This window comes from Azospirillum canadense (assembly GCF_025961225.1).
GTDB classification, from domain to species: Bacteria; Pseudomonadota; Alphaproteobacteria; order Azospirillales; family Azospirillaceae; genus Azospirillum; species Azospirillum canadense.
In genome coordinates this window covers 617159-673964 of the sequence record NZ_JAOQNG010000010.1, presented here as the reverse complement: position 1 = coordinate 673964, position 56806 = coordinate 617159, and the positions used below count along the sequence as shown (strand labels likewise).

At 69.0% G+C, this 56806-nt stretch carries 54 protein-coding genes and 1 tRNA gene (2 of these 55 cut by a window edge); 24 read left to right on the top strand and 31 right to left on the bottom strand.

Going from position 1 to position 56806, the window contains the following annotated elements:
- Both gyrA and M2351_RS38815 read right to left on the bottom strand, forming a co-directional pair.
- Positions 1-1501, bottom strand: partial view of a DNA gyrase subunit A gene (gene gyrA / locus M2351_RS38820; RefSeq protein WP_264661308.1) — the 5' portion only. Its footprint begins 1331 nt before the window's first position; only the first 1501 of its 2832 coding nucleotides appear in the window; it begins with the start codon at positions 1499-1501; the stop codon falls past the left edge of the window.
- Between the two features lie 226 nt (positions 1502-1727).
- Entirely contained in the window at positions 1728-3083 is a 1356-nt protein-coding gene (locus tag M2351_RS38815) for an MATE family efflux transporter (RefSeq protein WP_264661307.1), read from the bottom strand.
- A 191-nt stretch (positions 3084-3274) separates the two neighbouring features.
- Here M2351_RS38815 and M2351_RS38810 point away from each other — a divergent pair, with 191 nt between their 5' ends.
- The 5 genes from M2351_RS38810 (at position 3275) to M2351_RS38790 (ending at position 6052) form a co-directional block, all read left to right on the top strand.
- Positions 3275-3427 carry an entericidin A/B family lipoprotein gene (locus tag M2351_RS38810; RefSeq protein WP_264661306.1) on the top strand — a complete coding sequence of 51 codons (153 nt, stop codon included), beginning with the start codon at positions 3275-3277 and terminating at the stop codon, positions 3425-3427.
- A 48-nt stretch (positions 3428-3475) separates the two neighbouring features.
- Complete coding sequence (locus M2351_RS38805; protein WP_264661305.1) at positions 3476-3661, top strand: hypothetical protein; 186 nt, start codon at positions 3476-3478, stop codon at positions 3659-3661.
- 125 nt (positions 3662-3786) lie between these two features.
- Positions 3787-4599: an FkbM family methyltransferase gene (locus tag M2351_RS38800; RefSeq protein ID WP_319801970.1), complete on the top strand. Its 813-nt coding sequence runs from the start codon at positions 3787-3789 to the stop codon at positions 4597-4599.
- A 219-nt stretch (positions 4600-4818) separates the two neighbouring features.
- Positions 4819-5445 carry a calcium-binding protein gene (locus M2351_RS38795; RefSeq protein WP_264661304.1) on the top strand — a complete coding sequence of 209 codons (627 nt, stop codon included), beginning with the start codon at positions 4819-4821 and terminating at the stop codon, positions 5443-5445.
- 130 nt (positions 5446-5575) lie between these two features.
- Positions 5576-6052 (top strand): hypothetical protein, encoded by a 477-nt coding sequence (locus M2351_RS38790; RefSeq protein WP_264661303.1) that lies wholly within the window; start codon positions 5576-5578, stop codon positions 6050-6052.
- A 102-nt stretch (positions 6053-6154) separates the two neighbouring features.
- Here the strand turns inward: M2351_RS38790 and M2351_RS38785 are convergent, their stop codons facing one another.
- Positions 6155-6658, bottom strand: coding sequence for a single-stranded DNA-binding protein (locus M2351_RS38785; protein ID WP_264661302.1), 504 nt, complete (start codon positions 6656-6658; stop codon positions 6155-6157).
- Between the two features lie 436 nt (positions 6659-7094).
- On the opposite strand from M2351_RS38785, the gene uvrA reads away from it, so the two are divergent.
- The 4 genes from uvrA (at position 7095) to trmFO (ending at position 12394) form a co-directional block, all read left to right on the top strand.
- Complete coding sequence (gene uvrA, locus M2351_RS38780) at positions 7095-9947, top strand: excinuclease ABC subunit UvrA (protein ID WP_264661301.1); 2853 nt, start codon at positions 7095-7097, stop codon at positions 9945-9947.
- Positions 9948-10066: 119 nt separating this feature from the next.
- Positions 10067-10267: a hypothetical protein gene (locus M2351_RS38775; RefSeq protein WP_264661300.1), complete on the top strand. Its 201-nt coding sequence runs from the start codon at positions 10067-10069 to the stop codon at positions 10265-10267.
- Positions 10268-10489: 222 nt separating this feature from the next.
- Complete coding sequence (locus M2351_RS38770) at positions 10490-10963, top strand: SRPBCC family protein (RefSeq protein WP_264661299.1); 474 nt, start codon at positions 10490-10492, stop codon at positions 10961-10963.
- 66 nt (positions 10964-11029) lie between these two features.
- Positions 11030-12394 carry a methylenetetrahydrofolate--tRNA-(uracil(54)-C(5))-methyltransferase (FADH(2)-oxidizing) TrmFO gene (gene trmFO, locus M2351_RS38765; protein ID WP_264661298.1) on the top strand — a complete coding sequence of 455 codons (1365 nt, stop codon included), beginning with the start codon at positions 11030-11032 and terminating at the stop codon, positions 12392-12394.
- 91 nt (positions 12395-12485) lie between these two features.
- On the opposite strand, the gene M2351_RS38760 is transcribed toward trmFO, so the two are convergent.
- A complete protein-coding gene (locus tag M2351_RS38760; RefSeq protein ID WP_264661297.1) occupies positions 12486-13340 on the bottom strand; it encodes a phytoene/squalene synthase family protein in 855 nt (284 codons plus the stop codon).
- 123 nt (positions 13341-13463) lie between these two features.
- Here M2351_RS38760 and hpnC point away from each other — a divergent pair, with 123 nt between their 5' ends.
- From hpnC to M2351_RS38740, 4 genes are all read left to right on the top strand, one after another.
- Positions 13464-14336, top strand: a complete 873-nt coding sequence (gene hpnC, locus M2351_RS38755) for a squalene synthase HpnC (protein WP_264661296.1) — start codon at positions 13464-13466, stop codon at positions 14334-14336.
- 40 nt (positions 14337-14376) lie between these two features.
- Positions 14377-15300 (top strand): presqualene diphosphate synthase HpnD, encoded by a 924-nt coding sequence (gene hpnD / locus M2351_RS38750; RefSeq protein ID WP_264661295.1) that lies wholly within the window; start codon positions 14377-14379, stop codon positions 15298-15300.
- Positions 15297-16628: a hydroxysqualene dehydroxylase HpnE gene (gene hpnE / locus M2351_RS38745; protein ID WP_264661294.1), complete on the top strand. Its 1332-nt coding sequence runs from the start codon at positions 15297-15299 to the stop codon at positions 16626-16628. The genes hpnD and hpnE overlap by 4 nt, the downstream gene beginning before the upstream one ends.
- A 71-nt stretch (positions 16629-16699) precedes the next feature.
- Positions 16700-17305, top strand: coding sequence for a superoxide dismutase (locus M2351_RS38740; protein WP_264661293.1), 606 nt, complete (start codon positions 16700-16702; stop codon positions 17303-17305).
- Positions 17306-17374: 69 nt separating this feature from the next.
- Here the strand turns inward: M2351_RS38740 and M2351_RS38735 are convergent, their stop codons facing one another.
- The 5 genes from M2351_RS38735 to yajC form a co-directional block, all read right to left on the bottom strand.
- The gene (locus M2351_RS38735; RefSeq protein WP_264661292.1) at positions 17375-18208 is read right to left on the bottom strand and encodes a hypothetical protein; all 834 of its coding nucleotides are present in this window, start codon (positions 18206-18208) and stop codon (positions 17375-17377) included.
- 104 nt (positions 18209-18312) lie between these two features.
- A complete protein-coding gene (locus tag M2351_RS38730) occupies positions 18313-18690 on the bottom strand; it encodes an Mth938-like domain-containing protein (protein ID WP_264661291.1) in 378 nt (125 codons plus the stop codon).
- A 29-nt stretch (positions 18691-18719) separates the two neighbouring features.
- Positions 18720-19673, bottom strand: coding sequence for a protein translocase subunit SecF (gene secF / locus M2351_RS38725; RefSeq protein WP_264661290.1), 954 nt, complete (start codon positions 19671-19673; stop codon positions 18720-18722).
- An 18-nt stretch (positions 19674-19691) separates the two neighbouring features.
- Positions 19692-21290, bottom strand: a complete 1599-nt coding sequence (gene secD, locus M2351_RS38720) for a protein translocase subunit SecD (RefSeq protein WP_264661289.1) — start codon at positions 21288-21290, stop codon at positions 19692-19694.
- A 36-nt stretch (positions 21291-21326) separates the two neighbouring features.
- Positions 21327-21746 (bottom strand): preprotein translocase subunit YajC, encoded by a 420-nt coding sequence (yajC, locus tag M2351_RS38715; protein ID WP_264661288.1) that lies wholly within the window; start codon positions 21744-21746, stop codon positions 21327-21329.
- A 210-nt stretch (positions 21747-21956) separates the two neighbouring features.
- On the opposite strand from yajC, the gene M2351_RS38710 reads away from it, so the two are divergent.
- Entirely contained in the window at positions 21957-22829 is an 873-nt protein-coding gene (locus M2351_RS38710; RefSeq protein ID WP_264661287.1) for an ATP-binding protein, read from the top strand.
- Here M2351_RS38710 and M2351_RS38705 read toward each other — a convergent pair.
- From M2351_RS38705 to serS, 4 genes are read right to left on the bottom strand one after another with little or no spacing between them, the layout of a single operon-like run.
- Complete coding sequence (locus M2351_RS38705) at positions 22786-24096, bottom strand: peptidoglycan DD-metalloendopeptidase family protein (RefSeq protein WP_264661286.1); 1311 nt, start codon at positions 24094-24096, stop codon at positions 22786-22788. The genes M2351_RS38710 and M2351_RS38705 overlap by 44 nt on opposite strands.
- Positions 24093-24794, bottom strand: coding sequence for a protein-L-isoaspartate(D-aspartate) O-methyltransferase (locus M2351_RS38700; RefSeq protein ID WP_264661285.1), 702 nt, complete (start codon positions 24792-24794; stop codon positions 24093-24095). The genes M2351_RS38705 and M2351_RS38700 overlap by 4 nt, the downstream gene beginning before the upstream one ends.
- Positions 24791-25573 (bottom strand): 5'/3'-nucleotidase SurE, encoded by a 783-nt coding sequence (gene surE, locus M2351_RS38695; protein WP_264661284.1) that lies wholly within the window; start codon positions 25571-25573, stop codon positions 24791-24793. The genes M2351_RS38700 and surE overlap by 4 nt, the downstream gene beginning before the upstream one ends.
- Positions 25573-26844 carry a serine--tRNA ligase gene (serS, locus tag M2351_RS38690; RefSeq protein WP_264661283.1) on the bottom strand — a complete coding sequence of 424 codons (1272 nt, stop codon included), beginning with the start codon at positions 26842-26844 and terminating at the stop codon, positions 25573-25575. The genes surE and serS overlap by 1 nt, the downstream gene beginning before the upstream one ends.
- Before the next feature lie 190 nt (positions 26845-27034).
- Here serS and M2351_RS38685 point away from each other — a divergent pair, with 190 nt between their 5' ends.
- Entirely contained in the window at positions 27035-28195 is a 1161-nt protein-coding gene (locus tag M2351_RS38685) for a GGDEF domain-containing protein (RefSeq protein ID WP_264661282.1), read from the top strand.
- A gap of 25 nt (positions 28196-28220) precedes the next feature.
- On the opposite strand, the gene tatC is transcribed toward M2351_RS38685, so the two are convergent.
- The 11 genes from tatC to M2351_RS38630 all read right to left on the bottom strand — a co-directional run bounded on the left by tatC (position 28221) and on the right by M2351_RS38630 (position 38500).
- Positions 28221-29048 carry a twin-arginine translocase subunit TatC gene (gene tatC / locus M2351_RS38680; RefSeq protein ID WP_454464604.1) on the bottom strand — a complete coding sequence of 276 codons (828 nt, stop codon included), beginning with the start codon at positions 29046-29048 and terminating at the stop codon, positions 28221-28223.
- Positions 29045-29587 (bottom strand): Sec-independent protein translocase protein TatB, encoded by a 543-nt coding sequence (gene tatB, locus M2351_RS38675; protein ID WP_264661281.1) that lies wholly within the window; start codon positions 29585-29587, stop codon positions 29045-29047. The genes tatC and tatB overlap by 4 nt, the downstream gene beginning before the upstream one ends.
- Before the next feature lie 49 nt (positions 29588-29636).
- On the bottom strand, positions 29637-29921 hold the full coding sequence (locus M2351_RS38670) for a twin-arginine translocase TatA/TatE family subunit (RefSeq protein WP_264661280.1): 285 nt from the start codon (positions 29919-29921) through the stop codon (positions 29637-29639).
- A gap of 148 nt (positions 29922-30069) precedes the next feature.
- A complete protein-coding gene (locus M2351_RS38665) occupies positions 30070-31170 on the bottom strand; it encodes an ABC transporter ATP-binding protein (protein WP_264661279.1) in 1101 nt (366 codons plus the stop codon).
- Positions 31171-31282: 112 nt separating this feature from the next.
- The gene (scpB, locus tag M2351_RS38660; RefSeq protein WP_264661278.1) at positions 31283-31918 is read right to left on the bottom strand and encodes an SMC-Scp complex subunit ScpB; all 636 of its coding nucleotides are present in this window, start codon (positions 31916-31918) and stop codon (positions 31283-31285) included.
- A gap of 27 nt (positions 31919-31945) precedes the next feature.
- Positions 31946-32737 carry a segregation and condensation protein A gene (locus M2351_RS38655; protein ID WP_264661277.1) on the bottom strand — a complete coding sequence of 264 codons (792 nt, stop codon included), beginning with the start codon at positions 32735-32737 and terminating at the stop codon, positions 31946-31948.
- 1 nt (position 32738) lies between these two features.
- Positions 32739-33425 carry a site-2 protease family protein gene (locus M2351_RS38650; RefSeq protein WP_264661276.1) on the bottom strand — a complete coding sequence of 229 codons (687 nt, stop codon included), beginning with the start codon at positions 33423-33425 and terminating at the stop codon, positions 32739-32741.
- Positions 33426-33437: 12 nt separating this feature from the next.
- Positions 33438-34418, bottom strand: a complete 981-nt coding sequence (nagZ, locus tag M2351_RS38645; RefSeq protein WP_264661275.1) for a beta-N-acetylhexosaminidase — start codon at positions 34416-34418, stop codon at positions 33438-33440.
- 94 nt (positions 34419-34512) lie between these two features.
- Positions 34513-35526 carry an SPOR domain-containing protein gene (locus M2351_RS38640; protein ID WP_264661274.1) on the bottom strand — a complete coding sequence of 338 codons (1014 nt, stop codon included), beginning with the start codon at positions 35524-35526 and terminating at the stop codon, positions 34513-34515.
- Positions 35523-37283, bottom strand: coding sequence for an arginine--tRNA ligase (argS, locus tag M2351_RS38635; protein WP_264661273.1), 1761 nt, complete (start codon positions 37281-37283; stop codon positions 35523-35525). Before argS ends, M2351_RS38640 begins: the two co-directional genes overlap by 4 nt.
- Before the next feature lie 17 nt (positions 37284-37300).
- Positions 37301-38500, bottom strand: coding sequence for a deoxyguanosinetriphosphate triphosphohydrolase (locus M2351_RS38630; protein ID WP_264661272.1), 1200 nt, complete (start codon positions 38498-38500; stop codon positions 37301-37303).
- A gap of 227 nt (positions 38501-38727) precedes the next feature.
- Here M2351_RS38630 and erpA point away from each other — a divergent pair, with 227 nt between their 5' ends.
- The 5 genes from erpA to M2351_RS38605 all read left to right on the top strand — a co-directional run bounded on the left by erpA (position 38728) and on the right by M2351_RS38605 (position 42692).
- Positions 38728-39093 carry an iron-sulfur cluster insertion protein ErpA gene (gene erpA / locus M2351_RS38625; RefSeq protein ID WP_209763307.1) on the top strand — a complete coding sequence of 122 codons (366 nt, stop codon included), beginning with the start codon at positions 38728-38730 and terminating at the stop codon, positions 39091-39093.
- A gap of 24 nt (positions 39094-39117) precedes the next feature.
- Positions 39118-39891, top strand: a complete 774-nt coding sequence (locus tag M2351_RS38620) for an exodeoxyribonuclease III (protein WP_264661271.1) — start codon at positions 39118-39120, stop codon at positions 39889-39891.
- Between the two features lie 92 nt (positions 39892-39983).
- The gene (locus M2351_RS38615) at positions 39984-40556 is read left to right on the top strand and encodes a hypothetical protein (protein WP_264661270.1); all 573 of its coding nucleotides are present in this window, start codon (positions 39984-39986) and stop codon (positions 40554-40556) included.
- Positions 40557-40617: 61 nt separating this feature from the next.
- Positions 40618-40707 (top strand) — tRNA-Ser (locus tag M2351_RS38610).
- A gap of 131 nt (positions 40708-40838) precedes the next feature.
- Positions 40839-42692, top strand: a complete 1854-nt coding sequence (locus M2351_RS38605) for a site-specific integrase (protein ID WP_264661269.1) — start codon at positions 40839-40841, stop codon at positions 42690-42692.
- A gap of 92 nt (positions 42693-42784) precedes the next feature.
- Here M2351_RS38605 and M2351_RS38600 read toward each other — a convergent pair whose 3' ends face one another.
- Positions 42785-43318 (bottom strand): hypothetical protein, encoded by a 534-nt coding sequence (locus M2351_RS38600; RefSeq protein WP_264661268.1) that lies wholly within the window; start codon positions 43316-43318, stop codon positions 42785-42787.
- Positions 43319-43469: 151 nt separating this feature from the next.
- Between M2351_RS38600 and M2351_RS38595 the strand changes: the two genes are divergently transcribed.
- Positions 43470-43814, top strand: a complete 345-nt coding sequence (locus tag M2351_RS38595; protein ID WP_264661267.1) for a hypothetical protein — start codon at positions 43470-43472, stop codon at positions 43812-43814.
- Complete coding sequence (locus M2351_RS38590) at positions 43814-44062, top strand: NINE protein (protein WP_264661266.1); 249 nt, start codon at positions 43814-43816, stop codon at positions 44060-44062. Before M2351_RS38595 ends, M2351_RS38590 begins: the two co-directional genes overlap by 1 nt.
- Before the next feature lie 395 nt (positions 44063-44457).
- Here M2351_RS38590 and M2351_RS38585 read toward each other — a convergent pair whose 3' ends face one another.
- The 5 genes from M2351_RS38585 to hxsD are packed head-to-tail and all read right to left on the bottom strand — an operon-like array spanning position 44458 to position 48865.
- Positions 44458-45195, bottom strand: coding sequence for a thermonuclease family protein (locus M2351_RS38585; RefSeq protein WP_264661265.1), 738 nt, complete (start codon positions 45193-45195; stop codon positions 44458-44460).
- The gene (gene hxsA, locus M2351_RS38580) at positions 45195-45803 is read right to left on the bottom strand and encodes a His-Xaa-Ser repeat protein HxsA (RefSeq protein WP_264661264.1); all 609 of its coding nucleotides are present in this window, start codon (positions 45801-45803) and stop codon (positions 45195-45197) included. Before hxsA ends, M2351_RS38585 begins: the two co-directional genes overlap by 1 nt.
- Positions 45800-46984 (bottom strand): His-Xaa-Ser system radical SAM maturase HxsC, encoded by a 1185-nt coding sequence (gene hxsC, locus M2351_RS38575; protein WP_264661263.1) that lies wholly within the window; start codon positions 46982-46984, stop codon positions 45800-45802. The genes hxsA and hxsC overlap by 4 nt, the downstream gene beginning before the upstream one ends.
- The gene (gene hxsB / locus M2351_RS38570; protein ID WP_264661262.1) at positions 46984-48492 is read right to left on the bottom strand and encodes a His-Xaa-Ser system radical SAM maturase HxsB; all 1509 of its coding nucleotides are present in this window, start codon (positions 48490-48492) and stop codon (positions 46984-46986) included. The genes hxsC and hxsB overlap by 1 nt, the downstream gene beginning before the upstream one ends.
- A 1-nt stretch (position 48493) precedes the next feature.
- Positions 48494-48865: a His-Xaa-Ser system protein HxsD gene (hxsD, locus tag M2351_RS38565; protein WP_264661261.1), complete on the bottom strand. Its 372-nt coding sequence runs from the start codon at positions 48863-48865 to the stop codon at positions 48494-48496.
- Between the two features lie 411 nt (positions 48866-49276).
- Between hxsD and M2351_RS38560 the strand changes: the two genes are divergently transcribed.
- Positions 49277-49483 (top strand): type II toxin-antitoxin system VapB family antitoxin, encoded by a 207-nt coding sequence (locus M2351_RS38560; RefSeq protein ID WP_264661260.1) that lies wholly within the window; start codon positions 49277-49279, stop codon positions 49481-49483.
- 5 nt (positions 49484-49488) lie between these two features.
- Positions 49489-49869: a type II toxin-antitoxin system VapC family toxin gene (gene vapC, locus M2351_RS38555; protein ID WP_264661259.1), complete on the top strand. Its 381-nt coding sequence runs from the start codon at positions 49489-49491 to the stop codon at positions 49867-49869.
- Positions 49870-50031: 162 nt separating this feature from the next.
- Here the strand turns inward: vapC and M2351_RS38550 are convergent, their stop codons facing one another.
- Positions 50032-56806 carry the 3' portion of a hypothetical protein gene (locus M2351_RS38550; RefSeq protein ID WP_264661258.1) on the bottom strand. It continues 1331 nt past the right edge of the window, so 6775 of the gene's 8106 nt are visible here — the last part of the coding sequence; the start codon falls outside the window, past its right edge; the stop codon is at positions 50032-50034.

Below are 56806 nucleotides of genomic sequence, written 5' to 3'. Positions count from 1 at the left end.
GTTCGTCGCGCAGGATGCCCAGCAGCTTCACGCGGTTGGCGAGCGTTTCCAGGTAGTCGGCGATCTGGTCGGTGACGTCCTTCAGCTCGGCGCCGATCTTGTCACGCTCCAGCCCGGTCAGGCGGTGCAGGCGCAGATCCAGGATGGCGCGGGCCTGCTCTTCCGACAGGCGGTAGGTGCCGTTCTCCGACACGCCGCGGCCCGGCTCGTCGATCAGGGCGATCAGCGGGGCGACGTCCAGCGCCGGCCACTCGCGCTCCATCAGCTGCTCGCGCGCCCAGACGGGGTCGGGGGCGCTGCGGATCAGGGCGATCATGTCGTCCAGGTTGGCGACCGCGACCGCCAGGCCGACCAAGGTGTGGGCGCGCTCCCGCGCCTTGCCCAGCAGGAACTCGGTGCGCCGGGTGATGACCTGCTCGCGGAACCGGACGAAGGCGACGATGATGTCCTTCAGGTTCATCAGTTCCGGGCGGCCGCCGTTCAGCGCCAGCATGTTGACGCCGAAGGACGTCTGCAGCTGGGTGTGGCGGAACAGCTGGGCCAGCACCACGTCGGGCATGGCGTCGCGCTTCAGCTCGATCACCACGCGCACGCCGTCGCGGTCCGATTCGTCGCGCAGGTCGGAAATGCCCTCGATCGTCTTGTCGTTGACGACCTCGCCGATGCGCTCCATCAGCTTGGACTTGTTGACCTGGTAGGGGATCTCCGTCGCCACGATGGCGAGGCGGTCCTTGCGGATCTCTTCGATCTCGGTCTTCGCCCGGATGATGACGGAACCGCGTCCGGTCATCAGGGCCGAGCGGATGCCCGACCGGCCCAGGATCATGCCGCCCGTCGGGAAGTCCGGGCCGGGGACGATCTCGATCAGCTCTTCGAGCGTGATGTCGTTGTTGTCGATGTAGGCGCAGCAGGCGTCCACCACCTCGACCAGGTTGTGGGTCGGGATGTTGGTGGCCATGCCCACGGCGATGCCGCCGGCGCCGTTGACCAGCAAATTCGGGAAGCGCGCCGGGACGACCGTGGGCTCCTTGCCCGAATCGTCGTAGTTGGCCTGGAAGTCGACCGTGTCCTTGTCGATGTCGTCGAGCAGAGCCTCCGCCGCCTTGGCCAGCCGCGCCTCGGTGTAGCGCATGGCCGCCGGAGGGTCGCCGTCCATCGAGCCGAAGTTGCCCTGCCCGTCGATCAGCGGCAGGCGCATGGAGAAGTCCTGCGCCATGCGGACCATGGCGTCGTAGATCGCGCTGTCGCCGTGCGGGTGGTATTTACCCATCACGTCGCCGACGATGCGCGCCGACTTCTTGTAGGGCTTGGTCGAGTCGTACCCGCCCTCCTTCATCGCGTAGAGGATGCGCCGGTGCACCGGCTTCAGGCCGTCGCGCACGTCGGGCAATGCGCGGCTCACGATCACGCTCATCGCGTAATCGAGATACGAGCGGCGCATCTCGTCTTCGATCGTGACCGGCGCGATATCGGAGGCGGGAGGAAGGGGTGTCGTGCTCAAGGAGACAAACTCATTCTTCTGGCTGCGGCGATGCCCGACCGTTCAGCGGTTCCGTTCAACGGTGGCAAACCCGCGCGACCCTGCGGGCCGCTGTATGCAATATAAGAATTCCTACCAGCTTTCGCAGGTGCACTCAACGCTCCGGGGCCGGAGCGGTTTCTGGCGTTTCCATTCCGTCGTTCCCCAACTCGGCCCCCATTCTTGGCCCTGTTCTGCACATCCCGGTTCAGCGGCGGCTCAGCAGCGCGAAACGCAGCGAAAGGATGGTCACCGATACCACACTGGCGATGAGAATTCCCTCAAAAAGACCACGTTCGCCGTGCCCCCATCCGAACGCGAGCAGGGCCGAGACCGGAATCATCACCACCGCGTAGGAAATGAAATGCAGCGCCGTGGGAACCCAGGCGTCGCCGCGTCCGCGCAACGCGTTGGCCATCACCGTCTGGCCGCCGTCCGCCACCAGCACCCAGGCCGTGAAGGCGATCAGCGGCGCCACGCGCTCAACCAGCGTGGGGTCGGCGCTGTAGATGGCCGCCAGCTGTTCCGGCACGGTGACGTACAGGATGCCGACGAAGGCCAGGATCAGGCTGGTCACGCCCAGCCCGGTCCAGCCGGCCAGCGCCATGTCCAGCCGGTCGCGCCGGCCGTAGGCGACGCCGACCCGCACCGCGGTGGCGGAGCCCAGCCCCACCGCGGCCATGAAAGGCAGCGCGGTCAGGTTCAGCCCCACTGTGTAGGCGCCCAGCGCCAGCGGCGAGATCATGCCGGCGAACAGGCCCAGCGTCGCAAAGGCGCCGCTCTCCACCGCGAGACTGAGGCCCGCGGCGTAGCCCAGGTGCCTCTGCCGGTGGCTGTCGCGCCACCAGGCGCCGACCGGGGCCCGAACGCCCCAGCGCTCGTGGTCGCTCATCCGCCACGCGTACAGGGCGAGGCCCAACCCCATCACCCAGCGGACCGCCGTGGTCGCCCAGGCGGAGCCGACCGCCCCCAGGGCGGGAAAGCCCAGATGGCCCCAGACCAGCGCCCAGGCGAGCAGCGCGTTCACCAGGTTGCCGACGATCATCACGACCATGCCCGGCAACGGCCGCTTCAGCCCTTCCAGGAAGAAGCCCGTGGCGACGTACAGCATCATGCCCGGTGCGCCGAGGCCGAGCACCGCCAAAACGGCTGCTCCGCCTTCCACCAAGTCCGGCGACTGGCCGGTCAGGCGGAAGAACGGCCCGCCGGCCAGCGAGCCGAGCGCGAACAGCACGCTCAGCAGCAACGCGTAGGGAATCGACCGACGCCAGACGCGCCCGCACTCCCGCTCGTCCCCCGCGCCCAGCGCGTGGGCGGTGGTGGCGACAACGCCCATCAGCAGGCCGACGCCGGTCGTGATCATCAGGTTGGAGGGCAGGTGCGCCAGCCCGTAATAGGCCAGTTCCTGCGCGCTGTAGCGTCCGACAATGGCCGTGTCCACCGCCATCATCACCACCAGACCGGCACGCGACACGATCACGGGTGCCGCCAGCCGCAGCAGTTCGCCCACATGGGCGCGCAGGCGGTCGGTGATCCGGGGTGTCGGAAGCGATGTGTCGGTCATGACGTTTCGGTCGTTTGGGGGCCAGTTGGCCGGGCGGCGGCGGAGCCGGCCATCTTCACCACGCGGCGTACCACGTCAAGTGGTAGCGCATCCCCCTTCCGCCCTGTTGCAAATCCAACGCACGGCCCGGAACCAAGGCGCGCGAAGCGGCGTTGATCACGGCAACACCAGCCACACAGGAGTTCGGGATCATGAGCCGCACGATGCAGTTCCCCGTGCGCCAGATTGCGCTTGCCAGCTTCATTCTGACCTTCGCTGCGCTGCTTGCCGGCTGCAACACGGTCGAGGGAGCCGGGCAGGATCTGAAGGCCGGCGGCCGCGCCGTCGAACGGTCGGTCCAGTAACCGCCCACCCGGCCCATCGAAACGTTTCAACAATCGAAGGTTTCTGCGATGAGCGACCCCATGACCCCGGGTGGCCCCGGCGAGATCCCCAGCCCCGGCACGCCGACGCCCGAGCCGACCCAGCCCAGCACGCCGCAGCCCTATCCCGTGCCGTCCAATCCGGACGTCCCGCCGGAAATGCCGCCGCCCGCCGGCGAGCCCAGCCCGGGCGAACCCACCCCGACCCAGGCCTGATTCTAGCCCCGACACAGGCCGGTGCGTCCGCGGGCGCGCCGGCCTTTGCCATGCGCGGCCTGCGCTTGAAGCCGGCACCGTCACAAGGCGATAATCCCCTCACCAGCAGAGGGGGGTTCCGTCGGATGAGCGCCGATGCCATCGACTTGCCAGGCGGGTTCGGCCGCATCCGCGCTTGCCGCCACGGGCGCATGATCTACAACCCGAACGACGTCTATGTCGGGCGAAGCCTGGACGTCTACGGCGAGTATTCGGAAGCCGAGGCCGCCTTCCTCCGCTTCCTCGTCCGGCCCGGCGACGTCGTGGTCGAGGCCGGCGCCAACATCGGCGCCTTGACCGTCGTGCTCGCCCACGCCGCCGGTCCGGAGGGCTGGGTCGTCGCCTACGAGCCGCAGCGCATCGTGCACCAGATGCTGTGCACCAACGTCATGCTCGGCGGACTGACGAATGTGGAGACGCGGCTCGCCGCCGTCGGAGCGGAGGCGGGCTCGGTGGACGTGCCCCAGCTCGACCCTATGCAGCCGGACAATTTCGGCGGTCTCGCCATAAACGATGCCGATGGCGGGTTGACGGTTCCGATCGAAACCATCGACGCCCTTGGTCTTCCGCGGTGCCGGCTGATCAAGGCCGACGTGGAGGGCATGGAGGGCGCCGTCCTGGCTGGCGCGGCCGACACCATCGCCCGCTGCCGCCCCTTCCTCTATGTGGAGAACGATCGGCGCGACCACTCCCCGGCGCTGATCCGTCAGATCCACGCGCTGGGCTACCGTGCCTGGTGGCACCTGCCCGTCTACTTCAATCCGCAAAACTTCCGGGGTGCGACCGAGGATCTGTTCCCCGGCATGGGCGCTTTCAATCTGTTCTGCGCGCCGCGCAACCTGTCCATCACCGTAGCCGCCCAGGAAGCGCTGACCGAAGACTCCTGGCCGATCCCGTGACCAGCCGCGCGCAGCGCCCGCCACATCACACAGTATTCGAACAAGCGAACCTTCGAACAATCCAATGGTTCGGAAACGGAAACAACGCGAAAACACAGAGTGCACAAGACAGGCTGGGTCAGTGGCAAAATTTGGTTCACGCGAATAAAGGATTTTTTTACCTTTCCTCCTCCCCCGCTCCGGTGTTAACAATCTGTTAACCATTCACGGAGAGGAACCATGGCCAAATTTTGGGGGAAGGAAACCGCGGACCGCCTCACCGGGTCCAGCGACGCCGACTCGATCTACGGCGGTGGTGGCAATGATTCGCTCGCCGGCGGCCTGGGCAACGATTACCTGAACGGCGGTGCCGGAAACGATTGGCTCGGCGATCCCTATTCCGGAGACGCCGGCAACGACAGCATGTACGGCGGAACCGGCAACGACCAGCTGTTCGGCGGGGCCGGCAACGACTGGCTCGACGGCGGCGCCGACAACGACACGATCAAGGGCGGGCGCGGCGACGACACGATGTTCGGCGGGGCGGGCGACGACTGGCTGGTGGACACGTTGCGCGACGACGGTCACGACCTGTTCGTGCCCGGAGCCGGCAATGACCACATGGTCAGCTATTACGACGCGACGACCGACATCTTCCGGATGCAGGCGGGGACCGGTGGCTTCGGCCACGACGACATCCAGTATTTCGAGCGGGGGATCGACCGCATCGAGTTCCAGGGCTACACGGCCGGCGGGATGAGCGTATCGACCACCCAGACCGGGACGCTCTTCTCCTTCCGCGACGGCTCCTCCCTCGCGGTGGACGCCACGGGGCTCCAGGCTGGGCGCGACTACGTCTTCACCTGATCCAAACCCACGGAGGAAACCCGTCAAGGACGGGGGCCGGAGGAAACTTCGGCCCCCGCTTCGATCCATTCGCCTTCCTGCCGCGTTACAGCTGTGCCCAAGCGATGCCCAAGCGAAGGAGGAGGCACAGATGCGGACCATTCCAGGACGTCCATCATCGGTCGGCCCATGTCGAGTTGGCGGGGTCGCGGCGCGGTTGCTCGCGGCCGGCGCGCTGCTCGCTCTCGGCGCCTGCGCGGAAGCCGGCGACCCGCCGCGACCGATGGCGTCGATCTCGCCGCTGGAACTCGTCGGCCTGTCGGTCCAGTCGGCGGAAGCCGACCGCATCCTGGGCACCGTCGAAGACGTGGTGGTCACGCCCAGCCGCGAACCCGTCCAGATTCTCGTGGCCAGCGGCGCGCCGGTCTACCCGCTGAAGCGCCGGGTGGCCGTGGACACCGGCAACCTCCGCTATTCCAGCGAGCGTCAGGCCCTGATGCTGACCGGGATGAGCCCCGACCAGTTCGCCGCCCTTCCGCCGATCGCCGGCAATGGCCAGCCGGCGCCGCTGCCTGGAACGACGGACGCGACGAACTGGTACCGCGCCACGAACCCGGGCCCGCGCTGAACCCGTCCCGGACACCAGCCCGCCACACAGACGAACGGCGCCGCGGAAAGAACTCCGCGGCGCCGTCGAAACGCGTTTGACCGGATCAGAACAGCCCGGTCGTCAGAACGGGATCTCGTCGTCCAGGTCGTCGTGGCGGGGCGGAGCGCCGCCGCCGCTGCGGCCACCGCCGCCACCACCGCCACCGTAACCGCCGCCGCCGCCGCCGGCACCACCGCCGTAGCCGCCGCCGCCGCCGCCGCGCGACTCGTAACCGCCACCACCGCCGCCGTAACCACCGCCGCCACCTTCGCCCTCACGCGGGCCGCCGGTGAAGTCGATCTCGTTGACACGCACGGAGAGGCCGGCGCCACGGGTGCCGTCGCGCTTCTCATACTCGCGGATCGTGACCTCGCCGGACACGACGACCTGCTTGCCCTTGGTCAGGTGCGGGGCCAGCGCTTCGGCGCGGCGGCCCCAGATGGAGCAATCGACCCACTGCGTGGTCTTGCGCTCGCCGAACCCGACGTCGTTGGCGACGCGGAAGCCCAGCACCTTCTCGCCGCTCTGCGTGGAGCGCAACTCGCCGTCCGCGCCCAGGCGCCCCGTAAACGTCCATACATTCATCGCACGTGTCTCCTAGCGCGGGTGTCCCAGCATCCTCTCCGACCCGTTCGGGCGCCCGGCGGAAGGGCGTCCAGATGCCGAGGGTTCCTGTTCGCAGGGCCGGTTTGTCTGTTTGCCCGGCCCCGCCCACGCTTCACAAAGCATGGCGCAAGGGCGCGGGTCAACCGCCGCGGAGCGCGTCGCCCCTTCCGCTCGAACCAACCCGCCCGGCCCGCGCGGAAGAGAACACTCCGTGAACAAATATAGCAGAGTCCGTTGGCCCGTGAAACAGATTCCTTCGCCCTGCCCCGCCTTTCCCAACGGACCACCGGCCGAATCGGCGGCAAAACAGGATGATGCGCGCGGCGCGACGGTGGCAATTCGGTCGCGCCTGCCACATATCTGTCCGGCCTTCAAGCATCTTCCCTTCCCTCCCCGTTTCGGCTAAGAACACTCCATGAACAAGCACATCAGTGTCCGCGGCGCGCGGGAACACAACCTCAAGAACGTCGACGTCGACCTGCCGCGGGACGAGCTGATCGTCATCACCGGCCTGTCGGGGTCCGGCAAGTCGTCCCTGGCGTTCGACACCATCTACGCCGAGGGCCAACGGCGCTATGTGGAAAGCCTGTCGGCCTACGCGCGCCAATTCCTGGAGCTGATGCAGAAACCGGACGTCGATTCGATCGAGGGGCTGTCGCCGGCCATCTCCATCGAGCAGAAAACGACGTCGAAGAACCCGCGCTCCACCGTCGGCACGGTGACGGAGATCTACGACTACATGCGCCTGCTCTGGGCGCGGGTCGGCATCCCCTATTCGCCGGCCACCGGCCTGCCGATCGAAAGCCAGACGGTCAGCCAGATGGTCGACCGCATCCTGGCCATGCCGGAGGGCACGCGCCTGCTCCTCCTGGCGCCGCTGATCCGGGGCCGCAAGGGCGAGTACAAGAAGGAGATCCAGGACCTGCGCAAGCGCGGCTTCCAGCGCGTGCGCGTCGACGGCACCATGCACGAGATCGACGAGGTCCCGGCGCTCAACAAGAAGCTGAAGCACGACATCGACGTCGTGGTGGACCGCATCGTCGTGCGCGAGGGGCTTGGCAACCGCTTGGCCGATTCGCTGGAGACGGCGCTCGGGCTGGCCGACGGCATCGTCTTCGTGGAGAACGCCGACAACCACGAGCAGACCGTCTTCTCGCAGAAGTTCGCCTGCCCGGTGTCCGGCTTCACGATCCCGGAGATCGAGCCGCGCCTGTTCTCCTTCAACAACCCGTTCGGCGCCTGCCCGGCCTGCGACGGGCTGGGCAGCAAGATCTACTTCGACCCCATGCTGGTCGTGCCGGACGAGCGGCTGTCGCTGAAGAAGGGCGCCATCGCCCCCTGGGCCGGCTCCAGCTCGCAATATTACGTGCAGACGCTGGAGAGCATCGCCAAGCATTTCGGCGTCGGCATGGACACCCCGTGGGAGAACCTGCCGGAGGCGGTCAAGCAGACCATCCTCTTCGGCTCCGACGGGTCGCCGATCACCATGACCTACGACGACGGCCTGCGCAGCTATCAGACGCACAAGGCCTTCGAGGGCATCGTCAACAACCTGGAACGGCGCTACCGCGAGACAGAAAGCGCTTTCATGCGCGACGAGCTGTCGAAGTACCAGTCGTCCCAGCCCTGCGAGACCTGCAAGGGCGCCCGCCTGAAGCCGGAGGCGCTGGCCGTCAAGGTGCATGGCCTGCACATCTCCGCGGCCTCCGAAATGTCCATCGCCGACGCGGCCGGCTGGTTCAGCACGCTGAACGACCACCTGCGCCCAAAGGACAAGGAGATCGCCTACCGCATCCTGAAGGAAATCAACGAACGGCTGGGCTTCCTCAACGCGGTGGGCCTGGAATACCTGACGCTCAGCCGCGGTTCCGGTTCCCTGTCCGGCGGCGAGAGCCAGCGCATCCGGCTGGCTTCGCAGATCGGCTCCGGCCTGACCGGCGTGCTCTACGTGCTGGACGAGCCTTCCATCGGCCTGCACCAGCGCGACAACGACCGGCTGCTGGCAACGCTGAAGCGCCTGCGCGACCTCGGCAACACCGTGATCGTGGTGGAGCATGACGAGGACGCCATCCGCACCGCCGACTACCTCGTGGACATGGGCCCCGGCGCCGGCCAGCACGGCGGCACCGTGATCGCCCAAGGCAAGCCGGCGGAGGTGCAGAAGAACCCCAACAGCGTCACCGCCCAGTTCCTGAACGGCACCCGCTTCGTGCCGGTGCCCGACGTCCGCCGGACCGGCCACAAGGGCCAGTTCCTGGAGGTGAAGGGTGCCCGCGCCAACAACCTGAAGAACGTGTCGGCGCGCGTTCCGCTGGGCACCTTCACTTGCGTCACCGGCGTATCGGGGGGCGGCAAGTCCACCCTGATCATCGAGACGCTGTACAAGGCCGTGGCGCGCAAGCTGATGGGCGCCCGCGAGCACCCGGCGGAGCACGACGAGCTGACGGGGCTGGAGCATCTGGACAAGGTCATCGACATCGACCAGTCCCCGATCGGCCGCACCCCGCGCTCCAACCCCGCGACCTACACCGGCGCCTTCACGCCGATCCGCGACTGGTTCGCCGGCCTGCCGGAGGCGAAGGCCCGCGGCTACGGCCCCGGCCGCTTCTCCTTCAACGTGAAGGGCGGACGCTGCGAGGCCTGCCAGGGCGACGGCGTCATCAAGATCGAGATGCACTTCCTGCCCGACGTCTACGTCACCTGCGACGTCTGCCACGGCAAGCGCTACAACCGCGAGACGCTTGAGGTCACCTACCGCGACAAGACCATCGCGGACGTGCTGGACATGACCGTGGAAGAGGGCAAGGAGTTCTTCAAGGCCGTGCCCGGCATCCGCGACAAGCTGGAGACGCTGGAACGCGTGGGCCTCGGCTACATCCACATCGGCCAGCCCGCCACGACCCTGTCCGGCGGCGAGGCGCAGCGCGTGAAGCTGTCGAAGGAGCTGAGCCGCCGCGCCACCGGCCGCACCCTCTACATCCTCGACGAGCCGACCACCGGCCTGCATTTCGCCGACGTGGAAAAGCTGATGGAGGTGCTCCACGCGCTGGTCGACCAGGGCAACACCGTGCTGGTGATCGAGCACAACCTGGAGGTCATCAAGACCGCCGACTGGATCATCGACCTCGGCCCCGAGGGCGGCACCGGCGGCGGCGAGGTCGTGGCGGAGGGCACACCGGAAGACGTGGTCAAGGTCTCCCGGAGTTACACCGGCCAGTATCTGGCGCCCTACCTGAAGGCGAAGCCGAAGACCCGAAAGAGGGCGTGAAGACGGGCCGGGGACTCCCCGGCCCTTTTCTTGTCACCCTGCTGTCCGCGCCCAAGGAAACAAACGCCTCCGGCGCGCGTTCTCCCTCCACACTTCGCCTTACAGGAGGGAGAGGGACCATGAAGAAGACGATTCTGTCCGGTGTCGCGCTGGCCTTCGGCGCGGCCCTGATGGTCAGCGCCTGCGGCTCCGACGACACGACCCGCAGCACCACGACGACCACCACCACGACCTCGCCGAACTACGGCTCCACCCTGACCATCCCGCCGGCCACCGGCTCGACCACCACGGAGCGCAGCACGACGACGAAGACCCAATAAGGTTTCCGTTCGGAAGCACACCGAAATCGGCGCACCGAAACAAGGGCCGGCCTCCGCCAAGCGCGGGGCCGGCCCTTGGCGTTCGGCGCCCGCCATTTCATCTTGGTTGAACAGATCGCATCCTACGAACGTCGAAGTTTCTCGCCTCCTTCGCTCGACTACCATGCCGGTTGTGCCATCCCCGACGATGCGCGCCAACCAAATCGCGAAGGATGACCATCGATGCTCAAACCGCTTGCGATCGCCGCCCTCACCCTCCTGGCCAGCCCGGCCTTGGCGGTGGAGGTCACCGAATCCGTCACGCTGCCCTATTCCGTGGACAAGGTGTGGCAGCAGATCGGCCCGTTCTGCAACCTCAGCAACTGGCACCCCGCAGTGGAAAGCTGCTCCCTGCGCCAGCGGGACGGGGCGCAGGAGCGCGTCATCGCCATCAAGGGCGGCGGGGTGATCGAGGAACGGCTCCTGGCCTCCAACGCCGGCCGCCATCGCATCCGCTATTCGATCCTGGGTAGCCCGCTGCCGGTGAAGGACTACACCGCCGCCCTGTCGGTCCAGCCGGCGGGCAATGGCTCGCGGGTCGTGTGGAAGGCCCGCTACACCTCCAACGGTGCCACCGACGAGGAAACTCGCAAGGCGGTGTCCGGCATCTTCACCTCGGGCTTCGACGGGCTAAAGCAGAGGCTCGCCGCGAAGTAACGCGTTCACCTTGCCGCGGGGCCGGGGAGGGTCTACTTGTTCGGCACCTTTGTGAAAGTTGCTGATATGGTTGACACCTCCCTTTCCCCCGTCCACGTCGCCCCTGTTCATGTCGTTGGCGGTGGCCTAGCTGGGTCCGAGGCCGCGTGGCAGCTCGCCTCGCGCGGCGTGCCCGTCATCCTGCACGAGATGCGGCCCGTCCGCGCGACGGAGGCGCACAGCACCGACCAGTTCGCCGAACTGGTCTGCTCCAACTCCTTCCGGTCGGACGATGCGGAGTACAACGCGGTCGGCCTGCTGCACGAGGAGATGCGGCGCTGCGGCTCGCTCATCCTGCGCTGCGCCGACGCGCACAAGGTGCCGGCCGGCGGGGCGCTCGCCATGGACCGCGACGGGTTCGCGGGCGCGGTGACGGAGGCCATTACCACCCATCCGCTGATCACCGTGGAGCGCGGGGAGGTCGCCGGCCTGCCGCCGGAGGACTGGGAGAGCGTCGTCATCGCCACCGGCCCCCTCACCTCGCCGCCGCTGGCCGAAGCAATCCGCTCCTTCACGGGGGAGGAGTCGCTGGCCTTTTTCGACGCCATCGCTCCCATCGTCTATCGGGAGAGCGTGGACCTGTCCAAGGCGTGGTTCCAGTCGCGCTACGACAAGCCCGGCCCCGGCGGCACCGGCAAGGACTACATCAACTGCGCCTTCGAGAAGGACGAGTACCGGGCCTTCATCGACGCCCTGCTGACCGCCGAAAAGGTCGACTTCAAGGAATGGGAGAAGAGCACTCCCTACTTCGAAGGCTGCCTGCCCATCGAGGTGATGGCGGAGCGTGGCGTGGACACGCTGCGCTATGGCCCCATGAAGCCGGTCGGCCTGACCAACCCGCACAAGCCGGAGCGGCGTCCCTACGCCGTGGTCCAACTGCGCCAGGACAACGCGCTCGGCACGCTCTACAACCTCGTGGGCTTCCAGACGAAGCTGCGCCACGCCGAACAGGCGCGCGTCTTCCGCATGATCCCCGGCCTGGAGAAGGCGGAGTTCGCCCGGCTGGGCGGCCTGCACCGCAACACCTTCCTGAACAGCCCGCGCCTGCTCGACACCCGCCTGCGGCTGAAGGCGCAGCCGCGCATCCGCTTCGCCGGGCAGGTCACGGGCTGCGAAGGCTATGTGGAGAGCGCCGCCGTCGGCCTGATGGCCGGCCGCTTCGCCGCCGCGGAGCGCCTGGGCCAGGAGACGTCCGCCCCACCGGCGACCACCGCGCTCGGCGCCATCCTCGGCCACATCACCGGCGGGGCGAATGCCGAGACCTACCAGCCGATGAACGTGAACTTCGGCCTGTTCCCGCCGGTCGATGACCGCATCCGCGGCCGCGACCGCAAGCTCGCCTACACCCGCCGTGCGTTGGAAGACTTGGAGGGATGGCTGAAGGACGCGTGATCCGTTGGGTTGCGCTGCGCTCCACCCAACCTACGCATTTCCATTGTAGGTTGGGTGGAGCGCAGCGCAACCCAACACCCCCGTCACACGCTCAATACCGCCCCCGCACCGCCGCCCAGGCCAGCTTCGCCTGCCGGAACGGGTTGGCCATCTGCACGCGCGCGGCGAAGGGATCGTTGCCCTCCCGCGCGATGACGTCCAGGTAGGTGTCGGCCAGCACCGCCGGCAGCAGGGCCGGCAGGGCGGCGCGCGGCACCTCGCGGCGCAGCCCCCGCGCTTGGGCCAGATGGTCGCGCGCGCGGTCCGCCACCTCGCCCACCACCGGCCGCAGCTCCGGCGCGGAGCGCAGCTCGAACAGGTCGGCCTGCTTGGCGCCGTGGGCCTCCATGCGGTCGGCCGGCAGCATCTGGCGGTGCTGGTGGGCGTGGAAAGGCACCGCGCGCAGGATGCCGGTCAGCGCGTAGGCGATGCCCACATGGCGCGCCGCCCGTTGCGCGCCCTCCTCCCGCACGCCCAGCGACTCGAGCGCCAGTTGGACGAGAGGCGTGCTGGTCACGTCGGCGTAGTTGACGAGGCAGTCCAGGCTGGCCGGCGCGGCGTCCTCCAGGTCGGCTTCACGGGCGTCGATCAGGCGGTCCAGCAGGGCGCGGCTCAGCCCCTGCTCCTTGACCGCGGCGGCCAGTGGCTCCATCACCGCGTGCTTGGGCACCGCAGCGCCCCCGTAGACCTTCTCGATGCCGTCGCGCCAGAACTGCAGGCGCATCTGGCCCAACATCGGCTCCGTTACCACCTCGCGCGTCTTGGCGATCTCCAGGTTGAAGGCGTAGAGCGCGAACAGCGATTCGCGCCGCTCGGCCGGGGCGAATAGACAGGTCAGAAAACGGTCGTTGTCATATTTCCGCACCTCCTGTCCGCTATAGGACAGGTCGGGGGTAGCCTTCGCCATGTGATGCCTGTATGGGAAAAATGGGGGTGGAACGGATTGCAGACCGGGGCAAAGCCGGTTTGCGCCTTATATTAGGCACACAGGCGCCTCACGCCAGCCCCGACGCGCAGCAGGCACGGACCCATGGCCGATTTCAACATCGCCCCCACGAAGCCCCGGAAACCCAACCCGATCGCCCGCAAGGACGCCGGGTCCGAAAACTTTCCCGTCGCATCGCACCTGCTGCCGAAGCATTTGCGGCCGCATGTGATGGCCTTCTACCGATTCGTGCGCCTGGGCGACGACATCGCCGACGATCCGGACCTGGAGCCGGAGACCAAGCTGGCCTACCTGGAGGCGCTGGAGCGCTCCCTGACCACGGGTCAGGCCAAGCACGCCTACCTGAAGCCGGCGCTGGACCTGCGCGCCAGCCTGCAATCGACGGGGGTCAGCGACCGCCACGCCCGGCAGGTGCTGCGCGCCTTCCGGCGCGACGCCGTCGGCGCGCGCTGCCACAGCTGGAGCGACCTGCTGCTCTACTGCCGCTTCTCCGCCAACCCAGTCGGGCGCTTCCTGCTCGACCTGCACGGCGAGGGCGTGGCCGCCGGCCCGGCGTCGGACGCGCTCTGCTCGGCGCTCCAGGTGCTCAACCACCTCCAGGACTGCCGCGACGACTGGATGCAGCTTGGCCGCTGCTACATTCCGCTCGCCTGGTTCGAGGAAGGCGGGATCAGCGTGGAACGGCTGGTCGAGCCGGAGAGCGACACCAAGCTGCGCGTCATCTTCGACCGCACGCTGGAACACACCGACCGCCTGCTGGAGCGGGCCGCGCCCCTGCCCAGCCTGATCCAGCACCGCGGCCTGCGGCTTGAGGCCTCCGTGATCCTCAGCCTTGCGGAATCGCTGGCCAAGCGGCTGAAGGCGCGCGACCCGCTGAAGAAGCGCGTGGTGCTCGGCACCCACCATAAGGTTTATGCGGCTGCACGGGGACTGGCGCGCGCGCTGGGCACGAAATAGGATGAGGTAACCGACCGGAGCCATAGGACAGGACCGCAGCATGCCGCAGCCGACGCTGGACTCGACGCGCGACGATTCCGCCGCGACCCCTGCGGCCGCCGCGGCCGCCGTCACCCAGAGTTCCGGCAGCACCTTCTACTGGCCGATGCTGCTTCTGCCGCGTTCCAAGCGCGCGGCAATGTTCGCCATCTACGCCTTCTGCCGCCGAATCGATGACATCGCGGACGAACCCGGCGATCCCGTGGAGAAGCGCGCCGCGCTGGACGAATGGCGGCGCGAGGTCCGCGGCCTCTACGCCGGCGGCGCTCCGTCCAGCCCGCTGGGCGCCGCCCTGAAGGGTGCCATCGACCGCTACGGCCTCCCCCGCGGCGAGTTGGAGGCGCTGATCGACGGCATGGCGATGGACATTCCCACCGATGATGGCAGTGCCGCCGGTCTCCTGGCACCGCCCCTTCCCACGCTGCGGCTCTATTGCCGGCGTGTGGCGGGCGCCGTCGGCATGCTGGCGATTCGGGTGTTCGACCGCGCCGACGCCTCGACGGAGGCCTTCGCCCTGGCGCTGGGCGAGGCGTTGCAGCTTACCAACATCCTGCGCGACGTGGCGGAGGACGCACAGATGGGGCGGCTGTACCTGCCGCGCGAGCTGCTGGACGACGCCGACATCGGCACCTCCGACCCGGCCGCCGTGCTCACCCATCCCAACCTGCCGAAGGTCTGCGAGGCGCTGGCCGACCTCGCCGAGGAGAAGTTCGCCGAATCCCGGCGGGCGCTGGAGGAGAGCCGGAAGGGCGGGCGGCGCGGCTCCTTGTGGGCGGCGGTCGCCATGATGGTCCTGTACCACCGGCTGCTCGTCCGCCTGCGCGCACGGGGCTGGGCGGACCCGGCCCAACGCGTGCGCGTGGGCAAGCGCGAATGCGCGCTGGTGGCGATTCGCTGCGCGGTCGGGTACCCTCCGGCATCGTGAAGACCCATTCCGCACCGACCGTCCACATCGTCGGGGCCGGCCTTGCCGGCCTTTCGGCGGCCGTACGCCTGACCGCCGCCAGGCGGCGGGCCGTGCTGTACGACGGTGCGCCGCAGGCCGGCGGGCGCGCCCGCTCCTTCTTCGATTCGACGCTCGGCCGCACGGTCGACAACGGCAGTCATCTGGCGCTCAGCGGCAACCGTTCGCTGCTCAGCTACCTTGAGGCGATCGGCGCCCGCGGCTCCCTGACGGAGTTGCGCCCCGCCGCCTTCCCCTTCCTCGACCTGCGCAACGGGGAGCGCTGGACGCTTCGCCCCGGTGGCCTGTGGCTGTTCGACAAGGCGCGCCGCGTGCCGGGCAGCCGCCCGGCCGACTACCTGTCGGCACTTCGCACCCTGTTGGCCGCTCCGTCGGCCAGCATCGCCGATGCCCTGCCACCTAGTGGCCCACTGCACGAGCGGCTGTGGCATCCCCTCGGCGTCTCCGTGATGAACGGCGCGTTGGACCGTTCGTCGGCCCGCCTGTTCGGCGCGGTGCTGCGGGAGACGCTGCTGCGCGGCGAGGCTGCCTGCCGACCACTGTTCGCCGAGCGCGGCCTGTCCGCCGCCCTGGTCGACCCCGCCGTTTCCTGGTTGGAGCGCAACGGCAGCACGCTGCGCCTCGGCAGCCGTGTGGACGGGCTGGAGCGTGATGGCGACCGCATTACCGCCCTGTCCGTGTCGGGGATGCGGGTGCCGGTTGGGCCGGCCGATTCGGTCGTGCTCGCCGCCCCGGCCTGGATCTCCAGCCGCCTTTTGCCGGGTCTCCCGGCGCCCGCCGCCGGCCGTGCGATCGTGAACGCCCATTTCCGGTTGGCCGAATCCCCGTCGGATGCGCCCTTGCTCCCCGGCGGCCTGCCCTTCCTCGGCCTCGTCGGCGGAACGGCGGAGTGGCTCTTCCTGCGTGGCGACGTCGCGTCGGTCACGGTCAGCGACGCCGACGCCCTGGCCGACCGGCCCGCGGAGGCCGTCGCGGCCCGCCTGTGGACCGACGTCGCGAGCGCCCTCAACCTCGACGGCCCGGTTCCGCCGGTCCGAATCGTCAAGGAGAAGCGCGCCACCCCCGATCAGGCGCCGGCGGAAATGGCGAAGCGCCCAGGCAGCCGAATCGGCCTGGAAAACCTTGTTCTGGCCGGGGATTGGACCGAAACCGGGTTGCCGGCGACACTGGAAGCGGCGATTCGCTCCGGAGAACGGGCCGCCGGGGCGCTCCTGGGCGCCCGGGGTACCACCTTTTCGCGCCTCGGCCTTTTTCCGGCCTTCACTTTGCCGCGCCGCGGGCCTATTTGAGCGGACGGAGGCGCCGCGCCCGTATAGGCTCGGCCCGAGGAAGTGGACAATTCAAGAAGAGAGGGTAACCCATGGCGTTCGAACTTCCGCCGCTCCCCTACGCGTACGACGCGCTGGAGCCGTTCATGTCGTCGCAGACCCTTCACCTGCACCACGACAAGCACCACCAGACCTACGTCACCAACCTGAACAACCTGACGAAGGACAGCCCGCTGGCCAACGCCAGCCTGGAAGACGTCATCAAGCAGAGCTATGGCGACGCGTCCAAGCAGGGCCTCTTCAACAACGCCGGCCAGGTGTGGAACCACACCTTCTACTGGCAGAGCATGAAGAAGAACGGTGGCGGCTCCATCCCCGGTGAGCTTGAGAAGCGCCTGATCGCCGACTTCGGCAGCGTCGACAAGTTCAAGGAAGAGTTCTCGAACGCCGCCATCACCCAGTTCGGCTCGGGCTGGGCGTGGCTGTACGTGGACGGCGGCAAGCTGAAGGTCACCAAGACCGGCAACGCCGACACCCCGCTGGCCCAGGGCCACTTCCCGCTGCTGACCGCCGACGTGTGGGAGCACGCCTACTACGTCGACTACCAGAACCGCCGCGCGGACTTCGTGAAGGCGTTCCTGGAGAGCCTGGTGAACTGGGAGTTCGTCGCCGAGCGCCTGTCGAAGGCTCCGGCCTGATCCTTCGCGAGGATCGCCGAAACGAGAAGGGCCCCGAAAGGGGCCCTTTTTGCGTAGTGCCGGGGCCGATCAGCCCGACGATGCGGCGGCTTTCACCGCCTCGACCATCTCCAGGAAGCCCTGGACCGACCGATAGGGGCCGCTCGGATCGGCGACTAGGCTGAAACAGGCGTGGAGGCGCTCCCAATCCGCAGTGGCGCTGAACTCGCTGAACCATGGGCCGCGGCTCTGCCAACCGGCCAGGGACGCCGCGACGTCCGCCGGCACGCACCGCCCGGCCTCCCGCTCGCCGGTCAGGAAGTCGAGCGCCGACCGGCCGCCCCCGACCAGGTTCTCGGCGAAGACCGCGATGCTGTCCGGGTGCAGCGACAGCCGCCCGTCCGGACCGCGATGGACAATCGGCAAAATCGGCGCCAGCCGCGGGAAGAGGGTGTTTGCCCAGACCTCGCCGCCCCAATAGAGGCGCGCGATACGGGCGAAGTGGCCGATGTCGGACACGGTCTGCAAGCCACTCCGGTCGAGCGGCAGGATCTCGACCTTCGGCTTGGTGACGTCCACCGTGTCGTTCGCGACGTCGACATAGAGGTCGCCGAACTGCAAGGCGTTCTGGAAGTACCGCTCCCTCAGGGCTCCCCAGATGGGGACGATGGGACCGCCGTCCGCCCGAAAGGCCGCGAGCGCGGCCAACACGGGACCATCCGGCGCAGCGACGCGACGCGTGAGGCGTTCCAGGACGGTGTCGGTGATCTCCCGGCAATAGCCCTTGGGAAACCGATGGCGCCGCCGCGGGAAGACAAGCGTTCCGACCTCCACGTCCCGGTCCACGCCGAGCCGCAAGTCCAGCATCAACCGTTCCAGGCCGCCGAGGAGCGGACCGATGAGCCGCGCCGTCAGGTTCTTCACCCGCTGGTCGACCTCCACCGGCCGGCGGTGCGCCCGCCAGGCATTCAGCTGGTGGTCGACAGGCGAACCGGAGGCCGACGAATCCGGAGGATGTCCGTCCAACCTCAGACCGGCAGCAAGGCCGCGCCCACGCGGCGGCCTTCGGCGAGCAGGACGTTGTAGGTCCGGCAAGCGGCACCGGTGTCCATGACCTCCACCACCAGCCCGGCCTCGCGCAGGCTCTGGCGCAGGGCCTTCGGCAGGAGCTGCATCTTGCTCCCCGTGCCGAGCAGCAGAAGCTCGACCCGCGGCTGCGCGCCCACGACCATCGCGAAGTCTCCCACGGTCAGGGCCGAGAAGTTCGGAGCCTCCCACGGCTGCGTGCGGTCGGGCAGCACCACGACCGCACCGGTCCGCCACTTCCCCGACACGCAGAACTGCCCGTCCCCGTAGCCGTCGATAACCTGCCGGTCCGACGGAATGATCGGCGTGATGTCCGCCATCGCTTACCCGCAATCCTTGTTGCTGATTTTCAAGGCGTGGGGGCCGGCTGTTGCGCGCCCTCCGGGGCCGGCACGCCGCGGCGCAGCCGGTTCTCGCCCAGGAACAGCAAGATGGGGGCGGCGATGAAGATCGACGAGGAGGTCGCCAGGAAAATGCCGAAGATCAGCACGATGCCGAAGTCCTGCAGCGCCTCGCCGCCGAAGATCGCCAGAGGAATGATCGACAGCAGCGTGCACATGGACGTGCCAAGCGTGCGGTTCAGCGTCTCGTTGATGGAGCGGTCGATCAGCTCGCGCAGCGGCATCTTCTTGTAGATGCGCAGGTTCTCGCGCATGCGGTCGTAGACCACGACCTTGTCGTTGATCGAATAGCCCATGATGGTCAGGATCGCCGCGATCGCCGTCAGGTTGAACTGCATGCCGGTGATTGCGTAAAAGCCGACGATCTTCGTCACGTCGAGCAGCAGCGTGACGATGGCACCGAAGCCGAACTGCCATTCGAAGCGGAACCAGATGTAGACCAGCATCGCCACCATGGCGAGGCCGAGCGACAGCATGCCGTTGTAGAACAGCTCGCCGCTGACCGAGGCGCCCACCGCCTCGACGCGGCGCACGGTCGTGCCGGGGACCTCCTTGGCCAGCGTGGCGCGCACCTTGTCGGCCGCCACCTGCTGGGCCGCGTCGTCGCCCGGCTGGCGCTCCAGCCGGATCAGCACGTCCTGGGGCGAGCCGAACTCCTGCAACGCCACTTGCCCCATGTTGAGTTGGTTCAGCGTGTGGCGCAGTTGCGCGAAGTCGGCGGCCTGCGGCGTGCGCGCCTCGATGACGATGCCGCCGCGGAAGTCGATGCCGTAGTTCAGCCCCGGGTAGAAGAACAGGGCGACGGAGGCGAGCGACAGCAGCGCCGACACGATCAGGCCGGCGTAGCGGCCGCGCATGAACTGGATGTTGGTGTTGTCGGGGACCAGACGGAGCCGGAACATGGGAAAAACCTTTCAGACTCAGACCGGGAGGGCGGCCGGCCGCGACTGGCGCAGCCAGCTGACCATCATGAGGCGCACGAGCACGGTCGCCGTGAACATCGAGATGAGGATGCCGAAGGTGATGGTGACGGCGAACCCCTTGATGGCGCCGGTGCCGAAGACAAACAACAACGCCATCTTGATGACCGTCGTCAGGTTCGAGTCGACGATGGTCGAATAGGCACGGCTGAAGCCGGCCTCCATCGCGCCGAACACGCCGCGGCCCTTCTTCGTCTCCTCGCGGATGCGCTCGTTGATCAGGATGTTGGCATCGACCGACAAGCCCAGCGACAGCAGGATGCCGGCGATGCCCGGCAGCGTCAGCGTCGCGTGCAGCATGGACAGCGCGGCCAGCGTCAGCACGATGTTGATCAGCAGCGCGAAGCAGGCGAAGGCGCCGAACAGGCCGTAGGCGGCCAGCATGTAGGCGCAGACCAGCACGAAGCCGACGGAGACGGCCATCAGGCCGGCGCGGATCGAATCGGCGCCAAGGTCGGGGCCGACCGTGCGCTCCTCGATCACCTTCAGCGGGGCCGGAAGGGCGCCGGCGCGCAGCAGGACGGCCAAGTCATTGGCGCCCGCGGCGGTGAAGCTGCCGCTGATCTGGCCACGGCCGCCGGTGATCGGCTCGCGGATGACGGGCGCACTGATCACCTTGTTGTCCAGAACGATGGCGAAGGGCCGGCCGACGTTGGCCCGCGTCACGTCGGCGAAGCGGCGCGCGCCGACGTTGTCGAACTCGAAATTGACGACCCACTCGCCGGTTTGCGGGTTGGTGCCCGCGGTGGCGTTCTTCAGGTTGGCGCCGTCGACCTCGACCTTCTTGCGCACCACATAGGAGGGCTGGTTGCGCCCGCCCTCGGTGGAGGGCAGCACCTCGGAGCCAGGAGGGGCGCGGCCGGTCGTCGGGTCGGCGTTCATGTCGACCAGGCGGAAGGTCATCTTCGCTGTGGTGCCCAGCAGCCGCTTGATGCGGTCGGGGTCCTCCACGCCGGGCAGCTGGACCAGGATGCGGTCGTTGCCCTGGCGCGCGATGATCGGCTCGTTCACGCCGGTCTCGTCGATTCGGCGGCGCACGATCTCGATCGACTGCTCGATCGCCTGGGTCGCGCGGTCGCGCAGCGCGACCTCGCTGAGGCCCGCGGTGATCGTGCCGCCGTTGGTCCTGATGTCCAGGTCCGGCTGCCCACCGCCGAGCGCGCCGCCGCCGATATTGTTGGACAGCGGGCGCAGCGCCTTCACGGCGTCGTCGGCCTGGGCCGGGTCGCGCAGCTGCACGGTGATGCCGCGGTCGCCCGCATTGATCGCCGTGTAGCCGATGTTCGCGGTGCGCAGCTGCGTCCGCGCCGAATCCACCAGCCCCTCGACGCGGTCATGGATGACCGCGTTCATGTCGACCTCGAGCAGCAGGTGCGAGCCGCCGCGCAGGTCGAGGCCGAGGTTGACGCGGGTGCCCGCGTACCAGCCCGGCAGCGCGGCGAGCGTCTCGCGGCTGAGGAAATTCGGCAGCGAGAGTATGGTCCCGAGCACGCAGACAGCGATGATCAGGTACGTCTTCCAGCGCGGAAAATACAGCATACGTCAACCAGTCCCGTTCGCTACCGAAGGGCCGCCTTACTTGCGGCCCGCAACCTTGGCCTCGCCGGCCTTCTCGCCCTCGGCGGTCGTCGCCGGGGTCGCGGCCGGAGTGCCGCCCGTGCCGCCCTTGCCGGCCGGTTCGGTCTTGGCGAGCACGAGGTTCACGGTCGAGCGGACGACGCGCACGCGCACGTTCTCGGCGATCTCGACCTGCAGCTCGTCTTCCGGGCCGACCTTGGTCACGGTTCCGATGATGCCGCCGCCGGTCACCACGCGGTCGCCGCGGCGGATCGCCTCCAGCATGCCCTTGTGATCCTTCATCTTCTTCTGCTGCGGACGGATCAGCAGGAAGTAGAAGACGACGAAGATCAGAATCAGCGGCAGGAACTGCACGATCATGTCGGCCCCACCGGCGGCGGGCGCGGCGGTCTGTGCATAGGCCGTCGAAACGAACATCAGGAGGCTCCTTGTGGTTGGTCCCGGCACCCTACCCAAATGGGCCAGGACGCCGCGACTATAACGGGCCGCGCCCGCGATGCAACGGGATACGGAAAAAGGGCGACGCCTTGTACCGGGCCACCCGTGTGATACCGTGCGCTTGCGACGAAAAAATGGCCGTGCGCACGGCCGGTTTCCATGAAAATCTGCGCTCAGCAGAAGATGATAATGCCGGAACCCATGACCATCGATTCCCAACTGCTGCCGCTGCTCTCCCGCATCGCCGAGGCGCTGGAGCGCCTAGCCCCGCCGCCAGCGGGCCGGCTCGACCTCGCCGCCGCCGACGCCTTCGTCTGGCACGCCGATCCCGACCGGCTGGAGCCGGTGCCCGCCGTGAACCGGGTCGAGATCGCCCTTCTCCAGGGCGTGGAGCGCCAGCGCGACATCCTGCTGGACAACACGCAACGCTTCGCCGCCGGCCTGCCGGCCAACAACGCGCTGCTTTGGGGCTCCCGCGGCATGGGCAAAAGCTCGCTGGTGAAGTCGGTGCACGCCGCCGTGGCGGAGCAGCACCCCGGCACCATCGCACTGGTGGAAATCCACCGCGAGGACATCCCCACCCTGCCCCGCCTGCTGACCCGCCTGAAGGACGAGCCGCGCCGCTTCATCCTGTTCTGCGACGACCTGTCCTTCGACCATGACGACGCGCACTACAAGTCGCTGAAGGCCGTGCTGGAGGGCGGAATCGAGGGGCGGCCGGAGAATGTGGTCTTCTACGCCACGTCCAACCGGCGCCACCTGATGCCGCGCGACATGATCGAGAACGAACGCTCAACCGCCATCAACCCGGCCGAGGCGGTGGAGGAAAAGGTCTCGCTGTCCGACCGCTTCGGCCTGTGGCTGGGCTTCCACAACTGCGACCAGCCGACCTACTTCGCGATGATCGAGGGCTACGCCAAGCGCTTCGGCCTCGACGTGCCGGTCGAACAGCTGCACGCCGAGGCGGTGGAATGGTCGATGACGCGCGGCAGCCGCTCCGGCCGCGTTGCCTGGCAGTTTATCCAGGACCTGGCTGGCCGTCTCGAGAAGCCCCTTCGCTGACACGGGCACCGTCCAGGCGGTCGCGCGGATCGACCGCCTGGCTGCCCTTGCGCAGCTCGAAGTGAAGCTGCGGGCTGGTGACGGACCCGGTCTGGCCGACCGTCCCGATGGCCTGCCCGCGCTTGACCGTCGCCCCGCGCTCCACATCGATGCGGTCGAGGTGGGCGTAGGCGGTGATGAAGCCGTCCGCGTGCTTGACCAGCAGCAGGTTGCCGAAGCCGCGCAACTCGTTGCCGGCATAGGCGACCACTCCGTTGTCGGCCGCGACGACCGGCGTGCCCTTGGCCGCGGCGATGTTCAGCCCGTCGTTGTGCAGCCCGTCGGGCTTCGGCCCATAGGACGAGATCAGCTTGCCCTTCACCGGCCACAGGTAACGGCCGGAGGACTTCGGCGGAGCCGGCTCTGCCTTCGGCGGCGGGGCGACGGCCACCTCCTGCGAGGGCGCGGGTTGCGGAGCCGCCTGGGGAACAGGCTGCGGCTCGACCGGCGCCGGCACGGGCACCGGGATCGCCTCCGCGGTGACGCTGGGCTTCTGGCCGGGCAGGCGCAGGGAGGTCGGGGCCTGCCCTGGCTGGTAGCTCACGCCGCCCTGATCCTGGCCGACGGTCGGCTTGGAACCGGGAAGCGGCGCCGCGGCGATCCCCGCCGGCGCGGGAGCCGGCGGCACGGTCGGCGCCGGGCCTCCCGACGAGCTTCCCGGCGGCGGCAGTTCCGCAGCCTGGATGGAACCGCGCGACACCTGCTTCACCGGCGCCGTCCCGATCGCCGGGCCGGCCAGCGCCCCGGCCGACGATGACGGGGCGGCGTATTCCGGCGCCTCCGCCACGGCGATGTTGCCCGCCGGCACACCGCCACCGCCGCCGCCGGGAAGCCGCAGCGGCTGGCCGGCCTGCACGGCGTAGGGCGCCGACAGGCCGTTGATGCGCGTCAGCTCGCTGACATCGACGTTGTGCATGCGGGAGATGCCGTAGAGCGTGTCCCCCTTCTGCACGATGTACTGGCGCGAGGTCGGCAGCACGAGCCGTTGCCCGATCTCCAGCGTGTAGGGCGGCGACAGCCGGTTGGCCTCAATAAGGTCGCGGAGCGGGACGTTGTAGCGGCGCGACAGGATGTAGGCGCTGTCGCCGCGCCCGACGATGACGGCGCCGCCCGCCGAATCCGGCGAGTTGCCCACCGTCGTGACCGGCGCCAGCCCGCCGGTGCGCTGCTGGCAGGCGGACAGGAGCGGCAGCAGGACGAGCACCGCCGCGATCAGACGTCCATTCACGCCGAAGGGGCCGGAGGAGCCGTCCCGGGCTCCGGATCCCCGGATGAGTCCGGGGACGGTTCCGCGGGCGGGTCGGACAGCAACGGTACGAAGCGGACGGGCCACAAGTCCTCCCGAGTGAGACCGGTTTCGGTCCGCCGGTAGCGGACCACCCGCTGTTCGCGGTAGTCGCCCCCCAGCGGGATGACCATGACACCACCAACGGCGAGCTGATCCGTCAAGTCCTTTGGCGCGTCGGGGCCGCCCGCGGCCGTGACCAGTATGCGCTCGAACGGCGCTTGGCTCGGCCAACCCCGCGTCCCGTCGCCGTGCTGCGTCGTGATGTTGTGCAGGCGGAGCGCCTGGAATCGCTTCTCCGCCTCGTCCAGCAGGGGCTTCAGCCGCTCGATCGTGTAGAGCCGCCGGCACAGCCGCGACAAAATCGCCGCTTGGTAGCCGGAGCCGGTGCCGACCTCCAGAACCTTCTGGCGGTCGTTCACCTCCAGCGCCTGGGTCATCAGCGCGACGATCAGCGGCTGGCTGATCGTCTGGCCGAGGTCGATGGGCAGGGCGGTGTCTTCCCAGGCCTGATCCTGAAAGGCGTCGGGGACGAACAACTCGCGCGGGATCCGTTCGATGGCGGCCAAAACCCTGGTGTCGGTCACGCCGTTGCGGCGCAACGCCATCAGCAAACGAATCTTTCGCGCGTCAACCGTCACACGAATGCCTGTCGCAGCGTCTGCAGCGTCGGTGTGTGCGTCAGGTCCAGGAAGACCGGCGTCACCGAGATGCCGCCTGAGAATACCACATGGATGTCCGTATCGGGAGCCACGTCGGCCTCGCCACGCAGGGTCCCGATCCAGATATAGGGCTTGCCGCGCGGATCCACGCGCTCCAGCAGCTCGTCGCCGATCTTGCGCTTGCCGTGACGGACCACCTGCACGCCGTTGACCTTGTCCGCCTTGCAGGACGGGAAGTTCACGTTCAGCAGCACGTTCTTCGGCCAGGCGACGGTGACCGCCTTGCGGATCACGTCGGCGCCCCAGGCTTCCGCCGCCGACCAGTCGATCGGGCTCCCGTTCTCGTAATGCTGGCTCATCGCGATGGCCGGCACGCCCAGCAGCGTGGCCTCCATGGCCGCGGCGATGGTGCCCGAATAGGTCACGTCCTCGCCGATGTTGGAGCCCTGGTTGACGCCGGAAAGGACCAGCGTCGGCCGATCGTCCTTCATCACGTGGTTGACGGCCAGAAGCACGCAGTCGGTCGGCGTGCCGTCCACCGTGAACCGCTTCTCGTCCAGCTTGCGCAGGCGAAGCGGCCGGTTGATGGTCAGCGAGTGGCTGGCGGCGGACTGCTCCATCTCCGGCGCCACCACCCAGACGTCGTCGGTCAGGGACCGCGCGATCGCCTCCAGGATCTTCAGTCCCTGGGCGTGGATGCCGTCGTCGTTGGTGACGAGGATGCGGGCTTTCGACAGGTCGACAGGAAGTTCGAACATCAGAGGGAAATCCTCTCCAGCCCGCGCATGTAGGGCCGGAGCGCTTCGGGGACGAGGATCGAGCCGTCGGGCTGCTGGTAGTTCTCCAGCACCGCGATCAGGCAGCGCCCGACCGCGACGCCCGATCCGTTGAGGGTGTGCACGAACTGCGTCTGCTTTTCGCCTTTGGGCCGGCAGCGCGCCTTCATGCGCCGGGCCTGGAAGTCGCCGCAGTTCGAGCAGCTGGAGATCTCGCGGTACATGTTCTGCCCCGGCAGCCAGACCTCGATGTCGTAGGTCTTGCGGGCCGAGAAGCCCATGTCGCCGGTGCACAGCGTCACCACGCGGTAAGGCAACCCCAGCCGCTGCAGAATCGTCTCCGCGCACTGGGTCATGCGCTCATGCTCCGCCTCCGACTGGTCGGGGGCGGTGACGCTGACCATCTCCACCTTCCAGAACTGGTGCTGGCGGATCATGCCGCGCGTGTCGCGCCCGGCCGAACCGGCCTCCGCGCGGAAGCACGGGGTCAGCGCGGTGTAGCGGTAGGGAAGTTCCTCCGTCGCCACGATCTGGTCGTTGACGAGGTTGGTCAGCGGCACTTCCGAGGTCGGGATCAGGTAATGATCGCTGCCGACGGTGCGGAACAGGTCCTCCTCGAACTTCGGCAGCTGGCCGGTGCCGAACAGGGCATTGTCGCGCACCATCAGCGGCGGGGCGATTTCCGTGTAGCCGTTCTCGCCCGTGTGGATGTCCAGCATGAAGTCGGCGAGCGCGCGCTCCAGCCGCGCCAGCGGGCCCTTCAGCACGGTGAAGCGGGCGCCGGACATGCGGGCCGCGGCTTCGAAGTCCATCAGGCCCAGCGCCTCGCCCAACTCGAAATGCTGCTTGGCGCCTGCGATGTCTTTGGGCTCGCCCCAGCGGCGGATCTCGACGTTGGCCGTCTCGTCCGGCCCCTCCGGCACGTCGTCGGCCGGCAGATTCGGGATGGTGGCGAGCAGGCCGTCCAGCTCGGCGCCGAGCGCCTTCTCCTCCTCCTCGACTTGGGGCAGCTGCTCCTTCAGCTGCGCCATCTCGTCCATCAGCGGCTGGGCGTCGCGGCCCTCGCGCTTGGCGAGACCGATCTCCTTGGCCGCCTCGTTGCGGCGGGCCTGCATCTCCTGGAGCTGCGTCTGCGCCGCACGGCGGCGGGAGTCGAGGTCCAGCACCTTGGGCGACATCGGTTCCAGGCCCCGGCGGGCAAGGCCGCGGTCGAAAGCGTCGGGGTTCTCACGAATGGCGCGAAGGTCGTGCATGGCTCACGGCAAAACGGAATGGGTGGGAGGCTGGTTATAGTGTGCCGCCGGTGGAAGGTCCAGTGGCGCAACCGCGCGGAGGGCCTCAGGCGCGGCCGGCACCACCCTGCATCCACCAATTATCGGTAGCCGCGGGGCACCCCGCCGTTGCACATACAGCGCAATTCCATTTCGTCACACCATTCCGGACATGCCTCTCGACACCCGCACCCTCGTCGTCGTCCTGATCGGACTCGGCGTTCTGCTCACCACGGCCGCCGTGCTGACGTGGCGCGCCCACCGCCACATTGTCGCGCTGGGCTATTGGGCGGCCGGGGCGCTGATCGGTGTGGTCGGCATGTCGCTGGTCATGTTCTACGGCGTCCTGCCGGCCGGCTTCGTCATTCCGCTCAGCAACGGCATGGTGGCGGCGACCTACGTCCTGAACTGGTTCGGCGTGCGCAGCTTCGGCGGTCGGCCGATTCCCTGGCGGACCGGGTTCGCGGCCTTCACCCTGCTGACCGCCGGCAACGCGTATTTCGTGGTGGTGGACGACGACATCATCGCGCGCATCCTGATCGGGTCGGCCGGCATCGCCGCGCTGTCGCTGGTGGCCGCGCTGGACCTGTGGCGCATGGGGCCGCTTGGTGCGCCCCGGCGGGCCAAGCGCACGACGGCGTTGCTCTTCGCGCTGCACGCCGCCTTCGTGACCGTCCGCGCGGCGATGATGCCCGGCGCCGGGCCGCTGGACCACCTGCTGGCGCCAAACCTGCTGAACAGCATCGCCTTCCTGGAGGCGATCCTGGCCGTCACCGCCTGGAGCATCGGCTTCCTCGCCATGACCAGCGAGCGGCTGCAGGCCGAGCTGGACCAGTTGGCCACCGTCGACCCGTTGACCGGCGCCTTCAACCGCCGCGCCTTCTTCCGCCATGCGGAGCGCGAGATCGCGCGGGCGCGGCGGACCGGCGAGCCGCTCGCGCTCCTGCTGCTCGACCTCGACCGGTTCAAGCGGATCAACGACCGTTTCGGCCATCAGGCCGGCGACGAGCTTCTGCGGGCCTTCGCCGACACCGTCACGGCGCGGCTGCGCAAGTCCGACCTGTTCGGCCGCTATGGCGGGGAGGAGTTCTGCCTGCTGCTGCCCGACACCGACCGGACCGGCGCCAGGACATTGGCGGAAGGGCTGCGGGTCGATTTCGCCCGGCGGGCGGTGGAGTTCGATGGCCACCGCATCATCGCCAGCGTCAGCATCGGCGTCGCGGAATGCGACGGCGCCGACCTGGACACCGCGCTCGCCGACGCGGACACGGCGCTCTATCAGGCAAAGCGGAACGGTCGGAACCAAGTGGCCGTCGCGGCGCAGGCGGGCTGATCACAGCCCGCCCGTCTCACCGCTTTCAGGCTTGCTCTTGGGCGCGTTCGTCCGCGTCGCGCTTCTTCTCGATGCTGCGGCCGATCCAGATCGAGATCTCGTACAGCGCCAGCAACGGGATGGCGAGGCCGCACTGGCTGATCACATCCGGCGGGGTCAGCACCGCGGCGGCGATGAACACGAAAACGATGGCGTAGCGCCGCTTGGCGGCCAGCGTCTCCGTCGTCAGCAGACCGGCCCGCACCAGCAGCGTCAGCAGCACCGGAAGCTGGAAGGCGAGCCCGAACGCGAAGATCAGGTGCATCACGAGCCCGAGATACTCGCCGACGCGGGCTTCGAACTCGATCGGCAGGGCCGTCGTGTCACCGCCGGGGTGGAACTCGAACCCCAGGAAGAAGCGCCAAGCGAGCGGGAAGATGAAGTAGTAGACCATCGCCCCGCCCATGAAGAACAGCACCGGCGTGGCGAACAGGAAGGGCAAGAAGGCCTTGCGCTCGTGCTTGTACAGCCCAGGCGCCACGAACATCCAGATCTGGCTGGCGACGATGGGGAAGGACAGGAAGCAGCCGGCCCAGAAGGCGACCTTCACATAGGTGAAGAACGCCTCGGTCAGGCCGGTGTAGATCATCCGGCGCCCCTGCCCCGCCAGAATGTCGGCGAGCGGCTGGACCAGGAAATTGTAGATCCGGTCGGAGAAGGCATAGCAGAGGAAGAACGCCACCACGATGGCGATCATCGAATACATCAGCCGGTTGCGCAGTTCGACCAGATGGTCGATCAGCGGCATCTTGCTGTCTTCAAGCTCGTCTTCGGTCTCGCCGGTCATCTGCGTCTCGCCGGACACGGGGGTCACGCCTGCTTGTTCGTCGTTGGCGCCGGGACGGGTTCAGCGGTTGACGCTGGAGCCGTCTGCGCGGGAGCAGCGGCCGGGGCCGCCGCGGGCGTGGGGGTGAACTCCACCGGCGGTGCCTCGGGAAGAGGCGCCGTGACTGGAGGTTCGGTCGCCGGCAGCGGTTGCGCCGCGGCGACCTGCGGAGAGCCGACCGGAGCGACCGCCCCATCCTCCTCCGGCGTACTGCCGGGATGGCCGGACGTGCCGCTCGTCATCGAAACATCGAAGGCGTTCTTCAACTCGCCCTTCGGGTCGATGGAGTTCTCCACCATGCTTTTCAGGTTGGTGTCGCGGACCTTCAGCGCCTGCTGGCGGAGTTCGTCCAACTCCGCCTCGCGCATCATGTCGTCGATGTGGCCCTGGAAGTCACGCGCGACGACGCGCGCCTTCCGCACCCATTTTCCCAGGGTGAAGATGGCCTTGGGCAGGTCCTTCGGGCCAATGACCACAAGGGCCACGACCGCGATGACCATCAGTTCCGACCAAGCGATGTCGAACATGGCTCCTCAGCCTTATCGAGACGGCGCGTGGGCCAGCGGCGCCGGCCGCTCAGGTACGGGCCGTCTCGTCCTTCTTGACGCCCTGGTCCGGGGCGGGGGTGACGACGGTCGGACCAGCAGCAGCGGGACCGGCGGCCGGGGGAACCGGCTGGCTCGACACCACCTGCGGCTTGGCGACCACGGCGGCGTCCTCATCCTCGTCCTTCAGGCCGGCCTTGAAGTTCTTGATGCCCTTGGCAAGGTCGCCCATGACCTTCGGCAGCTTGCCGGCGCCGAACAGGAGCAGGACGATCAGAAGAACAATGACCCAATGCCAGATGCTGGAGAATCCCATGACACTTTTTTCCTGAACGGTCGCCCCATCGGCGGGGCGGCACTATGGCAGAAAGGTTTCGCCGCCGCAACGCCGGCCCCGGTTTCCGATATGGGGCCTTGGTCCCGGCATCCGGCGTGCGGAACCGCCTCAGCACTCAGGTAATGCGTCAGGCGGGAAAAACGAAGACCTGGGACCGGTCCAAACTGACCGAAACAAGGCTTTCCTCGGGGGGCAGGAACGGTCCCGGCACGCGGGCGTGCAGGTGGACGGTCCCGCCCATCCCGTCCGGCAGGTCCAGATGGACGAGGCTCGACCGGCCGAGCAGGCGTGCGGCCGTGACCCGGGCCGTCACCGCGCTGCTTGGTCCTTCACCGACCGCCAGCTTCAGCGCCTCCGGCCGAATCAGCACCTCGACGGTGCTTCCCTCGGCCACGGCCGCCGGTACGGAACCGACCGGCGTCGCCACCGCCCCGCCGCGCGCGACACCGCCCAGCCGGTTCACCTCCCCGAAGAAACTGGCGGCGTAAGAATCGGCCGGGCGGGTGTAGAGGTCGACCGGGTCCCCGATCTGCACGATCCGCCCGGCGCGCATCAGCGCGATCCGGTCGGCGAGGAACATCGCCTCTTCCGGGTCGTGGGTGACCAGCATGGTGGCCGCACCGTTGCGCTTCAGAACGTGCAACGTCTCGTCCCGCACCTGCTCCCGCAGCCGGGCGTCGAGGCCGGAGAAGGGCTCGTCCAGCAGCAAAACCGCCGGATTCGGCGCCAGCGCGCGGGCGAGCGCCACGCGCTGCTGCTGCCCGCCGGAGAGCTGGTGCGGGAACGACCCGGCGTGCTCCGCCATGCCGACCTGCCCAAGCGTTTCCAGGGCGCGGCCCTTCTGCGCCTCGCCAGTCAGCCCCGACAGCCCGAAGCGGACGTTGTCGAGCACCGACAGGTGCGGGAACAGCGCGTAATCCTGGAAGACCAGTCCGACGCCGCGCTTTTCCGGCGGCACCGCGCCCCGCCCGTCCGCGACCAACCGCCCGCCGACGCGCACCGCCCCCGCCTGCAACGGCTCCAGCCCCGCCGCGATGCGCAGCAACGAGGACTTTCCGCAGCCGGACGGGCCGCACAGGCAGACGATTTCGCCCGGCCCGATGGTCAGGCTGACGTCGTCCACCGCCGTCGTCCTCCCATACCGGTGCGTGACACGGTCGAGCGCCAGGGCCTCGCGCGGCGCGTCCGTGGCCTCATGGGCGCGGGCGGTGGCGGTTGATCGGTTCATGGCGGTCGCGGTCCCAGGTCGGCGGAAGAAATCGGTTGATTCCCTAGTAAACGGCCACCGGAGTTGATGCAAATGGTTCTTATTTTCGAATGGTGACGGAAAGGCGGCGTCTTCAGCCGTCCGCGTCCTCCGTCTCCGCGCTCTCGGCTGGCTCGTCGGCACCACCGCCGGCGATGCCCAGCAGGACCGGGCGCGAATCCAGCAGCCCCGCGGCGCGCAGATCCTCGACGCCCGGCAGGTCGCGCAGCGATTCCAGTCCGAAATGGTCCAGGAAATGGTCGGTGGTCACCCAGGTCAGCGGCCGGCCCGGAGTCTCGCGGCGGCGGCCCGGCCGGATCCAGCCGTTCTCCATCAGGATGTCCAGCGTGCCCTTGCTGGTCGCCACGCCGCGGATCGCCTCGATCTCGGCGCGGGTCACCGGCTGGTGGTAGGCGATGATCGCCAGCGTCTCGATGGCCGCCCGTGACAGCTTTTTGGAAACCTCCTCCTCCTGCCGCAGCAGCGGGGCGAGGTCCAGGGCGGTGCGGAAGGACCATCCGGCCCCCGTGCGCACGAGGTTCACGCCACGCGGCGCGTAATGCGCACGCAGCTCCTCAAGAAGGTCGGCCACGTCTGTGTCGCGCTCCAGCCGCCCGGCCAGCGTTTCCTCGTCGAGCGGATCGGCGGAGGCGAACAGCAGGGCTTCCAGAAGCCGCAGCTTGTGAAGACGCGCCTCCACGGCCTCGGGGTTGGCGATGTCCTGGATCATCGATGCGGTCCCATCATTCCTATCGCATCATTCCTGTCGGGCAGCGCGGCGGACGTAGATCGGTGCGAAGGCGCCGTCCTGCCGCAGTTCTACCTGCCCGGCCTTGGCCAGCTCCAGCGTCGCCGCGAAGTGCGCGGCCAGCGCGGAGCGGTTCAGCAGAGCGCCGCGCACGCCGTCGGGCAAGAAGCTGGACAGCGTCGCCCAGTCCGGCATGCGCCCAAGCAGTTCCGACAGGCGGCGCACCGCATCCTCCAGCGAATAGAGCCGCACCGGCTCGATGTGCAGGACGCCGCCTTCCTTGCGCTTCTTGTGCTCGCCATAGGCCTTCAGCAGGTCGTAGAGCGTGACCTGGAAGACCGACTTGCGCTGGATGTCCACGTCCTCCGGCGCACCGCGCGGGAAGACGTCCACCCCCAGGCGCGGGCGCCGGAACAGCTTGGCCGAGGCCTCCTTCATCGCCTCCAGCCGCTGCAGCTGGAAGGCCAGCGCCGCCGCCATGTCCTCGCCCGACGGTTCCTCGTCCTCGACGTTCGGGATCAGCAGGCGCGACTTCAGGTAGGCGAGCCACGCCGCCATGACGAGATAGTCGGCGGCCAGCTCCAGCCGTACCTTGCGCGCCTCCGCGACAAAGGCGAGGTATTGGTCGGCGAGTTGGAGGATGGAGATCTTGGTCAGGTCCACCTTCTGCTCGCGCCCCAGCGCCAGCAGCATGTCGAGCGGCCCCTCGAACCCGTCCAGCACGAGGACGAGCTGCTCCGCCGGGCTCGCCGGGCCGGCGCCCTCCTCCGCAAAACCGTCCTTCGGCGGCTTCGGCGCCATGTCAGGAATTGCCGCTCAGCACGCGGATCACGTCGATGACCCAGTCGACCGGCGGGCCGAGCACCCAGCTCATCACATTCAGGTTCACCCCGATCTCGCGCCCGATCATCGGCAGCAGGAAGAAGGCGCCCAGCAGGATCAGCATCCCGAAGCGCTCCAGCCGGGCCAACGGGAAGGCCAGCGCGTCCGGCAGGACGCCCACCGCCACCCGGCCGCCGTCCAGCGGCGGAATCGGGATCAGGTTGAAGACCATCAGCACGACGTTGACCAGCACCGACACCTCCAGCGCCGCGCGGAACCACGCCCCGATGCCCTCGGCTTGGTCGCCGGTCAGACCCCAGAGCATGGCGGACACCAGCGCCAGCACGAAGTTGATCCCGGGCCCGGCCAGCGCCACCCAAACCATGTCGCGGCGCGGGTAGTGCAGGCGGGCGAAGTTCACCGGCACCGGCTTGGCCCAGCCGAACACGAATCCGGTGGTGAAGTACATCAGCGCCGGCAGGATCACCGTGCCGAAGGGGTCGATGTGGCGCAGCGGGTTCAGCGTCACGCGGCCGAGCTGCCACGCCGTGTCGTCGCCCCGCCACCAGGCGACGAATCCGTGCGCCGCCTCGTGCAGGGTGATGGCCAGGATCGCGGGAAGGGCGACCGCGGCGATCATCGGGATCCGGTCGATCAGGCCGTCCATTCCCTATCCTCCTCAAGCCCCGGGGGAACGGAGCAGTTCGGCCAACCGCGCCCCCAGCGCGACGACGTCCACCGGCTGCGCCACGCAGCGCACCGCCTGGGCGAGCGCCCAGCGCTGGGCCGCGACGTAGCTGATGGGCGGCACCACCTCGGCCACCGCCACCATCTCCTCCATCACGCCGTTGCAGTGAAGCACGACGTCGATGCCCGCCGCCAGCACGGCCTGCGCCCGGTCGTCCATGCCCCCGGCCAGCGCGCCCATGGACAGGTCGTCGCTGAACAGCAGCCCGTCGAACCCGATCGGCGCGCCGCGCACCACGTCGCGCACCACGGTGGCCGAGGTGCTGGCCGGCGCGTCCGGATCGACGGCCTTCAGCACGACGTGGGCGACCATGCCCAGCGGCATGTCGGCCAGATCGCGGAAGGGCGCGAAGTCCGTGGCCTGGAGATCCTCCAGCGGCGCGTCCACCACCGGAAGTTCGGCGTGGCTGTCGGCGAAGGCGCGGCCGTGGCCGGGGATGTGCTTCACGACCGGCAGCACACCGCCGGCGATCAGCCCCTCGCAGGTCGCGCGCGCCAGATCGGCCACGCGCGCGGGATCGCGGGAGAAGGCCCGGTCGCCGATGATGTCGTGGGCGCCTTCCACCGGCACGTCGCAGACCGGCGCGCAGTCCACCGTCACACCGACGTCGATCAGCGCGTGGGCGAGCAGCCGGGCGTTGATCCAGGCGGCCTCCCGCCCGGCGGCGGGGTCGCGGTCGGCCAGGTCGCCGAAGACGCGCATCGGCGGGAAGGCCGGCCAGTGCGGCGGCCGCATGCGCGCGACGCGCCCGCCCTCCTGGTCGATCAGCACCGGCGCGTCGGGCCGGCCGACGGACTCGCGCATGGCGTCCACCAACGCGCGCACCTGCTCGGGAGTCTCGCAGTTGCGGCGGAACAGGATGAAGCCCAGCGGGTCGGACTCGCGGAAAAACGCGCGCTCCTCCTCGCTCAAGCTCGTGCCGGCGGCGCCAAAGACGACCGCGCGGGGGCGATGGGCCTTCGGAGCCGCCGTTTTCGAAACCGGCGTTGCGGCAGCTTTAGACGGCTTATGGACGGACAACCACGCACCCCACACTTTGCGCCTTCAGCTGGGCGCAGGCCGCCTTGGCCCGATCCTCGTTCAATCCGACGCCCTGCACACGGTAGTAGACGCCCTTCTCGCCCAGGTCGGCCTTGACGACCTGCATGGACAGGCCGCCCAGCGCGTCCGGATGGCGCCCGGACAGGCGCTTCCACTCCGCCGTGGCCTCCGCCTCGCTGCGAAGGGAGGCGAGCTGGATGCGCCAACCGCCACCACCGGCGGCCTTGGCCGGGGCCGGAGGTGCTGCTGGAGCCGCCGCCGGGGAGGGAGCCGGCTTCGCGGCCTGCGGCGCCGGCGCTTGCGCGGCCGGAGCGGTCGGCTTCGGCGGGGTCGGCAGCGCCGCGGTCTGCACCGGGGCGGCGGGCGCCGCCTTCGGGGCGTTGGGCTGCGGTTGCGCCGCGGGCGACGGGGCCGGCTTCGCGGCCGGAGCCGCCTTCGCCACGGGCGCCGGGGCCGGTGGCACGGCCGCGACGGCCGGCGGGGGCGCGACCGCCTGCCCGTCCGCACCCGCGGCCGGCTGGCCGTCCGGCAGGCGCGGCACGGTCGTCGTCGCACCCGGCGGCGGCGGCGGAAGCTGTGCCACCGGCGGCACCTCCGGCATGGCCGGGGGTGCCGGCATCTGCGGGGTCACCACCGGGCGCGGCAGAGGTTCCTCCGGCGGAGGCAGCAGCCGTTCGACCTGCGGCTTCGCGCCGTGCTCGTTCAGCCGCTCGTACACCAGCTTGTCCTGGTGCGGCACCTCCATGCCGCCCGGCTGCTCCGGGCGCATCTTGGTGGGCGTGCCGTCGGCGGTCAGCAGCGGCGGTCCGCCGTCCGGGGACGCGCGGTCGCCCTTGCCGTAGGTCACGACGATCGCACCGGCGAAGGCCACGATGCCCACCACGGCCATCCCGAGGCCGAGCAGACCGCGCCGGCCTCCCCGGTTCGGCGTGGTGCCGTAGGGGTTGCTGGCGTAGTTGACATCGCCCTCGTACTTCATGAGCGCATTTCCTCCACCGGCTCCACGCCCATGACCGCAAGGCCGGACGCGATCACCGTGGCGACGGCGCTGACCAGCGCCAGCCGGGCGACCGTCACCTCCTCGTCGCCGTCGATCAGGAAGCGCAAGCTGGCGTCGTCGCGGCCCTTATTCCACAGCGCGTGGAAGTCGCTGGCGAGGTCGTAGAGATAGAAGGCCACGCGGTGCGGCTCGTGCGCCTCCGCGGCGGACTCCACCATGCGCGGCCAAGTCGCCATGCGCTTGGCGAGCGCCATCTCCTCCTCGCTGTCCAGCCGTGCGAGGTTCGACTTCGCGGCCAGCGCCGCCAGCGACAGGTCGGCGCCCGGCATGGCCGTGGCCGCGTGACGCAGGACGGAGCGGCAGCGGGCGTGCGCGTACTGCACGTAGAAGACCGGATTGTCCTTCGACTGCTCCACCACCTTGGCGAAATCGAACTCCAGCGTCTGGTCGTTGCGGCGGGTCAGCATGATAAAGCGGACGACGTCCTTGCCCACTTCCTCGATCACGTCGCGCAGCGTCACGAAGGTGCCCGCGCGCTTGGACATCTTCACCGGCTCGCCGTTCTTCATCAGGTGGACGAGCTGGCACAGCTTCACGTCCAGCGCCGCCTTGCCCTCGGTGATGGCCGTGGTCGCCGCCTGCATGCGCTTGACGTAGCCGCCATGGTCGGCGCCCCACACGTCGATCAGCGTGTTGAAGCCGCGGCGGCTCTTGTCGAAGTGGTAGGCGATGTCGTTGGAGAAGTAGGTGAAGGACCCGTCCGACTTCTTCAGCGGCCGGTCGACGTCGTCGCCGAAATCCGTGGACTTGAACAGCGTCTGCGGCCGAGGCTCCCAATCGTCGGGCTTCTTGCCCTTGGGCGGCTCCAGCACGCCGACGTAGATCAGCCCGCGCTCCTCCAGCGCCGTCAGCGCCGTGTCCACCGCGCCCGCCTTCACCAGCGCGCGTTCGGACCTGTAGACGTCCATGCGGACGCCCAGCACGCCGAGATCCTCCTTGATCCACTCCATGATCATGGCGATGGCGAACTCGCGGCAGGCCGGCAGCCACTCGGCCTCTTCGGTCCCGACCCACTTGTTCCCATCCCGCTGGGCGAGCGCCTGCCCGACCTCCTTCAGGTATTCGCCGGGATAGAGGCCCGCCGGGATCTCCCCGATGTCCTCGCCCAGCGCCTCGCGGTAGCGCAGGAAGGTGGAGCGGGCCAGCACGTCCACCTGGGCGCCGGCGTCGTTGATGTAGTACTCGCGGGTGACCGCGTAGCCGGCCTTTTCCAGCAGCGCCGCCAGCGCGTCGCCGAACACGGCGCCGCGGCCGTGCGCCGCGTGCAGCGGGCCGGTCGGGTTGGCCGACACATACTCGACGTTCACCGGCTCCTTGGCGCCGAGATTGCTGTCGCCATAGGCCGTGCCGGCGGTCAGCACGTCGCGGATGCGGTCGCGCCAGACGTCGGCGGACAGGCGCAGGTTCACGAAGCCGGGGCCGGCGATCTCGACGCTCGCCACGTCCGGGCGCGCCTTCAGCTTCTCGACCAGCATCTCCGCCAGCGCGCGCGGCGGCTTGCCCGCCGGCTTGGCGAGGATCATCGCCGCGTTCGTGGACAGGTCGCCATGCGCCGCCTCGCGCGGCGGTTCCACCGTCAGGCGGCTGGTGTCGAGCCCCGCCGGAATCCGGCCCTCGGCGGCGAGGTCCTCCAGCAGCTTGCGAATGTCGTTTTCGAAGGCCTTGAAGATGTTCATTTTTTCAATTCTTGACGTTAGGTCTTGGCGTCCATGTCGAACAGACGGGCGTACTCGGCCAGCGCGTAGCGGTCGGTCATCCCCGCGATGTAGTCGGCGACCAGCCGGGCGAGCACCACCTTGTCCGTGTCCCCGCCGAGCGCCGCCACCTCCTCCTGCCATTGGGTCGGAAGAGTGTTCGGCTCGGCCAGGAACAGGTCGAACAGGGCGGCGACGACCCGCTTGCACTTGCTCATTTCCCGGTTCACCCGGTAATGGCGGTACATGCGCTGTTTCAGGAAGGCGCGCAAGGGTCGCTGCGCCTCGAACATCGCGTCGGAGAAGCTGACCACCGGCATCGGCAACGCCCGAACCTCCGCGGCGCTGCCCGGCTTGGCCTCGGCAAGGCGCCGCTTTGTCTCCGCCAGCAGGTCGACGACCATGTTGTTGATCATGCGCCGGATCGTCTCGTGGATCAGACGGGAGCGCTCCAGCTTCGGGTATTTGTCGCAGACCTGCCGCACCACCGGCCCGACCAGCGGCAGTTCCGCCACCTCGTCCACGGTGAAAAGCCCGGCGCGCAAGCCATCGTCGATGTCGTGGTTGTTGTAGGCGATGTCGTCGGCCAGTGCGGCGACCTGCGCCTCCGCCCCCGGGTTGGTGTGCAGTTCCAGGTCCCAGACCTCCTGGAAGGCGCGCAGCGTGGTCGGCAGTTGCTCCCCCTCCTTCAGGGGCAGCAGCGGACCGTTGTGCTTGACCACACCCTCCAGCGTCTCCCAGGTCAGGTTCAGCCCGTCGAACTCGGCGTAGCGCCGCTCCAGCATCGTCAGGATGCGCAGCGTCTGGTCATTGTGGGCGAAGCCACCAAAGGGGGCCATGCAGGCGTTCAACGCGTCTTCGCCGGCGTGGCCGAAGGGCGTGTGCCCCAGGTCGTGGGCGAGCGCCACCGCTTCCGCCAAGTCCTCGTTCAGCCCCAGCGCGCGGCTGATCGAACGGGCGATCTGCGCGACCTCCAGGCTGTGCGTCAGCCGCGTGCGGAAATAGTCGCCCTCGTGGTAGACGAAGACCTGCGTCTTGTACTTCAGCTTGCGGAAGGCGCCGGAATGGACGATGCGGTCGCGGTCGCGCTGGAAGCACGAGCGCGTCGGGCTTTCCGGTTCCCGCACCAGCCGCCCGCGCGTCTCCGCGGGGTTGCAGCCGTAGGGCGCCGGCCGATCCTGGAAGCTGTCCGCCGTCATGGCGCGGACACTACCGGCGGGGCCCGCTCCGCGCAACGGCGAAGGCGGAGACATTGCTTAAGTCATCCTCCGGGGCTTAAGCCATCGTCCGGACTGCCGCCCTCGGCGGGTCAGCCATGTGCCAATCCGAAGCACCCCGATCCGGCTGGCCTTTGACGAACCGCCGGCATGGCCTTACATTTCCCTTTGTGTCGTCACGTCAGCGATCAATCCGAAGGACCCGTCCCATGCCCGACACCGCCCTTCCCGTCGCCCAAGAGGGCACGCGCGTGCTGCACGTTTCCGACAGCGCCGCCAAGCGCGTCGCCTTCCTGATCGAGCATGAAGGCAACCCGGCCCTGATGCTGCGCCTGACCGTGTCGGGCGGCGGCTGTTCCGGCTTCCAGTACGGCTTCGGCTTCGACGACACGGTGAACGAGGACGACCACGTGTTCGAAAACGGCGGCGTGAAGGTCGTGACCGACGACTGCTCGCTCGACCTGCTGGCCGGTGCGACGCTCGACTATGTCGAGGACCTGATGGGCGCTGCCTTCCAGATCAAGAACCCGAACGCCACCGCGTCCTGCGGCTGCGGCAACTCCTTCGCAGCCTGACATTAAGAACGGCCGGCACTCATCGTGAAAATCGCCACCTGGAACGTCAACTCGGCGAAGGCCCGCCTTCCGCTGATCACCGACTGGCTGCGCGCGGCGTCCCCGGACGTCGCGTTGCTGCAGGAAATCAAGTGCGAGACGGCGGCCTTCCCGCGCAACGCGTTCGAGGATCTCGGCTACCACGTCACGCCGGTTGGGCAAAAGGCCTACAACGGCGTGGCCTTCCTGTCCAAGGCCCCGCACGAGGACGTCCTGTCCCGCTTGCCCGGCGAGCCGGAGGACGAGCAGGCGCGCTATGTCGAGGCCACGGTGAACGGGGTGCGGATCGCCTCGCTCTACCTGCCCAACGGCAACCCGATCGGCACGGAGAAGTTCTCCTACAAGCTCCGCTGGATGGACCGGCTGATCGCCCACGCGCGCGGCCTGCTGGCCCAGGAAATCCCCTTCGTGCTGGGCGGCGACTACAACATCATCCCGGAGGGGCGCGACGTGTTCGACCCGCACGCCTTCGCCGGCGACGCCCTGTTCCAGCCGGAATCGCGGGCGAAGTTCCGCGCCCTGCTGAACCTGGGCCTGACGGAGGCCTACCGGGCGCTGCACGACGACGACCACGCCTACACCTTCTGGGACTACCAGGCCGGCAGCTGGCCGCGCGACCTCGGTTTGCGCATCGACCATTTCCTGCTGTCCCCGCAAGCCGCCGACCTTTTGGCGGGCTGCACCATCGACCGCCGTCCGCGCGGCGCCGAGAAGGCTTCCGACCACACGCCGGTGATTCTGGAACTGCACGACGCGTGAGGGCTTTTTAACCCTTTGCCTCTAGCATTCCCGGAAACAACACGGGAACCGCGGCGGGCCAGTGGCCCGCGCGGGACGGGAGCGGCGTCGGGATGGTGTGGAGGCGCGACTACAGCCGCAAGGAAGTCGAGGAGCTTCTGGCCGCGATCGAGCGCCAGGCCACCGACGCGGTGGCCTTCGGCGAGCGCGCCCAGCGCGACATCTCCGAAGACCGCTTTTCGTCGTTTCTGACCTTCCGCAAGAAGGTCGAGGAGGTCCGCGCCCTGGCCGCCCTGACCGAGGAGCGGTTGATGGGCGGCGGGGGCACCAAACTGACGGATCTGCAGGTGGAGTTCGAGCGCATCGACCTCCTGCTCACGGGGCTCCTCGCGCGCTCCACGCGAAACTACTTCGCCAACCTGCGCGACGACCAGGCCCTGCCCATGGGCGCCCGCGAACTGTTCGAGCCCGAACTGAAGATCGTCGATGAGATGCGCGCCAAGCTGGAGCGCCCGCAGTATGCTGGCAAGGTCTCGACCACGGTGGTCGAGGATCTGGAAGCGACCGCCGCGATGATTCGCAAAGTGATCAACCGAGCCCCCAGCCTGCCCGACTTTTCCGACGCGCCGAGCCTGCCGAAACCCACCAAGCGCCTGTCCAACCTGGGCCGCCCAATCCGAACCTGACCCGAACCGCGCATCGCCTGTTGACCCGCGCCCCGCATTCCTATATCCGCGACACCGTACCGGATGGGTGGCCGAGCGGTTTAAGGCTCCAGTCTTGAAAACTGGCGTGGGGGCAACCCCACCGTGGGTTCGAATCCCACCCCATCCGCCACTTGCCGCGCGGACCGTTGCGTACCAACGTCTTTAGGTCGTCAGCGGCTTAGGCAGCCTCCAGTGGTACACGACCCTGTTCCACAGCGATGGCCCCGGACCGCCCCGTCGGGGTCTGCCGACGGAGCCGCCATGGCCGCGCACACCGGGCTGCAGCGCCGCACGGGCGGCGTCTACTACCTCCGCCTCCGCGTCCCCGCGGATCTCCGCGACCTCGTCGGACGAAAGGAGATCGTCAAGAGCCTGCGCACGCGTGATCTCCCGACCGCCAAGAGCCTTCTCCGCCAGGAGATGCGGGCCCTCGACGACGCCTACCAGGCGCTGCGCGGCGGCGGGCTCCCTGCTGAGCCACCGCCGGCCACCAGCCCATCGGCCGAGGCGACGGATGCGCCGCTGCTGCGGATCGACGCCCTGACCGGGGCGGACATCGGCCGGATCACGACGCTAACCTACCATGTGATCCTCGAGCTGGACGCGATGATCCGTCGCGATCCCGACCCCGAGGCACAACGGTTGCGCCGGAGCTACGACAAAGACCGACACGCGGCGGCGATCGCGCGCGCCGAGCAGGACCTGCGCGCGGGTCGACTCGCCAGCGCCGCCGACCTCGCGACCGTGCTTCTTCGGGAGCTGGGCTGTACCGTTGACGGTTCGACCGACGGATACGCCGAACTGGCGCGGAGGGTGCAAACGGTCGTGATCGAATGCGCCCGCATCGTGCAGAGCCGCGCGGTCGGCGATTGGAGCCGCGGCGTCGAAAACGAGGAGGTGCGCACCGCGCTTGCCAACTATCCCTTGATCCCCAAACCGGCGACGCCGGCGACGTCCATCCCGCTCGCCGCGCCGTCGGCCGAAGCGCCGCCACGCGTCACCGTCCCGTCGCCCTCTGCGGAGCACCTCCTCGCTGGGCTGCGCAAGGTCCTGACCCTCGATCAGCTCGTCAAGCTCTACATCGCCGCGCATCCGCAGTGGTCCGGCCCCACGGCAAAGACCTACCAGATGCCGTTGCGCGCCGTGCGCGAGGTCATTGGCGATCAGCGTCCGGTCGACCGCATCTCACGGGACGCATGCCGGGAAGTCCTGCGAATCCTCAGCGATCTGCCGTCCAACTACACCAAAAGGCCGGAAACCCGAGGGCTCAGCATGACGGATGCGGCGCGGGTCGCGCGCGACCACGGCCTGCCGCGTCTCGCCACCAAGACGGTCAACGCCTACATGAACAACCTGTCCGCCCTGTTCAACTGGGCGACGGATGAGCAATACATGGCCAGCAATCCGGCCCGGAAGCTGTCGGCGGGGAGCAGCGGGCGGAGCCGTCGCAAACCGTTCACGACCGATCACCTCATCACGATCTTCCGGGCGCCGCTCTACTGCGGATGCAAGGATGATCGCGACGGGTACGCGGAACCCGGTCCGTTTCGCGAACGACGGGGCCGCTTCTGGGTGCCGCTCCTTGCGCTCTGGGGCGGATTGCGGCTCAACGAGGCGTGTCAGCTCGACACCACCGACGTCGTTGAGGTCGATGGCATCCTCGGCCTGCACATCCACGCCGAGGGGCCGCTCAACGACAAGCATCTGAAGACCGCCGCCGCGCACCGCTTCGTGCCGGTTCATCCGGAACTCGACCGCCTTGGCTTTCGGGACTTCGTGCGCACGACGAGAGCCGCGGGGGCGATCAAGCTGTTTCCCGATCTGCCCAGAGGGCGCGGCGGCTACTACAGCGAGCCCTTCTCCAAATGGTTTGGACGCTTTCTGGACAAGTGCGGCCTCGACGATCCGTCCCTCACCCACCATTCCTTTCGGCACTCGTTCCGCGACGCCCTGCGCGAGGCTGAGGTGCTCCGGGAGGTCGTGAAGGCGCTCGGCGGCTGGGAACGGGAAGGAACCGACGAGTTGTACGGCTCTGGGTACTCAGTCCGGGTGCTCTTCGCCGCGATGGCCAAGATCCGGTACGGCGCCTTGGACCTCAGCCACCTCTATGTTTGAACGGGCGTCCGAAGGGGCCTGCGCTCGTGGGAAGAGCGCGTCGCTTTCCCCGCCTACAAAGCTCGGGAGACCGGCCAACCTCTTCGAGGCCTTCATCGAACGCCTCCTGTCAGATCACGGAGAAACCAGCCTTCATGGAATCTTTGCAGATCGGACATCTGGGCGTTCGTGACGCCCAGCCATCCGCCGGTCCAGGTTCCGAATGCTTGAGAGCCATTCAGGTGGCGAACATTCTCCGGAAGGGTGCGCAGCGTGTAAATTGGGTTCTGATCGCCGAACTCCCGGCCGAGCGTGCGGAAATATCCACCGTCCAGCACGTATCGTGCCTGTCCGCGCCAAGCGAGATACACCGTGTCGTAGGAGCGGTCCTTGAGCGCACTGGCGGCCTGCAGCAATGTGCGGGTCACGTCGAGGGGACTGTTGTTGTCGGACACATTGCGCAGATCAAAGACAATCTGCGACGGCACCAGACCGTAGCGGTGGTAGGTCCACACCTCGACGCCCCGGTTACGCGCATCGCCGGCAAGCCTCGACTGCACCGGCGCGTTGAGGGTCAGGGCATTGTAGCCAAATATTGCTCCACCCGCCAATGCCACGCCGATCACCAGCTTCCAAGCCGCCCTCATCCACACCTCCCAATTCGCTGTCTGGCAATGCTGACCGCGCAATCGGGGCCACGCAAGGCGCCGAAAACCAAACCGCGTATGCTTAGATTTTTATTGCACATCTGCGGTTGCTTTCCCGAGACTGGACGGACGCGATTCAGGAGGGCAGAGCGTGTACGCGAGGTCGCTTCTTCTCGCCGCGGCCATGGCGGTGTGGACATCCAACGTACAGGCTGAGTGCGTCGGCGATTATCCGTACCGGGTATGCACGGACACCTACACCGCGCCGAACGGCGACACGCACATCCGCTCCTACGACACGTCCGGCAACACCTACACACTGGATACACAGACCCGCGCGCTGCCCGGCGGCGGCACGGAGATTCGATCGCATGACAACCAAGGCAACAGCTATTCGCTCAAGTCCTGGTGCGACTCCAGCGGTTGCACGTCACGCGACAGCATGGGGAATTCCTGCACCATAACCAAATCTGGCGCCATCATAGGATGCAAATAATGGCAACTCTTGTTTATACAGCCAAAAGCTTCGGCACATACCTTCTGCTTTGGCTTTTTCTCGGCGGCTTTGGAGCGCACAAATTTTATCTCGGCAAGGTCGCCCAAGGACTCCGTTACCTGGCGATTACCGCAGTGAGCATCGTATTCGCGCCACTCTTTCTGGTCCTCGGCATCTGCTGGATCGTCGACATAGTCACCGGCCGCGCTCAGGTTGAAAAGGCCAACCAAGAGCTCGCCGCCCTCTGACCATCTTCCGCGACACGTCGCAAGCTGGAGGCTCTGGCCTGGAAAGCGTCGAAAAACTCCCAATTCGCTGCTCAGAGGGCGGACGGGCGCTCAGTTTCCGTACCAAGGGAACGCCGGCCCCACGCCCTACAGCGGCCGATTGAACGCGGCAGCCATCCTGACCGTGCCGAAGGGCGGGCCTTCGCCCGCTCGTCGCTACAAGCGCCGGCGTGCCTTCGGCTTTGCTCCGCACGGCGTCCGGCGCCCTTGGTCCCGCCGCCGCGAGTCACCCCGCCTCGGTCTCCAACTCCCGATGACGCCATCGGCGCATCGCAACCGTCGTGCTCGCGTCGTGACCACGGCTCGCAAAGGGGAACGGTTCCTAGGCCATCGGAAGGGGAACGGTTCCTAGGCCATCAACGGCTTGCCCGGCGCCAGCCAGCGTTCTGGGCTTCCACCTCGGAGCAAAACCACCGTTCCCCTTTCCTGGTGTCAATCTGTGTGCGGTCGTAGAAGGCGGCACCGGGCACATGATAGATGCGAGCGCCTGAAGCGCTGATGTTGCCCTTGATCAGGCACTCTCCGCCAATCGGCACAGCGGGTTGAGGCGCTGGCGGCTGTTCCTGTAGCGCCGACGCGGCAGGGGGCGCTCCCCCGCGCTTGTCACGCCGGTAATCCCACGGCATTTGGAAAGTCCCAGCCCAAATGCCCGCCTGCTCAGCACGTGCCTCCGCCTCCGGCGCCACGTAATCCTGAGAGTACTGGCCGTAGGCAACCGCATGGCCGTTGCGCACCAGCCAAGCGTTCAGGTCGGTGTCCCCAATGCGGCACACGCCGACAATACGGCCATAGCGGTCCTGATCCCGCGGCTGGCAGCGCACGGTCTGGCGCCCGATGAGGTCGGCCAACGCGAGGGCGGCCTGCTGTCCGCACCGGTAGGGCTTCCCATGCTTGTCGCAGGTCTGGCTGCTTTCCGGTGCGTCGACGCCGTGAAGACGGATGCGCTGCCCGCGGACCTCCAGCGTGTCACCGTCGATGACCGTCGCCGCGCCGATGATCTCCTGCGCCGCCAGCGCCGATGGTGGCGCAAACGCGATCAACACGGTGGTGACCGCGGCGGCTCGGCGGCGGAGGCCGTCCGTTAGGGCCATCATCAAGCGACCCCCAGCCGCGCCAACGTCGTGTTGTCCATGACTCCCGTTTCCGAAAGTCCCTGGGCGCGCTGGAAAGCGCGCAGCGCGGCTTTGGTCCCCGGTCCCATTTTGCCGTCGATCTTGCCCTTGTAGTACCCGAGCCTCGTCAGTTCGACCTGCACCCGCATCGTCATGATCGTGGCGTCCTGTTGGCTCGCCCGCGGCTCGGTGGGCGTCCGCGTGGTGGACGCGGACGAACTTGGCGCGGTCGACGCCGGTGCGGACGGACGAACGGAAGAGGGCGCCGGAGACGGCGTCGAGGGGGACGCGTAGGATGGGGACGGGGCGCTGTAGTAGCTGCTGGTTCCGGAGTAATGCGATCGGTGGCTGCTGTGGCTGCGGTGGCTCGAATGGCTGCGGTGTCGGACGTAGATTTCCGGCCCGGAGACGTGGTTCGGCATGGAGAAGGTCAGCGGCTGGAACCGGATGGCCGAGGCGCCAACCTCCGGTGGGGCGGCGACGCCCGAAGCCGCCTGCGCCGGAGACCACACGCTCGACAGCGTCACGGCGGCCGATCCGCCCCATCCCAACACCCGCGTCAGGTAGTCGGTCCAGTTTCTTTTTGTCATTGGGCGGCCTCCTCGATCCTGATTGCCTGAATGCCCCGGCTGCGCCAGGCGGCCCCGTAGGACGCGAAAAACCCGCAGCATCGGGCCCGGACGGCGCACTCCCCGCATGCCGGGTCGTAGACGTTTTTCCAATCGGAGATGCTCTGCCGCGCCAAGGGCCAGGCCTGACGCGGCAGCACGCAAAGGGGCACGTTGTAGATCGACGTCGCGATGCCCCGCCCCTGGAGGGACGACGCGGCGCGCGCCAGCGCGGGACCGTAGTCGAGCGGATCGACCCAAAGACGGTCGCGGTTCACCTTGGCGAAGCCCATCGGTTCGAGGCCCATGAAGGCGACGTGGGAGACGAAGGGCATGTTCCGGTACACAAACTCCGCAAAGCGCTCCATCCGCGGCAGGGTTTGGGCGTGGACGACGAAACGGACCTCGATCGCGTGCCCACGCTCCGCCAAGTTGTGGATGCCGTTCACCGTTTCATTGAACGCCCCGTCGACCTGAACGACGAAATCGTGGCGAAACGGAACGTCCGCGTACAAGGGAACGGCCCACACCACCCGCCCCACGCCGTCACGCACGGCGTCGGCCACGCGTGGCGTGGCAAAGGCCCGCCCATTCGTCAGGATGTGCAGCGTCGTGATCGGCAGCGCGGTCCGACAGCGCCGGATCAATTCCGGCAGCCCGGGGCCGAGAAGCGTCGGCTCGCCACCGGTGACGCCCAACTGGTCGAGGTCGGCGTCGAGCAACGACACCAACTCGAAGAGTTCGCCGACCCGCCAGGAGTCGTCCTCGTCCCGGGGCGGCTGGCTGCACATAAGGCAGCGGCTGTTGCACCGCTCCGTGACGAACAGGGAGTTGGCGTTGGCGCCGCGCCGGAACAGGACGCTGACCTGCCCAGCGTCGGGCCTGACCCGGATGACGTCGCCGGGGCGGACCACGTCGGGGTTGCCGAGGGAATGAACCGCCGGAAGACCATCCACCCGGTCCTCGGCGCCGCGGCACAGCACAGCGGCAAAACCCAGTTCGCGGAGCGCGGTTCCGTCGAGGTCCGGGCCGTCGGGCGGACGATGCACCGCCACCCGATCGAACGGGTAACGGCCCCGAAGCGCTTCGGAAAGGTCGAGAACCTTGAGCAGCGGGCGCGCGAGGCCTCCGGTGACCGTCGCCCGCGTGTGCAGAGGCAGCATCACGCGGCCTCCCGGGCGTGCGCGGCGTCCGAGGCGCCCCGGGTGACCCAGGACAGGAACGTGCGCAGGACGTGCGGATCCGCCTCGGCGAGCCGGCGGAACAGCAGATGGAACAGACCGGTGTGCTTGCGGCAATGGTCGTTCGTCGGGCGATGGCCGACCGGCTCGCCCTCGCGCGCCAGATTGAACACGGGGTCGGCGCCGCAGTACGGCAGGAAGGCGCAGTCCGAACAGCCCGGCAACACCTCGGCGATCCCCGTCGCGAGTAGAAGATCCATCGCCGGCGAGCGCATCAGGTCGGCCCAGCGGTCGTGCACGGTGCCGAGCCGAAACGTCGGATCGCCGGCTTCGGCCAGCATGCGGCTCTCGTCAGATGCGTACACGGCGCCGTCGTAGTTGTAGACGACCGCACCAAGACCCGCGCCCGTCGGCGACCGCAAATCCGCGTAGCCCGTCGGGAACGGCGTCAGCACGTGAGTCAGCAGAATGCCGGCGTAGGCCTCGTCGATCCCGACGCCTTGCCGGTTGAGGTCCAGAATGTGCCCGAGCGCGCGCTCATAGAAGCGCAGGAACTCCTCCGCGGAATAGCCGATGCGCCGCGCCGCGCGGGCCGCGAATCCGAACGGGCTGAGCGGCCGGAGGAACACCGAACGGAAACCCAAACGCACATACTCGTCGACGATGGCTTCGGGGTGATCAAGGCTCCGCCGCGTCAGCGTCGTCAGCGCGGTCACCTTGTCATGGCCGAGCACGGCGCGGGCGCGCTCGATCGCCGCGACCGTGCGCCGGTGCGAGTCCCTGGTCGGCATCGGCCGGTTGGCGTCGTGCAACCACGCCGGACCATCCAGAGACGTCGAGAGCTGGAAGCCGTGTTGGCGGAAGAAGGCCAGCATCTCGTCCGTCGCCAGGTGCAGCGTGGAGGTCATCGAGAACGTGATGTTCCGTCCCTCGGTCCGGTTCCGCGCGACGATGGCCTCGGTCACGTGGCGCAGCCGGTCGAAGCCGACCAGCGGCTCCCCCCCTTGGAACTCGACCGTCAGCGTCGGCGACGGGCTCTCGAACAGCCGGTCGATCGCCGCGAGCGCCGTCCGCTCCGACATGTCAAAGCCGCTCTCGCTGATCGGTCGGCGCGACACTTGGCAATACGTGCAGGAGTGATCGCAGCGCAGGGTCGTGACGAAGACGTGAAGCCCGGGTCCGTCCCGCAGGAAGGACTTGCGTGTCCGATACTTGGCGGCGAGCAAGCGGATCGCTGTGGTCGGGTCGCCTTCGACCAGGAAGTGCTTGGCGTGCAGGTCCGCGTAGGTGTCCGACGTTGGATCCAGAGCGCCGCCGACGAAGGCGCGAAACTCGGTCCCGCCGAGAAAATGCCATTCCCCAACCTCGGAGGTGACGAGAACGCGCCCGGGGACACCCGGAATGCGCGCGAACCGGAACGGCAGCAGGGTGTAGGAGGACGCGGCCGGGCGGTACGCGCTCTCCGGCCGAAACTCGACGCGCTCGCCCATCCTACGCTCCGCCCCTCGACGGGGTCGGCGGCGCCCCGGTCGCTTCGGCAAGCGCGGCCGAGACGATGGTCGCTCTGATGTCCCGGGTGCGCTCCTCGATGCTGTGCCGGAGCGCGAAGTCGAGCAACGCGTTCGCGAACTCGCCTTTCAGAACGTCAAGGTCGGCGCGCGGGTCCTTGCGCCGCATGCCGACTGCCACACCGCCATCGGTGCCCTTGGCGATCCACAACCAGCAGCGGTCGGTGAAGGCGTAGCAGGCGCGGAGAACCGCGTCCTGCGGGTAAACGCTCGTGTCGACGGCGATGGAGCACTCGGGCTGGATGGGCGCCTCGGCGTCCGCCAAGGCTCGATCATCAAGGACGGTGACCGTCATGACCGCCTCGTCCGGCCTGGCGCGGAACCGCACGCCCCTGCGTCGCAAAGCTCCCCGTGCCCCGCATGCTTGCGAACCATTCTGCACCCGCGATCCGTCGAGCTCGACGCCGACGGTTTGATTTCAAGGTTGTAACGAAGCGCCCGACCAAGCTCATCCGGAAGGGTGGCCCACATTGCCACACCGACGTGGGGAGTTGAAGGCTTTGTTCGTAGCCGAAGGTGGCGATCGGAACGCCGGGAATCGGCAGCCGCGCGCCGTCTGGGGCGGGCGTCGCGGCTCGGAGCGCGCGCCGCCGAACCGGGGCGGGGCGCGGACGACGCCCTGCCGCCCAGCCCCTACACAAAGGTGTTGCTTCCCTCCAACGTCCTCTGTGTGTGATTTGGCGCGTTCATACACACGGAGGGTGATGTGCGCACAAACATCGACATCGACGATACCCTGATCGCCGAAGCGATGGCGGCAACCGGGCTGGGCACGAAAAAGGCCGTTGTCGAGGAGGCGCTTCGCCGCCTGGTTCGCCTAAAGCAGGAGGAGCGCACGCTGGCGCTGTATGGCACCGTCGATTGGGACGGCGATCTGGCCGAGAGCCGCCAAGGCCGTGGGGATGCGGCGTGATCGTTGTGGACACCACCGTCTGGGTGGATTTCTTTCGGCGTGCCGACACGCCGCAGGTCCGGAAATTGAAGGCGCTCGTCGGGCGTGGCCTGATCCTGGTGGGCGACATCGTTCTGCTGGAGGTTCTGCAAGGTGTGCGCGACGACGCGGAAGCGAGGCGCGTCGAGCAGGCTCTGCGGACGCACGCGGTGCAAGCGATGCTGTCGCCGACCGCCGCGCCCAAGGTCGCCGCCAACGACCGCGCTCTGCGTGCGAAAGGCATCACGGTCTGGAAGATCATCGACATGTTGATCGGGACCTTCTGCATCGACGGCGGACACGTGCTGCTGCACAACGACAAGGATTTCGAGCCGATGCGCCAGAATCTTGGTCTGCGCGTGCTTTAGCCGGAGATTTCTTCGGCAGCGGCGGGTTGGCAAAACCGAGGTGCGAGAAGGCTCTGGGCGCCATGCTGCACCCTCAGCGCAACACCTTTGTGTAGGGGCTGGGCCCTGCCCCATGCCCTTTCGCGACGCCGGCGGTCGGCCGATGCCGCGGCGCGCCACCCCCTATCGGCTCGCCGCGGCCGTGGCGCGCAATGCGCTCGGCAGATCGATCTGCCACACGTCCCCGGTACCGACCACGAACATCCTGCGGTCGCCCCGCACGACGGCGCGCGCGTCGCCGACATTGGGCAGAGGCGTGGGCGCCGTTTTGCCGAATCCCGAGGACATGCGCACGACTCGGCCCTCCATCTCGATCAGGAGGCCGGCCTCGGCGTTGCCGGCCGAGGTCCGCAGCTCGGCGTACTCGCGCCACCCGGAGGTGTCCACCGGTTCCGTCGACCGCAGCGCGCCGTCGACCGTCTTCGGGTCGAACAACGTCCATCCCGCCTCCCCGCCCCGCTGCCAGCCCAGCCGCAGCGTGCCGTCTGGTCCGGTATCCAGGGCCAGCGGCTTGCTCCCCTCGGGCAGCAGCCGCGGAAGCGGCAATGAACGTGGGCTTTCGTCGTCGAGATCGACGAGGCCGCTCCGGCCAAGGTAGGACACCCGTCCGCTCGGCGCCGCGTGCAGCACCGACGGCGCCGCGCCGCGCGGCAACTCCGGGAAGGCCGGCAGATAGAGGCTCCTCCGCCTCGCCTCGGCGTCGAACACGACCACACCCGCGGCGGTAGGAACGAGCAGCTCCACGCCGCCGTCGGCCGCGCGCCGGGAAACCGGCAGCCCGATCGCCACCTCGTCGGTGAAGCGGCCCGCCGTCAGCGTCCGGTCGCCGCTGCGCTGGCGTCGGTCGACCGTGTGCATGCGCACCCCGGCCACCCCCTGCTCGTACCGCCACAGCCCGTCGGTTCCGGCGTCGTCGCGACAACTCGCCACCTGGTCTTTGGCCTGCAGTTCGGAATCCAGCTGCGTGGCCCGTCCGCGGGCGAACTCCACGCACAGCCGGCGTGCCCCGTCGTCGTCGCGGGCCACGGACAGCCGGCGCACCGCCCGGATGTCGACGCGGTCGTTCGGCGGCCGCGCCATGCCGCGGGCATCGAGACCGCCGACGGCCCGGAACCATCCGGCGCCCTCGGTCAGCACCTCGAGCGTGCCCGGCGTGAACGCCCGCAATTGGGCCACCGAGTCGAAATCGAACCGGCCGCCCACCAACTTCACCGGCTCGCCGCGGAAGGTCCCGGCGAGTTGTCCCGGCCGGCCCGACGCGCGCCCGACGAGACGCCAGCCCCACACACCGTCGCTGCCGGTCGGCAGCAGCTCGCGTTCGACGAAGGGATCGCCGGCCGCGGGCCTGAACACGCCGCGATCGACGCTCGGATCGAGGCGGCCGACGTGCACGCTCCGCGAATCCGCGTTGCAGCGCAACGACGTCATGCCGTCGTCACCGGTTTCCCAATCGGTGACGCGGCAGCCCGGCGCCGGTTCGCGCACGATCACCAGGCCGTCGGGATCGACCTGCAAGCTGCCGTCGGGAGCCCGCTGCAGCGTCGCCACCCCCGCCGCCGTCGCCGCCCAGACGCGGCCGTTCGCCACGGTCAGGCGGTCGATCGCGTCGAGGCCGAGCCGGCCCTCCGTCCACCCCAGGTCCTCCCAGGCGCCGTCGTTGCGGCGCTGTTGGAACTGCAGGCCGCGGCGGTCCTGAACAAGGCGCAGACGCTCACGATCCAAGGGCAGTCCCTGGTCGGCGCGCAACGCGACGGCGGTCCTCGGCGCGTCGCCCACCGGCCGCCACGCCGCGCCGTCGTAGTGCAGCACAGCCCGCTCGCCGATCCAGTACAGACCGGCCGAGACCTCCAGCCCCAACTCGCGGACCGGGCGCTCCAGGCAAAACAGGCGCGCGTCGCGCGCCGCCGGCATCACGGTTTGGCGCATGCTGCGGGTCAGCTCAACGCCCAGCCCGTCGAACACGGTCACCGGACCGCCGTCCCACAGCACGGCGCTGCGCCCCTCGCAGGCGGCCACGTCGGCGACGCGGTCGTGCGGAAAGCGGCCGCCGCGCAGGGTCACGGCCACACCCAGCCCGGCGCCGGCGCCATCCCGATACTCGCCGGACAGCACGCCCGCGGCGTCACGCCGCCACTCCCACCAGGGTGTGGCGGCGCGGCGGACGGCATCGGCGAGATCAAGGCTGCGGCATTCGGCGTAGCCGTGGCCGTCGTAGACGACGCAGCGCCCCGGCGCGCGCACCGCCACCACCCCCGGCTGCCCAACCGGCTCGCCCATGCGCAGCACGGGCGCCGGCGGCGCGGTGCGATTGGCCCGCAGATCGACGAGCCTCGCGATGGAATCGAAGCCGGTGTCACCCGTCGCGGCATGCTCCTCGAGACCGGCCTCGGTGCCGACGAACAGGCGCCCGCCGGACACCTGCACCCCGGTCACGCGGTCGAAGGGAAAGCCGTTCTCCATCGTGATCGGAACCCACGCGTCGCCACCGCCGGACGAATCGTCGAGGCGGAGTTCCGCACCCGCGCGTCCCCCGCGCAACGACAAGCGCAGGCGCGGATGAGCCACCAACTCACGGTTGACAAACGCGTTCGCGCTGTCCGGCACGGGCTCGTAGCGGTCGCCCGCGGCGTTCCAGCGGTACGCCCCGCCGCGGCCACGGGCGAACACGTCCTGGCGCCCCGGCGCGGGACGCAGGGGTTGCATCACGTCCACATCGATGTCGAGCGGCCGGCGCCGGGCGCCGCCCTGGATGATGGCGTCGACCGTGCCAATCGCCAGCCCCGCCGCGTCGGCGACGATCAGCCGTCCGCCGTCCACCGCGGCCGCGTGCAGCTGGTCGTCCAGAAAGGCCACCGAAGACGCCCCCTCCGCCAGGGCGACCTGGTCCACCACCAGCCCCTGGGGCGTCGAGCGCCACCGCCAGCGTTGCGACGTCGGAACGTCGCGCGCCCCCGCGTCGTCGGCCGTGCTCGGGCGCCATCGGCCGCCACTGCGGCGGTGCCACGCGCCGCCATCGTCGAGGAACACATCGCCATCGCGGCCGGCGACCGTACCGGAGACGGGAAGCCGTCCCGACCAGCCGGGGTCGGCGTCGGCGAGGCGATCGCTGCCCAGGATGCCGAGCTCCGTCTGCACCTCGACGGCGCCGGCCGCCGCGACCACCGCCCGACGGCGATCCCACCCGAACCCCGCGCCGCCCGCCTCGTGGTCCTGCCCCGCCACCCGCATCGCGACGGCGACCTTGGGCCGGCGCAGCCGCTCGGTCCACGTCGCCTCCCCGACGCGGACGGTGTGGCGGTCGTCGTCGGACGCCACGGGCCCGCCCGCGTAGGGCACGCCTCCCGCGTCAAAGAGGAACCGGCCGTGTGCGGCGGCAACCGGCACCGGCAGGGTCTGGGGATGGAAGGTGATCCCCGCGTCGTCGAGCGCCAACGCCGCGGACGAAAAGCTCCACACGCCGGCTCGGTTGGCGACACGCACCAGGCCGCCGGCATCGGCAACGGCAAGGCCGGGTGTTCCGAAGATGAATTGGCCGTCGCGCACCAGCTGGTCTGGCGCCACCGCAACCGGTCCGCTCGTGCCGGCGACCAGGAAGCTCTTGGCGTTCCGGTCCCAGCGGAGCCACCGCGCGTCGAGCGCCGGCACGCTCTCCGGCTGCGGCCGTACGGGCACGCGGAGCGCTACGCTGCCGCTCGCGGTCCGAACGCGCATGCGCGACGCGTCCGTCACGAATCCGAGCGCGGGATCAATGGCGATCTCCCCGTCCGGACGCGGCGCGACGAGCCGCCGCAACTCCGGCCAGACGTCGGTTGCCGTGCCTGCCGACGGCACGGCCCCTTTGCTCCGGAAAGGTGCGTCGAGTTGATCGTCGCGCACCCGGCTCTCCAACGTCCCGCCGTCGGCGAACCGCACGCGGAGCCGCGCCGGCAGGTCGTCGTCGACCGCCACCACCGCTCCCGCATCGGCGGGAAGCGGGAGCGTGAGACCCGCGACCAGGCAGGGCTCAGCCGCGGGCGGAGCGACCTCGGCCGTCGGCCCGCGGCCGCCAGCGTCAGGCTTCGGAGCGCCCGCGCCCGCCTTGGACGCGGCGGAATTGCGCGCTTGCGTCCGCGCGGCGGGCTGTTCCGGTGCCGGGGCTGAAAGAGGAGGCGCGATCTGAGCCGCCGGGCAGGCGCTCAGAACCAAACGGATCAGCGTTCGCCCATCCTGAACCCACCACGTCTCCGACCGGTCGGTCGGGAATACGGCGCTCACCGCGCCGACGTCAATGGCCGGCGCCAGCGGCACACCGGCGCTCACCGCCCCCGACGGCAGGGCGCGCGGGCGGCGGTCGCTGCCAAGCAAGGCGGGAACGCCGCCGGGCGGCACCGAGACAACCTCCGCCCGCACCCCCTTCGGCAGCGCAAAGGCGGCCTCGACGGTCGTCAACTCACCACGATTGGAGACGCGGGCCGGGCCCTGCCCCATCAACCACAGCCGATCGTGACGGTCCGTCACCAGCGCATCCACGGCGGCGGCCCGCGCGCGGACGGCGCCGTCGGAGCCGAGCGCCAGTGCATCGCCGGCGCGATCGCGCAGCCACAGCAGCGCGTCCTCGCGCCGTATCTCGGCCAGCGGACCAAGCCCCTTCACCTCCGGCGGCGTTGGACGCTCGCGCCGCTCGGCGCGATCGTAGAGCCGCCGGCCGGCGACCGTGTCGAACAGCACGAGATCACCGTTGCGGTACGCAGCGGTCACCGTGTCGGGAGCGAGCGCCATGGACGGCGGCGACACCTCGCGGCACGCGCCGTCCACCTCACACGCGTCAACGGCGCCGTTCCGGCGCAGCCGCACGACCCGGCCGTCCTCCGCAAGCAGAGTCGGTTCTCCGGGCGCGGGCTCCACGCGGACGAAGGCGGCGCTGGCCGGAACGGCGTCTCCATCGAGCGGCAGTGCCGCCTTGGCCACCCACCACGCGGTGCCATTCCCCTCCTCGACGACCAAGCGGTTGCCGCGGCGGACCAGCGCACGGGAGCGGTCCACCGCCGGAAACACGATGTCGGGGGCAAAGCGCCGCCGGATGGGATCGAAGCGTTTCAACCGGTCCTCGAGCAGGAACGACCAAAGTCCGTTTTCGGAAGTGGCGTCCAGGATGGCCGCTCCCGATTGGGCGAACGCCGGCAAGCCCGGGGATCGCACCTCGTCCAAGCGGACCGTGGCGGCCCCCGTGGCCCACGGCCCGACGTAAACCTTACCGTCGGCCGTCCGCACGGTGACGGCGTACCGATCACCGTCAGGCTCCAGTGTCAGGTCGACGATGTCGCGCGCCGGCTTGTCGGCGGCGCGCAGCGCAACCCGCGACCACGCGTGGTCCCGCGTGTCGTACACGGCGAGGCCGTCGGGCAGAGCGAAGGCAAGCCGCTCATGCACTTGGAAGACGCGCAGGAAGGACACCGTTTGCGGCGCCGGCGCCGGCGTGGCCAGCAGCATGCGGGCCGTCCCATCCTGCCACGCGTGCACGGATCCGTCGGTGGCGAGCCACGCGGCGGTCCCGGCGGCCTCGTCGACGCTGACGCTGCGCGCCTCCGTCCAATTCTCGGGCAGGCTGACCGGCGCCGTCGCACAGCTGTCCGGGCGCGTGATGGAGGCGACGGGAATAGACTGGACGCGCGCCGGATTTCCGCCGGCGACGAGCACCACATGCGCGCCGGCGCGGTGGATGCGCTCGGGCGTCACCCGCATCGGCGCGACGGGGTACCAGCTGCGCGCCGTTTCGCTGTACAGGCGGAGCCCGTCGTCGGTCAGCACGAGCAGCCAGCCGTCGCCGAGCGCCCGGGCGTCCAGGAGCCGACGGGCGCGCCCGCCCGCCGCCGCCGTCCGGAACAGACAGCGGTCCTGGGCGGCGTCCGCCGGGGCCGCGCGGCTGTGGGTGCGGATGTGGCGCGAGCCGCCCTCCTCCCGCACCGTCCAGATGCGGGCCGGGTCCACCGAGACCGACAGGACGCGCCCGGCGCCGGCGCCCAGAACGGTACCGCCGAGCACCGCTCTCCCATCCGACAACACCAACGGCTGACCGTCGAGCAGGTCGACGAGGCTGACGGCGCCGCCGCCCGGTGTGCGCCAGCGCTGGGTCACGCTCCGTGCGGCGAGGTCGTAGCGTTCCACGACGCCGCGTCCGGCAAGGTAGAGCAGGTCGTTCACCCGCCACGCGTCGCTCAGTCCGGCCGTGTCCAGCGTCGGCCGGTCCTTGCCGATCAGGACGTGCCCGTCCGGCCGCGCAAGCCGCGCGGCGCCCGTGTGCAGCAGCAACCGCCCGCCATCCCCAGCAAGCCCACGGATGTCGCCCCCGTCGAGGTCGGTCGCGGCCCACTCCGACCACTGGCGCATCGCGTGGTCGTAGCTTCGAACGCCGGAACCGGTCGCGACCACCGTCCGGTTGCCGTCGGACAGCACGTCGCGCAGCTGAGCGCGGTCGAGCGCCGGATCCGCGGCGCCGGTCATCGGCTGCCGCGTGTCGATCTGCAGACGCTGCAGGCTTCCACCCCCGTCGATCACCGCCACCGCGTTTCCCGGCCAGGCGCGCGCGCGGCGGATCGGCCCCGCCACGGCGGGCGTTGTGCCGGCGGCGGCGGTCCCGGTCGCGGCGAGCGTCGACAGATCGAGGGCCTCGCCGGCCACGGCGCCGCCCTGCGGCACCAGCCCGTAAAGGAGGGTGCCCGCCACGACCGTCGGCGTCCGTCCGTCGGTCAGCCAAGACGGCAGGGCCGCCGGGTCGATGTCGGCGTAGGTGCGGCGGCGCACGTCGTGCAGGAGCGCCTTGCGCGGGCCGGTGAGCAGCACCTGGTCGCCAACGCCGAAGGCCCTGGTGAACCCTTTCGGGTCGGCCGCGGTTCCGCCGCGCACGAACGCCGCCGTCGGA

Coding starts and splice junctions, on each gene's coding strand:
- M2351_RS38815 (WP_264661307.1), bottom strand. CDS start 3,083: ATGACCGACACATCGCTTCCGACACCCCGGATCACCGACCGCCTGCGC.
- M2351_RS38810 (WP_264661306.1), top strand. CDS start 3,275: ATGAGCCGCACGATGCAGTTCCCCGTGCGCCAGATTGCGCTTGCCAGC.
- M2351_RS38805 (WP_264661305.1), top strand. CDS start 3,476: ATGAGCGACCCCATGACCCCGGGTGGCCCCGGCGAGATCCCCAGCCCC.
- M2351_RS38800 (WP_319801970.1), top strand. CDS start 3,787: ATGAGCGCCGATGCCATCGACTTGCCAGGCGGGTTCGGCCGCATCCGC.
- M2351_RS38795 (WP_264661304.1), top strand. CDS start 4,819: ATGGCCAAATTTTGGGGGAAGGAAACCGCGGACCGCCTCACCGGGTCC.
- M2351_RS38790 (WP_264661303.1), top strand. CDS start 5,576: ATGCGGACCATTCCAGGACGTCCATCATCGGTCGGCCCATGTCGAGTT.
- M2351_RS38785 (WP_264661302.1), bottom strand. CDS start 6,658: ATGAATGTATGGACGTTTACGGGGCGCCTGGGCGCGGACGGCGAGTTG.
- uvrA (WP_264661301.1), top strand. CDS start 7,095: ATGAACAAGCACATCAGTGTCCGCGGCGCGCGGGAACACAACCTCAAG.
- M2351_RS38775 (WP_264661300.1), top strand. CDS start 10,067: ATGAAGAAGACGATTCTGTCCGGTGTCGCGCTGGCCTTCGGCGCGGCC.
- M2351_RS38770 (WP_264661299.1), top strand. CDS start 10,490: ATGCTCAAACCGCTTGCGATCGCCGCCCTCACCCTCCTGGCCAGCCCG.
- trmFO (WP_264661298.1), top strand. CDS start 11,030: ATGGTTGACACCTCCCTTTCCCCCGTCCACGTCGCCCCTGTTCATGTC.
- M2351_RS38760 (WP_264661297.1), bottom strand. CDS start 13,340: ATGGCGAAGGCTACCCCCGACCTGTCCTATAGCGGACAGGAGGTGCGG.
- hpnC (WP_264661296.1), top strand. CDS start 13,464: ATGGCCGATTTCAACATCGCCCCCACGAAGCCCCGGAAACCCAACCCG.
- hpnD (WP_264661295.1), top strand. CDS start 14,377: ATGCCGCAGCCGACGCTGGACTCGACGCGCGACGATTCCGCCGCGACC.
- M2351_RS38740 (WP_264661293.1), top strand. CDS start 16,700: ATGGCGTTCGAACTTCCGCCGCTCCCCTACGCGTACGACGCGCTGGAG.
- M2351_RS38730 (WP_264661291.1), bottom strand. CDS start 18,690: ATGGCGGACATCACGCCGATCATTCCGTCGGACCGGCAGGTTATCGAC.
- secF (WP_264661290.1), bottom strand. CDS start 19,673: ATGTTCCGGCTCCGTCTGGTCCCCGACAACACCAACATCCAGTTCATG.
- secD (WP_264661289.1), bottom strand. CDS start 21,290: ATGCTGTATTTTCCGCGCTGGAAGACGTACCTGATCATCGCTGTCTGC.
- yajC (WP_264661288.1), bottom strand. CDS start 21,746: ATGTTCGTTTCGACGGCCTATGCACAGACCGCCGCGCCCGCCGCCGGT.
- M2351_RS38710 (WP_264661287.1), top strand. CDS start 21,957: ATGCCGGAACCCATGACCATCGATTCCCAACTGCTGCCGCTGCTCTCC.
- surE (WP_264661284.1), bottom strand. CDS start 25,573: ATGTTCGAACTTCCTGTCGACCTGTCGAAAGCCCGCATCCTCGTCACC.
- serS (WP_264661283.1), bottom strand. CDS start 26,844: ATGCACGACCTTCGCGCCATTCGTGAGAACCCCGACGCTTTCGACCGC.
- M2351_RS38685 (WP_264661282.1), top strand. CDS start 27,035: ATGCCTCTCGACACCCGCACCCTCGTCGTCGTCCTGATCGGACTCGGC.
- tatB (WP_264661281.1), bottom strand. CDS start 29,587: ATGTTCGACATCGCTTGGTCGGAACTGATGGTCATCGCGGTCGTGGCC.
- M2351_RS38670 (WP_264661280.1), bottom strand. CDS start 29,921: ATGGGATTCTCCAGCATCTGGCATTGGGTCATTGTTCTTCTGATCGTC.
- M2351_RS38665 (WP_264661279.1), bottom strand. CDS start 31,170: ATGAACCGATCAACCGCCACCGCCCGCGCCCATGAGGCCACGGACGCG.
- scpB (WP_264661278.1), bottom strand. CDS start 31,918: ATGATCCAGGACATCGCCAACCCCGAGGCCGTGGAGGCGCGTCTTCAC.
- M2351_RS38655 (WP_264661277.1), bottom strand. CDS start 32,737: ATGGCGCCGAAGCCGCCGAAGGACGGTTTTGCGGAGGAGGGCGCCGGC.
- M2351_RS38650 (WP_264661276.1), bottom strand. CDS start 33,425: ATGGACGGCCTGATCGACCGGATCCCGATGATCGCCGCGGTCGCCCTT.
- M2351_RS38640 (WP_264661274.1), bottom strand. CDS start 35,526: ATGAAGTACGAGGGCGATGTCAACTACGCCAGCAACCCCTACGGCACC.
- argS (WP_264661273.1), bottom strand. CDS start 37,283: ATGAACATCTTCAAGGCCTTCGAAAACGACATTCGCAAGCTGCTGGAG.
- M2351_RS38630 (WP_264661272.1), bottom strand. CDS start 38,500: ATGACGGCGGACAGCTTCCAGGATCGGCCGGCGCCCTACGGCTGCAAC.
- erpA (WP_209763307.1), top strand. CDS start 38,728: ATGCCCGACACCGCCCTTCCCGTCGCCCAAGAGGGCACGCGCGTGCTG.
- M2351_RS38615 (WP_264661270.1), top strand. CDS start 39,984: ATGGTGTGGAGGCGCGACTACAGCCGCAAGGAAGTCGAGGAGCTTCTG.
- M2351_RS38605 (WP_264661269.1), top strand. CDS start 40,839: ATGGCCGCGCACACCGGGCTGCAGCGCCGCACGGGCGGCGTCTACTAC.
- M2351_RS38600 (WP_264661268.1), bottom strand. CDS start 43,318: ATGAGGGCGGCTTGGAAGCTGGTGATCGGCGTGGCATTGGCGGGTGGA.
- M2351_RS38590 (WP_264661266.1), top strand. CDS start 43,814: ATGGCAACTCTTGTTTATACAGCCAAAAGCTTCGGCACATACCTTCTG.
- M2351_RS38585 (WP_264661265.1), bottom strand. CDS start 45,195: ATGATGGCCCTAACGGACGGCCTCCGCCGCCGAGCCGCCGCGGTCACC.
- hxsA (WP_264661264.1), bottom strand. CDS start 45,803: ATGACAAAAAGAAACTGGACCGACTACCTGACGCGGGTGTTGGGATGG.
- hxsC (WP_264661263.1), bottom strand. CDS start 46,984: ATGCTGCCTCTGCACACGCGGGCGACGGTCACCGGAGGCCTCGCGCGC.
- hxsB (WP_264661262.1), bottom strand. CDS start 48,492: ATGGGCGAGCGCGTCGAGTTTCGGCCGGAGAGCGCGTACCGCCCGGCC.
- hxsD (WP_264661261.1), bottom strand. CDS start 48,865: ATGACGGTCACCGTCCTTGATGATCGAGCCTTGGCGGACGCCGAGGCG.